Source organism: Agrobacterium sp. NPDC090283 (genome assembly GCF_044769685.1).
GTDB lineage: Bacteria > Pseudomonadota > Alphaproteobacteria > Rhizobiales > Rhizobiaceae > Agrobacterium.
Genome location: NZ_JBIVYG010000001.1, coordinates 447,446 through 502,343 on the forward strand (window position 1 = coordinate 447,446; position 54,898 = coordinate 502,343).

At 60.3% G+C, this 54,898-nt stretch carries 58 protein-coding genes (2 of these 58 cut by a window edge); 30 read left to right on the forward strand and 28 right to left on the reverse strand.

The window, feature by feature from the left end:
- From dprA to ACIQUH_RS02240, 5 genes are all read right to left on the reverse strand, one after another.
- On the reverse strand, window positions 1-729 hold the 5' portion of the coding sequence (dprA, locus tag ACIQUH_RS02220; protein ID WP_400812234.1) for a DNA-processing protein DprA. 414 nt of this gene lie to the left of the window's left edge; the window shows 729 of its 1,143 coding nt (coding positions 1-729); the start codon lies at window positions 727-729; its stop codon lies beyond the left edge, outside the window.
- Between the two features lie 21 nt (window positions 730-750).
- Window positions 751-1,368 carry a glycerol-3-phosphate 1-O-acyltransferase PlsY gene (gene plsY, locus ACIQUH_RS02225; protein ID WP_400812236.1) on the reverse strand — a complete coding sequence of 206 codons (618 nt, stop codon included), beginning with the start codon at window positions 1,366-1,368 and terminating at the stop codon, window positions 751-753.
- 48 nt (window positions 1,369-1,416) lie between these two features.
- A complete protein-coding gene (locus ACIQUH_RS02230) occupies window positions 1,417-2,709 on the reverse strand; it encodes a dihydroorotase (protein WP_400812238.1) in 1,293 nt (430 codons plus the stop codon).
- On the reverse strand, window positions 2,706-3,647 hold the full coding sequence (locus ACIQUH_RS02235) for an aspartate carbamoyltransferase catalytic subunit (RefSeq protein WP_400812239.1): 942 nt from the start codon (window positions 3,645-3,647) through the stop codon (window positions 2,706-2,708). Before ACIQUH_RS02235 ends, ACIQUH_RS02230 begins: the two co-directional genes overlap by 4 nt.
- 232 nt (window positions 3,648-3,879) lie before the next feature.
- The gene (locus tag ACIQUH_RS02240) at window positions 3,880-4,311 is read right to left on the reverse strand and encodes a nuclear transport factor 2 family protein (RefSeq protein ID WP_400812241.1); all 432 of its coding nucleotides are present in this window, start codon (window positions 4,309-4,311) and stop codon (window positions 3,880-3,882) included.
- 355 nt (window positions 4,312-4,666) lie between these two features.
- Here ACIQUH_RS02240 and ACIQUH_RS02245 point away from each other — a divergent pair, with 355 nt between their 5' ends.
- Both ACIQUH_RS02245 and ACIQUH_RS02250 read left to right on the forward strand, forming a co-directional pair.
- Complete coding sequence (locus tag ACIQUH_RS02245) at window positions 4,667-6,319, forward strand: acyl-CoA dehydrogenase family protein (protein WP_400812243.1); 1,653 nt, start codon at window positions 4,667-4,669, stop codon at window positions 6,317-6,319.
- A 137-nt stretch (window positions 6,320-6,456) separates the two neighbouring features.
- Complete coding sequence (locus ACIQUH_RS02250) at window positions 6,457-7,068, forward strand: GNAT family N-acetyltransferase (RefSeq protein WP_400812244.1); 612 nt, start codon at window positions 6,457-6,459, stop codon at window positions 7,066-7,068.
- Here ACIQUH_RS02250 and ACIQUH_RS02255 read toward each other — a convergent pair whose 3' ends face one another.
- Window positions 7,069-7,383 carry a hypothetical protein gene (locus ACIQUH_RS02255; RefSeq protein WP_400812245.1) on the reverse strand — a complete coding sequence of 105 codons (315 nt, stop codon included), beginning with the start codon at window positions 7,381-7,383 and terminating at the stop codon, window positions 7,069-7,071.
- A 106-nt stretch (window positions 7,384-7,489) separates the two neighbouring features.
- Window positions 7,490-7,765 carry a type II toxin-antitoxin system Phd/YefM family antitoxin gene (locus ACIQUH_RS02260; RefSeq protein WP_400812247.1) on the reverse strand — a complete coding sequence of 92 codons (276 nt, stop codon included), beginning with the start codon at window positions 7,763-7,765 and terminating at the stop codon, window positions 7,490-7,492.
- Between the two features lie 194 nt (window positions 7,766-7,959).
- On the opposite strand from ACIQUH_RS02260, the gene ACIQUH_RS02265 reads away from it, so the two are divergent.
- The 3 genes from ACIQUH_RS02265 to ACIQUH_RS02275 all read left to right on the forward strand — a co-directional run bounded on the left by ACIQUH_RS02265 (window position 7,960) and on the right by ACIQUH_RS02275 (window position 9,323).
- On the forward strand, window positions 7,960-8,604 hold the full coding sequence (locus ACIQUH_RS02265) for a TetR/AcrR family transcriptional regulator (RefSeq protein ID WP_400812249.1): 645 nt from the start codon (window positions 7,960-7,962) through the stop codon (window positions 8,602-8,604).
- 243 nt (window positions 8,605-8,847) lie between these two features.
- Window positions 8,848-9,009 (forward strand): hypothetical protein, encoded by a 162-nt coding sequence (locus tag ACIQUH_RS02270; RefSeq protein WP_400812518.1) that lies wholly within the window; start codon window positions 8,848-8,850, stop codon window positions 9,007-9,009.
- Entirely contained in the window at window positions 9,006-9,323 is a 318-nt protein-coding gene (locus ACIQUH_RS02275; RefSeq protein WP_400812251.1) for a DUF6105 family protein, read from the forward strand. Before ACIQUH_RS02270 ends, ACIQUH_RS02275 begins: the two co-directional genes overlap by 4 nt.
- Here the strand turns inward: ACIQUH_RS02275 and ruvX are convergent.
- Together ruvX and ACIQUH_RS02285 are read right to left on the reverse strand one after the other, a co-directional pair.
- Complete coding sequence (gene ruvX / locus ACIQUH_RS02280) at window positions 9,275-9,754, reverse strand: Holliday junction resolvase RuvX (RefSeq protein ID WP_400812252.1); 480 nt, start codon at window positions 9,752-9,754, stop codon at window positions 9,275-9,277. The genes ACIQUH_RS02275 and ruvX overlap by 49 nt on opposite strands.
- Before the next feature lie 14 nt (window positions 9,755-9,768).
- The gene (locus tag ACIQUH_RS02285) at window positions 9,769-10,071 is read right to left on the reverse strand and encodes an alkylphosphonate utilization protein (RefSeq protein WP_400812254.1); all 303 of its coding nucleotides are present in this window, start codon (window positions 10,069-10,071) and stop codon (window positions 9,769-9,771) included.
- Window positions 10,072-10,155: 84 nt separating this feature from the next.
- Here ACIQUH_RS02285 and ACIQUH_RS02290 point away from each other — a divergent pair, with 84 nt between their 5' ends.
- From ACIQUH_RS02290 to ACIQUH_RS02305, 4 genes are all read left to right on the forward strand, one after another.
- Window positions 10,156-10,860: a metal-dependent hydrolase gene (locus tag ACIQUH_RS02290; protein ID WP_400812256.1), complete on the forward strand. Its 705-nt coding sequence runs from the start codon at window positions 10,156-10,158 to the stop codon at window positions 10,858-10,860.
- A gap of 125 nt (window positions 10,861-10,985) precedes the next feature.
- Window positions 10,986-11,273, forward strand: coding sequence for an Asp-tRNA(Asn)/Glu-tRNA(Gln) amidotransferase subunit GatC (gatC, locus tag ACIQUH_RS02295; RefSeq protein WP_003496362.1), 288 nt, complete (start codon window positions 10,986-10,988; stop codon window positions 11,271-11,273).
- Between the two features lie 55 nt (window positions 11,274-11,328).
- On the forward strand, window positions 11,329-12,810 hold the full coding sequence (gatA, locus tag ACIQUH_RS02300; protein WP_400812257.1) for an Asp-tRNA(Asn)/Glu-tRNA(Gln) amidotransferase subunit GatA: 1,482 nt from the start codon (window positions 11,329-11,331) through the stop codon (window positions 12,808-12,810).
- Complete coding sequence (locus ACIQUH_RS02305; RefSeq protein ID WP_400812259.1) at window positions 12,801-13,298, forward strand: GNAT family N-acetyltransferase; 498 nt, start codon at window positions 12,801-12,803, stop codon at window positions 13,296-13,298. Before gatA ends, ACIQUH_RS02305 begins: the two co-directional genes overlap by 10 nt.
- A gap of 72 nt (window positions 13,299-13,370) precedes the next feature.
- On the opposite strand, the gene ACIQUH_RS02310 is transcribed toward ACIQUH_RS02305, so the two are convergent.
- Window positions 13,371-13,628 carry a YjhX family toxin gene (locus tag ACIQUH_RS02310; RefSeq protein ID WP_400812261.1) on the reverse strand — a complete coding sequence of 86 codons (258 nt, stop codon included), beginning with the start codon at window positions 13,626-13,628 and terminating at the stop codon, window positions 13,371-13,373.
- 274 nt (window positions 13,629-13,902) lie between these two features.
- On the opposite strand from ACIQUH_RS02310, the gene ACIQUH_RS02315 reads away from it, so the two are divergent.
- A complete protein-coding gene (locus ACIQUH_RS02315) occupies window positions 13,903-14,412 on the forward strand; it encodes a GNAT family N-acetyltransferase (RefSeq protein ID WP_400812263.1) in 510 nt (169 codons plus the stop codon).
- Here ACIQUH_RS02315 and ACIQUH_RS02320 read toward each other — a convergent pair.
- Window positions 14,394-14,726: a DUF1294 domain-containing protein gene (locus ACIQUH_RS02320; RefSeq protein WP_400812264.1), complete on the reverse strand. Its 333-nt coding sequence runs from the start codon at window positions 14,724-14,726 to the stop codon at window positions 14,394-14,396. The two genes, ACIQUH_RS02315 and ACIQUH_RS02320, sit on opposite strands and share 19 nt — an antisense overlap.
- A 150-nt stretch (window positions 14,727-14,876) precedes the next feature.
- Between ACIQUH_RS02320 and gatB the strand changes: the two genes are divergently transcribed.
- The 5 genes from gatB (at window position 14,877) to ACIQUH_RS02345 (ending at window position 18,595) form a co-directional block, all read left to right on the forward strand.
- The gene (gatB, locus tag ACIQUH_RS02325; RefSeq protein ID WP_400812265.1) at window positions 14,877-16,382 is read left to right on the forward strand and encodes an Asp-tRNA(Asn)/Glu-tRNA(Gln) amidotransferase subunit GatB; all 1,506 of its coding nucleotides are present in this window, start codon (window positions 14,877-14,879) and stop codon (window positions 16,380-16,382) included.
- Window positions 16,383-16,551: 169 nt separating this feature from the next.
- Window positions 16,552-17,049, forward strand: a complete 498-nt coding sequence (locus ACIQUH_RS02330; RefSeq protein ID WP_400812266.1) for a GNAT family N-acetyltransferase — start codon at window positions 16,552-16,554, stop codon at window positions 17,047-17,049.
- Window positions 17,046-17,519: a GNAT family N-acetyltransferase gene (locus ACIQUH_RS02335; protein WP_400812268.1), complete on the forward strand. Its 474-nt coding sequence runs from the start codon at window positions 17,046-17,048 to the stop codon at window positions 17,517-17,519. Before ACIQUH_RS02330 ends, ACIQUH_RS02335 begins: the two co-directional genes overlap by 4 nt.
- Window positions 17,520-17,628: 109 nt before the next feature.
- Entirely contained in the window at window positions 17,629-18,027 is a 399-nt protein-coding gene (locus tag ACIQUH_RS02340; protein WP_400812269.1) for an NADH:ubiquinone oxidoreductase subunit NDUFA12, read from the forward strand.
- 130 nt (window positions 18,028-18,157) lie between these two features.
- A complete protein-coding gene (locus tag ACIQUH_RS02345) occupies window positions 18,158-18,595 on the forward strand; it encodes a DUF2155 domain-containing protein (protein ID WP_003521462.1) in 438 nt (145 codons plus the stop codon).
- A 17-nt stretch (window positions 18,596-18,612) separates the two neighbouring features.
- On the opposite strand, the gene ACIQUH_RS02350 is transcribed toward ACIQUH_RS02345, so the two are convergent.
- The 6 genes from ACIQUH_RS02350 to ACIQUH_RS02375 form a co-directional block, all read right to left on the reverse strand.
- Complete coding sequence (locus ACIQUH_RS02350) at window positions 18,613-19,056, reverse strand: hypothetical protein (protein ID WP_400812271.1); 444 nt, start codon at window positions 19,054-19,056, stop codon at window positions 18,613-18,615.
- A gap of 79 nt (window positions 19,057-19,135) precedes the next feature.
- Window positions 19,136-19,780, reverse strand: a complete 645-nt coding sequence (gene aat / locus ACIQUH_RS02355) for a leucyl/phenylalanyl-tRNA--protein transferase (protein WP_400812272.1) — start codon at window positions 19,778-19,780, stop codon at window positions 19,136-19,138.
- Window positions 19,781-19,786: 6 nt separating this feature from the next.
- Window positions 19,787-21,133 carry an acetyl-CoA carboxylase biotin carboxylase subunit gene (gene accC, locus ACIQUH_RS02360; RefSeq protein ID WP_003521459.1) on the reverse strand — a complete coding sequence of 449 codons (1,347 nt, stop codon included), beginning with the start codon at window positions 21,131-21,133 and terminating at the stop codon, window positions 19,787-19,789.
- Between the two features lie 12 nt (window positions 21,134-21,145).
- Window positions 21,146-21,640: an acetyl-CoA carboxylase biotin carboxyl carrier protein gene (gene accB / locus ACIQUH_RS02365; protein WP_400812274.1), complete on the reverse strand. Its 495-nt coding sequence runs from the start codon at window positions 21,638-21,640 to the stop codon at window positions 21,146-21,148.
- 25 nt (window positions 21,641-21,665) lie between these two features.
- On the reverse strand, window positions 21,666-22,103 hold the full coding sequence (gene aroQ, locus ACIQUH_RS02370; protein WP_400812276.1) for a type II 3-dehydroquinate dehydratase: 438 nt from the start codon (window positions 22,101-22,103) through the stop codon (window positions 21,666-21,668).
- Between the two features lie 125 nt (window positions 22,104-22,228).
- Window positions 22,229-22,996 (reverse strand): DsbA family protein, encoded by a 768-nt coding sequence (locus tag ACIQUH_RS02375; RefSeq protein WP_400812278.1) that lies wholly within the window; start codon window positions 22,994-22,996, stop codon window positions 22,229-22,231.
- A gap of 173 nt (window positions 22,997-23,169) precedes the next feature.
- Here ACIQUH_RS02375 and ACIQUH_RS02380 point away from each other — a divergent pair, with 173 nt between their 5' ends.
- Window positions 23,170-24,327 carry a pyridoxal phosphate-dependent aminotransferase gene (locus ACIQUH_RS02380; protein ID WP_400812500.1) on the forward strand — a complete coding sequence of 386 codons (1,158 nt, stop codon included), beginning with the start codon at window positions 23,170-23,172 and terminating at the stop codon, window positions 24,325-24,327.
- A 26-nt stretch (window positions 24,328-24,353) separates the two neighbouring features.
- Here the strand turns inward: ACIQUH_RS02380 and ACIQUH_RS02385 are convergent, their stop codons facing one another.
- Window positions 24,354-25,037, reverse strand: a complete 684-nt coding sequence (locus tag ACIQUH_RS02385; protein ID WP_400812279.1) for an ArsR/SmtB family transcription factor — start codon at window positions 25,035-25,037, stop codon at window positions 24,354-24,356.
- A 73-nt stretch (window positions 25,038-25,110) separates the two neighbouring features.
- Here ACIQUH_RS02385 and ACIQUH_RS02390 point away from each other — a divergent pair, with 73 nt between their 5' ends.
- The 3 genes from ACIQUH_RS02390 to ACIQUH_RS02400 all read left to right on the forward strand — a co-directional run bounded on the left by ACIQUH_RS02390 (window position 25,111) and on the right by ACIQUH_RS02400 (window position 26,644).
- A complete protein-coding gene (locus ACIQUH_RS02390; RefSeq protein ID WP_003521451.1) occupies window positions 25,111-25,437 on the forward strand; it encodes an NIPSNAP family protein in 327 nt (108 codons plus the stop codon).
- Entirely contained in the window at window positions 25,434-25,799 is a 366-nt protein-coding gene (locus ACIQUH_RS02395) for an antibiotic biosynthesis monooxygenase family protein (protein WP_400812281.1), read from the forward strand. Before ACIQUH_RS02390 ends, ACIQUH_RS02395 begins: the two co-directional genes overlap by 4 nt.
- Window positions 25,800-25,939: 140 nt before the next feature.
- Window positions 25,940-26,644: an SDR family oxidoreductase gene (locus tag ACIQUH_RS02400; RefSeq protein ID WP_400812283.1), complete on the forward strand. Its 705-nt coding sequence runs from the start codon at window positions 25,940-25,942 to the stop codon at window positions 26,642-26,644.
- A gap of 146 nt (window positions 26,645-26,790) precedes the next feature.
- Here the strand turns inward: ACIQUH_RS02400 and ACIQUH_RS02405 are convergent, their stop codons facing one another.
- Window positions 26,791-29,688: an Rne/Rng family ribonuclease gene (locus ACIQUH_RS02405; protein WP_400812285.1), complete on the reverse strand. Its 2,898-nt coding sequence runs from the start codon at window positions 29,686-29,688 to the stop codon at window positions 26,791-26,793.
- Between the two features lie 646 nt (window positions 29,689-30,334).
- Here ACIQUH_RS02405 and ACIQUH_RS02410 point away from each other — a divergent pair.
- From ACIQUH_RS02410 to ACIQUH_RS02425, 4 genes are all read left to right on the forward strand, one after another.
- Complete coding sequence (locus tag ACIQUH_RS02410; protein WP_400812502.1) at window positions 30,335-31,594, forward strand: N-acetylmuramoyl-L-alanine amidase; 1,260 nt, start codon at window positions 30,335-30,337, stop codon at window positions 31,592-31,594.
- 328 nt (window positions 31,595-31,922) lie between these two features.
- Complete coding sequence (locus ACIQUH_RS02415; RefSeq protein ID WP_400812287.1) at window positions 31,923-34,370, forward strand: penicillin-binding protein 1A; 2,448 nt, start codon at window positions 31,923-31,925, stop codon at window positions 34,368-34,370.
- Between the two features lie 98 nt (window positions 34,371-34,468).
- A protein-coding gene (gene prfB / locus ACIQUH_RS02420) for a peptide chain release factor 2 (RefSeq protein WP_400812289.1) occupies window positions 34,469-35,600 on the forward strand; the annotation gives its coding sequence in 2 pieces (ribosomal slippage) (window positions 34,469-34,537 and window positions 34,539-35,600; 1,131 coding nt in all).
- A gap of 74 nt (window positions 35,601-35,674) precedes the next feature.
- Entirely contained in the window at window positions 35,675-36,145 is a 471-nt protein-coding gene (locus tag ACIQUH_RS02425) for a cysteine hydrolase family protein (protein ID WP_400812291.1), read from the forward strand.
- Window positions 36,146-36,376: 231 nt separating this feature from the next.
- Here the strand turns inward: ACIQUH_RS02425 and ACIQUH_RS02430 are convergent, their stop codons facing one another.
- Both ACIQUH_RS02430 and ACIQUH_RS02435 read right to left on the reverse strand, forming a co-directional pair.
- Window positions 36,377-36,877 (reverse strand): hypothetical protein, encoded by a 501-nt coding sequence (locus tag ACIQUH_RS02430; protein ID WP_400812292.1) that lies wholly within the window; start codon window positions 36,875-36,877, stop codon window positions 36,377-36,379.
- Window positions 36,878-36,896: 19 nt separating this feature from the next.
- Complete coding sequence (locus ACIQUH_RS02435; RefSeq protein ID WP_400812293.1) at window positions 36,897-37,670, reverse strand: NAD kinase; 774 nt, start codon at window positions 37,668-37,670, stop codon at window positions 36,897-36,899.
- Between the two features lie 304 nt (window positions 37,671-37,974).
- Between ACIQUH_RS02435 and ACIQUH_RS02440 the strand changes: the two genes are divergently transcribed.
- Entirely contained in the window at window positions 37,975-38,892 is a 918-nt protein-coding gene (locus tag ACIQUH_RS02440) for a PhzF family phenazine biosynthesis protein (RefSeq protein ID WP_400812295.1), read from the forward strand.
- 748 nt (window positions 38,893-39,640) lie between these two features.
- Here ACIQUH_RS02440 and ACIQUH_RS02445 read toward each other — a convergent pair.
- Entirely contained in the window at window positions 39,641-45,997 is a 6,357-nt protein-coding gene (locus tag ACIQUH_RS02445; protein WP_400812296.1) for a hypothetical protein, read from the reverse strand.
- Window positions 45,998-46,475: 478 nt separating this feature from the next.
- Here ACIQUH_RS02445 and ACIQUH_RS02450 point away from each other — a divergent pair, with 478 nt between their 5' ends.
- Both ACIQUH_RS02450 and ACIQUH_RS02455 read left to right on the forward strand, forming a co-directional pair.
- Complete coding sequence (locus ACIQUH_RS02450) at window positions 46,476-46,844, forward strand: Hpt domain-containing protein (RefSeq protein WP_400812297.1); 369 nt, start codon at window positions 46,476-46,478, stop codon at window positions 46,842-46,844.
- Between the two features lie 130 nt (window positions 46,845-46,974).
- Window positions 46,975-47,295: a 2Fe-2S iron-sulfur cluster-binding protein gene (locus tag ACIQUH_RS02455; protein WP_400812299.1), complete on the forward strand. Its 321-nt coding sequence runs from the start codon at window positions 46,975-46,977 to the stop codon at window positions 47,293-47,295.
- 307 nt (window positions 47,296-47,602) lie between these two features.
- Here the strand turns inward: ACIQUH_RS02455 and ACIQUH_RS02460 are convergent, their stop codons facing one another.
- A complete protein-coding gene (locus ACIQUH_RS02460; protein WP_400812301.1) occupies window positions 47,603-48,229 on the reverse strand; it encodes a DUF922 domain-containing Zn-dependent protease in 627 nt (208 codons plus the stop codon).
- A 179-nt stretch (window positions 48,230-48,408) separates the two neighbouring features.
- Here ACIQUH_RS02460 and folP point away from each other — a divergent pair, with 179 nt between their 5' ends.
- The 3 genes from folP (at window position 48,409) to folK (ending at window position 50,158) form a co-directional block, all read left to right on the forward strand.
- Window positions 48,409-49,194, forward strand: coding sequence for a dihydropteroate synthase (folP, locus tag ACIQUH_RS02465; RefSeq protein ID WP_400812302.1), 786 nt, complete (start codon window positions 48,409-48,411; stop codon window positions 49,192-49,194).
- A gap of 78 nt (window positions 49,195-49,272) precedes the next feature.
- On the forward strand, window positions 49,273-49,638 hold the full coding sequence (folB, locus tag ACIQUH_RS02470; RefSeq protein WP_003502532.1) for a dihydroneopterin aldolase: 366 nt from the start codon (window positions 49,273-49,275) through the stop codon (window positions 49,636-49,638).
- Between the two features lie 4 nt (window positions 49,639-49,642).
- Complete coding sequence (gene folK, locus ACIQUH_RS02475) at window positions 49,643-50,158, forward strand: 2-amino-4-hydroxy-6-hydroxymethyldihydropteridine diphosphokinase (protein ID WP_400812504.1); 516 nt, start codon at window positions 49,643-49,645, stop codon at window positions 50,156-50,158.
- A gap of 14 nt (window positions 50,159-50,172) precedes the next feature.
- On the opposite strand, the gene ACIQUH_RS02480 is transcribed toward folK, so the two are convergent.
- The 4 genes from ACIQUH_RS02480 to ACIQUH_RS02495 all read right to left on the reverse strand — a co-directional run bounded on the left by ACIQUH_RS02480 (window position 50,173) and on the right by ACIQUH_RS02495 (window position 54,023).
- Window positions 50,173-50,733, reverse strand: coding sequence for a hypothetical protein (locus ACIQUH_RS02480; protein ID WP_400812304.1), 561 nt, complete (start codon window positions 50,731-50,733; stop codon window positions 50,173-50,175).
- 129 nt (window positions 50,734-50,862) lie between these two features.
- On the reverse strand, window positions 50,863-51,942 hold the full coding sequence (locus ACIQUH_RS02485) for a TIGR01620 family protein (protein WP_400812305.1): 1,080 nt from the start codon (window positions 51,940-51,942) through the stop codon (window positions 50,863-50,865).
- Window positions 51,939-53,417, reverse strand: a complete 1,479-nt coding sequence (locus tag ACIQUH_RS02490) for a YcjX family protein (RefSeq protein ID WP_400812307.1) — start codon at window positions 53,415-53,417, stop codon at window positions 51,939-51,941. Before ACIQUH_RS02490 ends, ACIQUH_RS02485 begins: the two co-directional genes overlap by 4 nt.
- A gap of 129 nt (window positions 53,418-53,546) precedes the next feature.
- A complete protein-coding gene (locus ACIQUH_RS02495; protein WP_400812506.1) occupies window positions 53,547-54,023 on the reverse strand; it encodes a SixA phosphatase family protein in 477 nt (158 codons plus the stop codon).
- Window positions 54,024-54,325: 302 nt separating this feature from the next.
- Here ACIQUH_RS02495 and dksA point away from each other — a divergent pair, with 302 nt between their 5' ends.
- Window positions 54,326-54,745: an RNA polymerase-binding protein DksA gene (gene dksA, locus ACIQUH_RS02500; RefSeq protein WP_003496274.1), complete on the forward strand. Its 420-nt coding sequence runs from the start codon at window positions 54,326-54,328 to the stop codon at window positions 54,743-54,745.
- Between the two features lie 107 nt (window positions 54,746-54,852).
- Here dksA and ACIQUH_RS02505 read toward each other — a convergent pair whose 3' ends face one another.
- Window positions 54,853-54,898, reverse strand: the final stretch of a protein-coding gene (locus ACIQUH_RS02505; protein WP_400812309.1) for a flagellar biosynthetic protein FliO. 1,199 nt of this gene lie beyond the right edge of the window; the window shows 46 of its 1,245 coding nt (coding positions 1,200-1,245); the start codon falls outside the window, past its right edge; the stop codon is at window positions 54,853-54,855.

Consider the following 54,898-nt stretch of genomic DNA (forward strand, 5'->3'; position numbering starts at 1 on the left):
GCCGGAGCGTTCCGCCGCCTCCACGATGACGACGCCAAGCGAAACGCCGGCGATCAAGCGGTTGCGGCGTGGAAAATCACGCGCGCGGGGTTCCCAGCCAAAGGGCATTTCGCTGATCGTCGCGCCGCCCTGATCATATAGTTCCTGCAAAAGCCCGAAATTTTCCTGCGGATAGGGGCGGTCGAGACCGCCTGCCAGCATCGCCACCGTGCCGGTTGCAAGGCTTGCCCGGTGCGCTGCCGCATCGATGCCGCGCGCCAGCCCGGAAGCGATCGCATAGCCCGCGCGGCCGCAATCGCGCGCCAGCATGGCGGCGAATTTCGCGCCGTTGATGGAGGCGTTGCGCGAACCGACGATGCCGACGCAGGCTCTCGTCGCCGCATTTGCCGATCCCTTCATGGCGATCAGCGGCGGCGCGCCATCCAGCTGTCGCAGGGCAGGTGGGTAATCCGGCTCACCGATGCCGACGAAACGCGCGCCGAATTTTTCGGCCGTTTCGATCTCGCCTTCCGCTTCCGCCTGCGTGGGGATGCGCGGGCTGCGTGAGGAACCGCCGCGCCGCGAAAGCTCGGGCAGGGCATCGAGCGCCTTTTCGGCGCTGCCAAAATGATTGATGAGTTCGCGGAAGGTAACGGGGCCGATATTGTCGCTGCGGATCAGCCTCAGCCACGCGACCCGCTGCCGCGCGGAAAGCTCTATGCCCTGCCGTATCGTTTCCTCATGCGGCATGGCTTGTCCTCAAGATGGGGCTCAGCCCTTTTGACCGATCCTGCTTTCGGTGCCCGACAGCAGGCGCGCGATATTTTCTCGGTGTTTCCACCATGAAATCACGCTGAGCAGCGTCACCAGCAGCGCCGTCTTTTCCGGGCCAAGCACCCAGAGCGCCACGGGAATGACCAGCATGGCCAGCAGCGCCGAGAGCGAGGAATAACGGGTGATGAAGGCTGTCGCGAGCCAGATCAGCGCAAAGGCCAGCATCATCAGCGGCGCGACACCCAGCAATACGCCGATATAGGTCGCCACACCCTTGCCGCCCTTGAAACCCAGCCACACCGGAAACAGGTGACCGAGAAAGGCGAAGAAGCCCGCGACCAGCGAGGCCTCGTAACCCCAGAGCGCATTGGCAACCAGAACCGCCGCCGTACCCTTCAGCGCATCGAGCAGCAGGGTTGCGGCGGCGAGCTTCTTGTTGCCGGTGCGCAGCACATTGGTGGCGCCGATATTGCCGGAGCCGATCTTGCGTACGTCACCCAGCCCCGCCATGCGGGTGAGAATGAGGCCGAAGGGGATGGAGCCGAACAGATAGCCAATTACCGCCGCCAGCGCGAGAAGGGCAGGCGCGGTCTGCCAGTCAGTCAAAGCACTCATTCAAACGTCCCCTCTGTCCCGCCTGCAGCGCGATCTCTGTTGGTGATCTTATGCCAAGGAATGAACGGCTTTGCCAGCCACATAAGTGGCCACAGCACGGCCGCTGAAACGGGCATCCTCGAACGGCGTGTTCTTGGATTTCGACACCAGCTGTTCCTTCGCCACGAGCCATGGCTCGTCGAGATCGATCAGGGTGATATCGGCCTTCGCACCGGCTTTAAGCGTTCCCGCATCCAGCCCGAAAATCCTGGCCGGGCGGGTGGAGAGCGCATCGATCAACCGCATCAGCGGAACTTCGCCGCTGTGATAGAGGCGCAGCGCCGCCGCCAGCATGGTTTCGAGCCCCACCGCGCCGCTTGCCGCATCGGAGAACGGCAGCCGCTTGGTATCGACATCCTGCGGATCATGCGAGGAGACGATGATGTCGATCGTGCCGTCCTTTAACGCTTCCACCATCGCCTTGCGGTCGTCTTCGGCGCGCAGCGGCGGGGAAAGCTTGAAGAAGGTGCGATATTCGCCGATATCGTTCTCATTGAGCGTCAGATGATTGATGGAAATACCGCAGGTGGCTTTCACGCCCCGCTGCCGGGCGACACGGATCGCTTCTGCCGATTCCGGTACGGAAATCTTGGCGGCGTGGTAGATCGCCTGCGTCAGGCCGGCAATGCGTAGATCACGTTCCAGCGGAATGATCTCCGCCTCCTTCGGAACGCCTGACAGTCCGAGCCAGCTCGCAAAAAGCCCTTCGTTCATGTCACCGCCGCCGATATATTTTTCGCGCGTTTCGAGTGCGATGACGGCCCCCAGTTCGCGGGCATAGGTCATGGCGCGGCGCAGCACCAGCGTGTCGGACAGCGCTTTGCGGCCATTGGTGAAGGCAACCGCACCGGCTTCCTTCAACATGCCGAACTCGGTCATTTCCTCGCCATTGAGGCCCTTGGTCAGGGCCGCTGCCGGATGAACATTGACGATTGCCTTGTCGCGCGCCGTCTTTTTCACATATTCGACAAGCGCGATGTCATCGATAACGGGATCGGTATCCGGCATGACGATGATGCTGGTGACGCCGCCGGCCGCTGCCGCGCGGGCGGCGGATTCAATGGTTTCGCGGTGCTCGGCACCGGGTTCGCCGACAAAGACGCGGGCATCCACCAGACCGGGAACGGCCACCACACCCTTGCAGTCGCGCACCGTCGCCCCTTCGGGAGCGCCTTGATTGTGCGCATCCTTACCTGCGGCGAGGATGGTGCCATCGGCGCCGATGACGATGCTGCCGGTCTCGTCGATATCACGGGAGGGATCGACGATGCGGAGGTTCTTGAGAACGGTAACGGCACTCATACGCGCTCACCCTGATTTTGCGAGACAAGCAGGGTTTCCATGACGGCCATACGCACGGCAACCCCCATTTCCACCTGGCTTTCAATCACGCTCTGCGGACCGTCTGCCACTTCGGAGGCGATTTCCACGCCGCGGTTCATCGGACCGGGATGCATGACCAGCGCATCTTCCTTCGCTGCCTTCAGTTTTTCGGCATCCAGACCGTAGTAGTGGAAATATTCGCGTACCGAGGGCACGAAGGAGCCGGACATGCGCTCGCGCTGCAGGCGCAGCATCATCACCACATCGGCGTTATCAAGTCCTTCCTTCATGTCGTGGAAGACTTCCACGCTCATGTCGCGAATGCCGGAGGGAAGAAGCGTGGCGGGTGCGACGACGCGAACGCGCGCGCCCATCTGGTTGAGCAGGATGATGTTGGAGCGGGCAACGCGCGAATGCAGCACATCACCGCAGATTGCGACGGTAATTCCCGAAAGCTCGCCCTTGGCGCGGCGGATGGTCAGCGCATCTAGCAGCGCCTGTGTCGGGTGCTCATGCTGTCCGTCGCCGGCATTGACCACGGAGCAGGCGACCTTTTGCGCCAGAAGCGCCGCGGCTCCCGCGGAGGAATGACGCACGACCAGCACATCCGGGCGCATGGCATTCAGCGTCATCGCCGTGTCGATCAGCGTTTCGCCCTTCTTCACCGAGGAATTGCCGACCGACATGTTCATCACATCCGCGCCGAGGCGCTTTCCGGCAAGCTCGAAGGAGGATTGCGTGCGCGTCGAGGCTTCGAAGAACAGGTTGATCTGCGTCAGGCCCCGCAGCGTCGAGGTTTTTTTCTCGCGCTGGCGGCTGATTTTCACCGCTTCGTCAGCCTTGTCGAGAAGCAGGGTGATATCCTGATGGGAAAGCCCCTTGATGCCGAGGAGATGGCGATGGGGGAAGAAGACCATGCGGTTTGCCTCCTGACGGGCGCCGCATTTTCCCGTGAAAATGCCCGGAACGCCCGAATGCTGATCCGTGCGCTCCCATTCGCTGTGAACACGCCTCAGGAGTGCCGCGGAATTCGGTCCTGCGCTCTATAGAGACTGCATGGTCGCGGGGCAAGCGCCCGCAGGGGCTGAAATGAAGACACGGCGATGTTTCCCCAATCTGGCAAAAGATTTCGCCTCTCCCTCCGCATCGTCAGGTAATGCCGTTTTCTTTCAGGAGGGCCTGCTCGTCGCCCGACACCCAGCCGAAAACCTTCGGTTCGCCATCCAGCTTCTGGACGAAATAATGGACGTCGAAATCGATTGCGACATTCGATTGGCCCTTGCGGGCAAAGCTCGCCGTCCAGGACACATGGGCGATGCAATGATGTGCGTCGATGGGAACCATACGGATATCGCGAATACGTATCTCCTTCGTTCCTATCGCGCGATAACGCTCATAAGCCTTCGTCATGACCTCTTTCAGGTGATCATCGTTCTTTCCCGTCATGACCCCGGCAGGGGAAGCGGCGATGAAGTCGGAGGCATAGAGGGATTCGATCTCCCCCATATTCATGTCACCTTTGAGGGACGTATTGAAAAATCGTTCATATCGCTCGAAAAGCTTCTTTGCGCTCGCCTCCATGGCTCCCTCCCTGCGCAGGCTGTCAACACGTTGCCAACCAAAAAAGCCTGCGGCAGGTTCCACATCAGGTGGTGGATTAAGCAGAATGCGTGCGATTGTGCGTAAAACCGGATCGATCGGCTGCCGCAGGCGGGCGAATTGAGTGATATGCGGGCCGGCTCTCGACGTGTAAGGGGTCTCGTCGCCCCGTCCTGCCGGAAACGTATCTGGCATTCTCCCGGCCGCAGACTTAAATCAGCCTCTCCCGAAAAATGCTGAAAGCGGCGGCTTAATCGTCTCAATCGCTTCCTGTGTGCGGAATTATGCAATATCACCCCACTATGCAATGCCAGTACAAAACAGCTAGAAGCAGCGGATGACCCAGAATTCCCGGACAGAAGAAACGCTCGCCGAACTGAACCAGCCAAGCCTCTGGTCCGGTATCAATGCCTATCGTTCCGATCCGCTGATCGTCGATCTCACCTCTGGCCTGTCGCGCAATCTGAGGGACGAATACGACCAGCTCGGCCGCTACGTCACCTCGCATGAGGCGCAGGAACTGGCGCGCATGGCCAATCAGGGCGTGCCGCAGCTGCATACCCATGGCCCGCGCGGCGAACGTCTGGATCAGGTGGAGTTCCATCCCGCCTGGCATGCGCTGATGCGCCGTTCCATGTCGTCAGGCCTGCATTCCAGCGTCTGGGAGAATTCTCCCGATACGCGCGGCAACGAACACAAGGCCCGCGCCACGAAATTTTACCTGACCTCGCAGCTGGAGGCGGGGCATCTCTGCCCGCTGACCATGACGAGCGCCTCCGTTGCCGCCATCATGGCCTCGCCGCGGGTGCAGAAGGAATGGGCGCCGAAGATTCTGTCGCGCAAATATGACAGCGCGCAGAAGCCGGCCCTGCAGAAAACCGCCGTCACCATCGGCATGGGCATGACGGAAAAGCAGGGCGGCACCGATGTACGCGCCAACCGCACCACCGCCGAGCGGGTGGGCGAGGGCATCTATCGCCTGTCCGGCCACAAATGGTTCCTCTCCGCGCCGATGAGCGACGGTTTCGTCATGCTCGCCCAGATGGGCGACGGCATGGGCTGCTTCCTCGTGCCGCGTTATCTGGAAGACGGTTCGAAGAACGGCCTGCATTTCCAGCGCTTGAAGGACAAGCTCGGCAATCGCTCCAATGCCTCGGCCGAAGTCGAGTTCACCGATGCTTTCGGTTATCTGCTCGGCGATCCCGGCAGCGGCATCCGCACCATTCTCGATATGGTGACGTTGACGCGGCTCGATTGCGCGCTGGCATCATCAGGCATGATGCGCGCCTCGCTCGCCGAAGCCGTGCACTACGCCCGCGGCCGTTCGGTTTTTGGCAAGATGCTGGTCACTCAGCCGATTATGACGCGCGTTCTCGCCGATATGGCGCTGGACGTGGCGGCCGCGACCGCGCTCTCCTTCCGACTGGCGACGGCCTTCGACGCCGCCCGCAACAATCCGGCTGAAGCCGCCTATGCGCGGGTGATGACACCCATCGTGAAATACTGGTGCTGCAAGATTGCGCCGGCGCTTATCTATGAGGCTATGGAGTGCCTTGGCGGCAATGGTTACGTGGAAGAGCGGCCGATTGCCCGCCACTACCGCGAAGCACCCGTCAACGCCATCTGGGAAGGATCCGGCAACGTCATGGCGCTGGATGTGCTGCGGGTTCTACAGCGCGGCAAGGATCTGTTCGATCTCGTCTTCCAGACGCTGGAACGCGATCTCGGAGCGGCCGGCAAGAAGACCACCGACGTGCTGCGCGCCGCTATCGCCCTTGCCGAACGCGATGAGGGCGCGGCCCGCCTGCTGGTGGAGCAGTTCGCGCTTGCGGCCGCTGCCGCCGAGCTTTGCCGCCTCGGCGCCGGCAAGATCGCCGATGCCTTCCTCGAAACGCGTCTGGCGGGCGGCTGGCGGCACACTTACGGCATGCTCGATTCCCGCTTCGATCCGACGTATATAATCGATTTATTGTATCCGCCTGCATCTTGATTGATGTTTGCGGATGAAGGTTTTGCAGTCCCGGCGGGAGGGGTCTCGGATTTGAAAAACAGCGATGGCATGAGGCGAGTTCCCATCTGTCACGACATCGTCGCGTGTCGGTGCGCGGCAAGGGAAGGCGGCTGCCAATGCTGACTTTTCGTTCCGCCCGCGCTGAGGATGAAGACGCGCTCTACGCCATAAGCCTTGCCACCGGCGATGCCGGGCAGGATGCCACTCCGCTTTATAATGATGGCCGCATGGTCGGACACATCTATTCCGTACCCTATCTGCATCTCTGGCCCGATGCCGTTTTCGTGGCGGAGGATGAGGAAGGTGTGTGCGGTTATATCGTCGGCGCGCTCGATACGGCCCTGCACGAAGAGCGACTGGAGCGGGAATGGTGGCCGCATCTGCGCGCCCTTTACGCCGATCCCGGCGGCGACCAGCAGAGCTGGGACGCCGACCAGCGCCGCGCCCATTTCATCCACCATCCGCGCCGCACGCCGTCCTGGCTTACCGATCCTTTTCCGGCCCATATCCACATGAACCTTCTGCCGCGTACGCAGGGCAAGGGCGGCGGCACCCGGCTTCTGTCCCGCTGGCTCGATATGGCAAGACAGAACAACGTCTACGGTATCCACCTCGGTGCCAGCGAGCGCAACCATGCCGGCATGCGCTTCTGGGAAACCCGCGGGTTCAAACGCCTCGACAGCCACGAAACGCCCGGCAGCGTCTGGTTTGGTATGGGGCTGGAGTAATTAGGTTCTAACGACCCGTGCTGCCCCCGCCGCCAGAAACGGCGCAAAGGCAGTGCGAATTTCCTCAAGAAATGTCTCGCTGAAACGTCCGATGGGCTGTTGAAGAACGTTGAAATGGTAGGATCGTTCGATCACGTCGTAATTGCATTCGCTGACGGTGATCCAGCCGCGATCATAGCAGGTTAGTTTTGCGCGCCGAAGCTCAAGCTTCGGTATTTCGATTGCCTGCTGCTGGCTGTCCTGCGGAGGTTTCGATGAAATGGGCAGCAGCAATATATGCGACAAGCCCTGTGCGTCCGTAATCGTCAGGATCATGCAGACGGGGCGATCTTTTTCCCCATGGTCACGCGTTGGATTAGCCGCAGATGCCATCGCCACAAATAGGGATAGGAAACGATATCACCGCGTCTGAACTTGGACATTATTTGTCCTGCTCATCGCGGGATGTCCGATATTCTTCGGAGTCTTTCTCCAGCTGGGCGTTGAACATGGCGGCCAAGTCATCGGGCATTTCACCGGCAGCGTAAGACCTGCGCGGATCGTCGCCTCCCAACATTTTTTCGAAAAGTTCGACCGGCACCACCACGACCGAAGGTCGCCCATGCTTCGTCAGTAAAATGGGCGATTTCTGCGCTTCGTCATGGTAGCGACCGAAATGTCGCATAAACTCCGCTGTGGAAATAGACTTTCTTTTCATGAGGAATCCTCAAATCTGTATTTCCTGAATAATACAGAAAATACAGAAAATACAGAAAATTTAAAGCCGTCGATTTTGGTCTGGTGTCCGGCTCATCCACAAAAACCTTCCCTCCATTCGTCCCGCCACATTGTTCTTCCCTTCCTGCTTTGTTAACCCGTTGAGAAGGCCTTTCAGAAAACGGGTAGGGAATCATGCTGGCGACCGCAGAGGCGATTTCAGCCGACAGACCGGAAAAGCGCATCAAGGATCGCGCTCAGACCGAGAAGGCAATTTTTAATGCGGCGCGGTCGCTGCTTGCCGAGGAGGGGTTTCAGGGCTTTGGCATCAATGCCGTCGCTCGCCGCGCCGGCTGCGACAAGCAGCTGATCTACCGTTATTTCGGCGGCCTCGATGGCTTGATCGAGGCAATCGGCGAGGATCTCGGCTCCTGGGTGAAGGATCGCATTCCCGAAGATACCGGCGGCATGTTCCTGCTGACCTATGGCGATCTGATGGAGAGGTTGGCGCTTTATTTCATGGATGCGTTGCGCAGCGATCCTCTCGTGTGCAAGATCATCGCTTGGGAAGTCTCCGATGGCTCACCGCAGGTCCGCCAGCTGGCCGAGGCTCGCGCCAAGTCGCTGGGCAAATGGCTGGAGCGCATGCGCGGTTCGCTGGCGGCGCCGAAGGGTGTGGATACGGCGGCGGTCAATGCCGTGCTGTTCGCCGCCATTCAGCACCTCGTCATTTCCGCCGCCACCAGCGGCCAGTTTGCCGGCGTGCCGCTCAAATCGGACCGGGACTGGGACAAGATCGCCACTGCCGTCAAAAGGCTGGTGCGCGGCGTTTACGGCTGAATCCGCGTCCGGGGCGATCGGGCCCGGTACAAGCGCGGCATTAAAGAAAAATCAACCCTGTTTTCACCGGGCCGGCAACCGCCTGGCACATCCGGTCGTTCACGGATCACATTCTTTTCCACATGTCACCCGTCCGCCATTAACCATAATGACAGCTTTCATTTGCCTCGCCATGGCTGCCGGTCCAGTGTGGATTAACGAAATGTTAACCATGCGCAATGACTGCGCATAAGGGAGCCGCAAGTGAACCGCTGGACAGCTTTAGGCGTCATGATGACGTTTTTTGTGATGCTGCCGTTGGATATCGACGCGCCGGCGCTGAACCTCTGCCTGATGGCAGCGGTGCGCTGGGCGGTGCTTGCCGGCATTCCCGATACGATGTTTGTACGGGGGCAGGCGGCATGAAGTGGTTTCTGATCCTCTGGGCCGGTCCCGTCACGCTGCTGGGCAGCTGGTACTGGCTTTCCTATTACGACATGAGCTTCGGCTTCTACATGCTGACGCGGCAGACGCATGATCTCGTATTCGAGATATACGGCAATATTCTCGGCCTGCCGCCGGAAAGCCTGCCGCCGCTGGTGGCCCGCGCCATCGCGGTCGACAGCCTGATCGTTTTTGCGATCCTCGCATTTCGAAAAAGAAAGCAGATTGCCGCCTGGTGGCAGGGCCGTCAGTCGGCCGCGCGGGTGAGTGCGGAAAGCCTGTCCAGCGCGCCCTGAAGAATAAAGCTCGCGGCCGCCGAATCGATGCGTTCGGCGCGCTTGGCGCGGGAAACGTCCATTTCCAGCAATGCGCGCTCGGCCGCGACCGTCGAAAGCCGCTCATCCCAGAAAATGAAGGGCAGGGCGGTCTTTTCGCCCATGGTGCGCACGAAGGCGCGTGTTGCCTGCACGCGGGGACCGGCCGAACCATCCATGTTGACAGGCAGGCCGATGATGAAGGCGGCGACCTTTTCCTTTTCGGCAAAGGCCAGCAGCACTTCCGCATCCTGCGTGAATTTCACCCGCTTGAGGACGGGACGCGGCGTCGCGAAACGCCGGGACAGGTCCGACATGGCAAGCCCGATGGTCTTCGTGCCGAGGTCGAGGCCGGCAATCGCCTGTGCGGGCTGAAGGGTCTGCGCCAGTTCCTCGATGGTGAGTATCGCCATGTCCTTTGCCGCCCTTACCGTTTGCGGACGAATTCGGTGCGCAGCACCAGACCCTTGACGGTATCGTGCCGGCAGTCGATCTCTTCCGGATTGTCGGTCAGACGGATCGACTTGATGACGGTGCCCTGCTTGATGACCGTATTAGTGCCCTTGACCTTCAAATCCTTGATCAGCGTTACCTGATCGCCATCCGCCAGCACATTGCCGGCTGCATCGTGTACTTCCTTCGTACGCGCCGCTTCCGCAGCCAGCTCGGAGGCCGGCCGCCATTCACCGGTCGCCTCGTCATACACGTACTCGTCATCATTTGCGGCCATGGTCGCCTCTCTTAAATATTGGTAGTGCGGTTGTTCAGGCCGTCCTATGTCATAATATACCGGCAATACAAAGGAGAACTTCCCATGAAAATCACCTGGCTCGGCCATTCCGCCTTCCGCCTCGAAAACGGTAGCGCGAAGATCCTCATCGATCCTTTCTTCACCGGCAATCCCGGTTTTGCCGGGCAGGACGCGAAGTTGGCGGCCGAAGGCATTACCCATATTCTCCTGACCCACGGCCATGGCGACCATGTCGGCGATACCGTGCAGCTTGCCCGCGAAGCAGGCGCCACCGTGCTGGCGAATGCCGATCTTGCCGCCTGGCTTTCCGCAAAGGGTGTCGCGAAAGTGGATATGGGCAATACCGGCGGGACCGTACATTTCGACGGTTTTTCCGTCACCTTCACCAATGCGCTGCATTCCTCGGCCCAGATCACAGAGGATGGCGTCTCCCATTCGCTCGGCAATGCCAATGGCCTGATGCTGCATTTCGAGGATGGCCCGGCCGTCTATCACATGGGCGATACCGACATCTTCTCCGACATGAAGCTCATCAACGAACTACACCAGCCGGATATTGGTCTGGTGCCGATTGGCGACCGCTTCACCATGGGCGGGGCCGTGGCGGCGCTCGCCTGCCAGCGCTTCTTCAAGTTCCAGAACGTCATTCCCTGCCACTACGGATCCTTCCCGATCATCGACCAGACGCCGGACAAGTTCGTGGCCGGCATGGAAGGCGCGGAAGCGCGTGTTCACACACCGAAGGCAGGCGATACGCTCTCCTTCTGAGGTTCCATGAGAGCATGTGGTTGCAGCAAAACCGCTCCCCAGTGTGACGCGATATGCTTTCTACCGTTGCGAAGGACGGACATGGTGATTATAGCGGGTAGGAAAATTCCTACCGGAGTAAAACCATGTCCGTCGATCTCGCCACCGTGAAGCGCGTTGCGCGCCTTGCCCGTATCGCTGTCAGCGAAGAAGAAGCACAGAATATGCTCGGCCAGCTGAACGGCATACTCGGTTTCGTGGAGCAGCTTTCGGAAGTGAATGTCGACGGCGTCGAGCCGATGACGTCTGTGACCCCGGTTGAGATGAAAAAGCGTGCCGACGTGGTGACCGACGGCAACAAGGCGGAAGACATCGTTGCCAATGCGCCTGCGACCGACCGGGACTTCTTCATGGTCCCGAAAGTGGTCGAATAAGCGATCGCCGTTTGCCGCCTGATTTTTCCGAGATTTTCGAAAGCCGTTGCCGACCATGACCGACCTGACGAGCCTGACCATTGCCGAAGCCCGCGAAAAGCTGAAGGCGAAAGAATTCTCCGCCCTCGAGCTGACCGACGCCTATCTCTCCACCATCGATGCGGCCAACGGCGCGCTGAACGCCTATGTCGCCTTGACGCCTGAAAAGGCGCGCGACATGGCAAAAGCCTCCGACGAACGCATCGCAACCGGCAAGGCCGGCGAGCTGGAAGGCGTTCCGCTCGGTGTGAAGGACCTTTTCGCCACCCGTGACGTGCACACGCAGGCGTGTTCGCATGTTCTCGATGGGTTCAAGCCGAAATACGAATCCACCGTCACCCAGAACCTCTGGGACCAGGGCGCCGTCATGCTCGGCAAGCTCAATATGGACGAATTCGCCATGGGCTCGTCCAATGAAAGCTCCTGGTACGGTCCGGCCATCAACCCTTGGCGCGCCAATGGTTCCGACCAGAAGCTGGTGCCCGGCGGTTCTTCGGGCGGTTCGGCCGCAGCTGTGGCCGCGCATCTGTGCGCCGGCGCCACCGCGACCGACACCGGCGGCTCCATCCGCCAGCCGGCGGCCTTCACCGGCACCGTCGGCATCAAGCCCACCTATGGACGCTGCTCGCGCTTTGGCATCGTCGCTTATGCTTCCTCGCTTGATCAGGCAGGCCCGATTGCGCGCGATGTGCGTGACGCGGCGATCCTGTTGAAGACCATGGCGAGCGTGGATGCGAAAGACACCACCTCTGTCGATCTGCCGGTGCCGGATTATGAAAAGGCCATCGGCCAGTCGCTGAGGGGCCTGAAGATCGGTATCCCCAAGGAATACCGCGTCGACGGCATGCCAGAAGAGATCGAAAAGCTCTGGGCCAAGGGCGTGGAATGGCTGCGCGACGCCGGCGCTGAAGTCGTCGATATTTCGCTGCCGCACACCAGATACGCGCTGCCTGCCTACTACATCGTCGCGCCGGCGGAAGCCTCGTCCAACCTTGCCCGTTATGACGGTGTGCGCTACGGCCTGCGCGTCGACGGCAAGGACATTGCCGACATGTACGAAAAGAGCCGTGCGGCCGGTTTCGGCAAGGAAGTGCAGCGCCGTATCATGGTCGGCACCTATGTGCTTTCGGCCGGTTATTACGACGCCTATTACCTGAAGGCGCAGAAGGTCCGCACGCTGATCAAGCGTGACTTCGAAAACGTCTTCCATGAGGGCGTCGACGCCATTCTGGCGCCGATCACCCCATCTTCCGCCTTTGCTGTCGGTGACGAGGAACTCGCCTCCGATCCGGTGAAGATGTACCTGCAGGACGTCTTCACCATCACGGTCAACATGGCCGGTCTTCCGGGCCTCTCCGTGCCGGCCGGCCTTGACGGCAAGGGCCTGCCGCTCGGCCTGCAGCTCATCGGCAAGCCTTTCGAGGAAGAAACGCTGTTCAAGACGGCGCACGCCATCGAGCAGGCAGCGGGCAAGTTCACCCCCGCCAAGTGGTGGTGAACAGCCTCAAGCTCAGGCAAATGAACGAAGCCGACCGCAACGCGGTCGGCTTTGTCGGTTTTGCGGCATGGCGTTCGGGTGAAGCCTTCGATGACAGCTATCTCGATCCTGATGTCATCGAGCGGGTGAGGGGCGAGTTCAAAAGCTTCGCCAAGTCTCCGACCGGTGATGTTGTCGTCGCCGAAATCGACGGCATTGTCGTCGGCTGGGGTGCGTGCGACGCTGCGCCTCATCATATTTCCGATCTCTGGGTGGACCCGAACTGGCAGGGTAAGGGGATCGGCAGGGCTCTTATCCTTCATTTTCTCGACCGGATGCGCGCGCAGGGCCTGCCGCTTGCCACGATCGACACCCACGCCAGAAACCGTGCTGCCATCGGTCTTTATGAGCGTTGCGGTTTCAATATCGTATGGCGCGGCATGGAATGGTCGGACATCATGAAAGTCGAGCTTGAAAAGGTGAAGCTGGAGCGCAAGCTCGCGCCATAGTCCGGTTGATTGCGCCGCGTTTGCCGCTTTGCGTCGTGACGGGCGGCGGTAAGTGAGCCGCCGCCCGTTTCGTCATCGATTGTCCAGCTCACCCCGTACGAGTTCCAGACCGCGGGTGGTGATGCGGTAAGGCTTGCCGCCGGAAGAGGCGATCGCTCTCTTCTGTTTCAGCTTGCGGAAGGTGAGGAGATTGAGGCCGCTAAAAATCCAGCCGTCGCGCGTATAGAGCGCGATTTTTTCGATTTTGCGGGTGTCGTCTCGAGTAAGTTCAATTCTGCCGCCCTGGGCGAGCAGATGTAGAATGCGCTGTTCGGCGCGGGAAATGTCCATTTTTTGGAAATCCGGTCGGCGTCATCTAGACGCGTGAAAACAAACCCGGGTGCCGTTGGGGCATCCGGCTCGGTTTCATCTGGCCCGGCGCGCAAGAAACTTGCGGGCTGGGCCTTTACCAGGACTCCGATTGAGCGAACATAAAAACTCCGTTCTTGTCCGTTCTGGTTAGCGGGCAAGGCAGGCGTGGTCAAGTCCACGGCGTGCATGGAAAACCATGCTGGCCGAATCGCGCCGCCGATGTTTTATTTGCCATGGCCATGGAGGGCGCGGCTTGATCGTCATTCGCAATGCGCATGAGCAGGAAGCGGAGGCCTTAGCGGCTATCGGCCTCAGGGCATGGCGTCAGGCAACCGCCGCACTCGGCATCACCGCGACGCTTTACGACAACGCGGCCAGCGCCTTTTCCAATTTCACCCGGTCATCATGGCTTGCCATTCGTGTGGCGGAATTTAGCGGCACGGTTGCCGGATGGGCGGCACGGGAACATTTTGACGAGACGATTTCAGATTTCTGGATCGATCCGGATTTTCAGCGCCGGCAGGTCGGCAGCCTCCTGCTGGCCGATATTGAACGGTTGATAGCGGACAGGGGTTTTGAAACCATCCGGCTTGAAACACACGCCCAGAACGAACCGGCCGTCGCATTTTTCCGCCACCATGGCTACAGCGTCCGCTGGCTCTCAGTCTCCTACGCGCCGAAACTCGATCGCGATGTGCAGTCGGTCGGCCTGCAAAAGCAGCTTGTCGAGATCGAGAGCGGCCTTTACGGCACGGAATTCTGACTGAGCCTTATCAGGCTGTTCACAAGCCGCACCGGCCAGTCCGGCATGATTGCCACTGACACAACAAGGCCCGCCTGTAAAATCACGATGGAGAGCAGAATGCTGCGAAAGGGTTCCTTGCGCGTTTTGTGCCGCAGCAGGCGTTGAGCCGAAATAGCGCCCACGCTGCCGCCCACAAAGGCGAGCCCCAGCAATGTGCTTTCGCGAATGCGCCAGCCGCCATTCCTCGCCGCTTCCTTGTCCCACCAATAGACAAGAAAGACGACTAGATTGAAGGCGACAAAGATCATGAAACACAGGGCAATCATCGTCATGATTTGAATTGAAAATCAGACGCGTAAAAATTACGTATGCAGAGCGCCGAAAATTCGGCGCTTCGTGCGACAGGGCGCAAGATGTCTTGCGCCCGCGCGCCATATGTTCTACCCACCAGAGCCAAAGAACCCGTATATCGTGAGCTTCAGATGACCCTTGTAGACGTGCGCACCCCCGACCCGAAACGCTTCATTCCCGGCGCCACCGGCGATTGGGAAATCGTGATCGGCATGGAGGTGCATGCGCAGGTTCTCTCCAATTCCAAGCTGTTTTCCGGTGCCTCCACCACCTTCGGCAATGCGCCGAATTCCAACGTGTCGCTGGTCGATGCCGCCATGCCCGGCATGCTTCCCGTCATCAACGAGGAATGCGTGAAGCAGGCGGTGCGCACCGGCCTCGGCCTGAAGGCGAAGATCAACAACCGCTCGATCTTCGACCGCAAGAACTATTTCTATCCGGATTTGCCGCAGGGCTACCAGATTTCGCAGTTCAAGGATCCGATCGTCGGCGAAGGCACAATCACCATTTCGCTCGGTCCCGACCGTCAGGGCAATTTCGAGGATATCGAAATCGGCATCGAGCGCCTGCATCTGGAGCAGGACGCCGGCAAGTCCATGCACGACCAGCATCCGACCATGTCCTTCGTGGACCTCAACCGTTCGGGCGTGGCGCTGATGGAAATCGTCTCCAAGCCGGACATGCGCTCGTCGGATGAGGCCAAGGCCTATCTCACCAAGCTGCGCTCCATCGTGCGTTACCTCGGCACCTGCGACGGCAACATGGATGAAGGCTCGATGCGCGCCGACGTCAACGTCTCCGTGCGCCGCCCCGGCGAAGGTTTTGGCACGCGCTGCGAAATCAAGAACGTCAACTCCATCCGCTTTGTCGGTCAGGCCATTGAATACGAGGCGCGTCGCCAGATTGCCATTCTGGAAGACGGTGGCGTGATCGATCAGGAAACCCGCCTGTTCGATCCCGGCAAGGGCGAGACGCGGTCCATGCGCTCCAAGGAAGACGCGCATGATTACCGTTATTTCCCCGATCCGGATCTGCTGCCGCTCGAATTCGACGATGCTTTCGTCGAAGCGCTGAAGGTCGATCTGCCGGAACTGCCCGACGACAAGAAGGCCCGTTTCGTGGCCGATCTCGGCCTGTCGGTTTATGATGCCTCGATCCTCGTTTCGGAAAAGGCAATCGCCGATTATTACGAAGCTGTCGCCGCCGGCCGCGATGCGAAGGCCGCCGCCAACTGGGTCATCAACGATCTGCTCGGTGCGCTCAACAAATCGGGCAAGGACATCGAGACGACGCCGGTTTCCCCGGAACAGCTGGGCGGCATCATCGATCTCATCAAGGCCGAGACCATTTCCGGCAAGATCGCCAAGGATCTGTTCGAGATCGTCTGGAACGAAGGCGGTAGTCCGGCTGAAATCGTCGAGGCCCGCGGCATGAAGCAGGTGACCGATACCGGCGCCATCGAAAAGGCCGTCGACGAGATCATTGCCGCCAACCCCGATCAGGTCGAGAAGGTCAAGGCGAAGCCGACGCTTGCCGGCTGGTTCGTCGGCCAGGTGATGAAGGCGACGGGTGGCAAGGCCAACCCGCAGGCCGTGCAGGCGCTGGTCAAGGCCAAGCTCGGCATCGAGGAAGAGTAAACACCTCTCCTCCGTCATCCTCGGGCTTGACCCGAGGATCTAACGACCCACTACGTCAAACGTGTTTAGATCCTCGGGACAAGCCCGAGGATGACGGCGAGTGCGGGGGGACTGACATTTTTTGCTGGGATCAACGCCCGGCATTTCTGTTTTTAGACGGAGCCAAATCATGTTTTTCATCCGCACGGCAAGCCTGCGTGACATCGAGCCGGTACGCACCCTGCTCGCCACGACGTGGCACGCCACCTATGACGCGATCTATGGCGCAGACAAGGTGAACCAGCTGATCCTCGCATGGCATTCGCCGCAGGCCATGAAGGACCGCATCGAGAAAAAGGGCGGTGAGTTTCTGGTGGCTGATGACGGTAAGCGGATTGGCGGAATGGCCTATGGCTCCATGTCCACCAAGATGGCGAAAACGGCCCTGCTGCACCAGCTTTATGTCGCGCCCGATCTTCAGCGTCAGGGCGTCGGCCGCGATCTCTTCGCCGAGCTTGAAACCTGCTTCCCGGATGCGGAAATCATGCGGCTTGAAGTCGAGCCCAAAAATACTGTCGCAATCGCCTTTTATGAAGGCGTCGGATTTGTCGAGGTGGACCGAATCGAGCGCATGGCGGGGATCGAAGGTTTGCCCGGCATCGTTATGGAAAAGAGCCTGACCCGATGAATGCGACATTGCAGAAACTGATTATCCGTACCGCACGCGAAGACGACCTTCCCGCTCTTGCCGCGATTTTTGCCGCCGACGAGATCGGCGGCCACGGCGATACGGCCGACGAATCGGCGCAGCCGGACTATCTTGCCGCCTTCCGGGCTATCGAGGCGTCGCCGAGCGAAACGCTTTATGTAGCGGAACTGGATGGCGAGGTTGTCGGCACCTTCCAGACGGCGATCCTGACCAAGCTGGTCGGGCGAGGGGCAAAGTCCATGGTGATCGAGGCGGTGCAGACACGCGCCGACATGCGTGGTCGCGGTATCGGCGCGGTCATGATCAATCATTGCCTTGATGAGGCCCGCCGTCAGGGTCTGAATGCCGCGCAGCTCACCTCCAACATGGCCCGGCTGGACGCGCATCGCTTCTACGAGCGGCTGGGTTTTGAGAAGCGGCATCTGGGCTTCAGGATGAAGCTGAAATAGCGCGGATATATCTCGAAATGCTGGACAATTGCCGTGAGGGGCGGCATAAGCATGTCTTGTGCCGTGCACGGAAAATCGCTGCGGCGCATTCAAGCCCGAGGAACGTAGAATGAAGACTCTCCTGACGCAAATCTTCACCTGGTGGAATGGCCAGACGATCGGAACACGGTTTCACACCTGGCGTTTCGGCAAGAAGGTAGGACAGGACGAGTTGGGCAACACCTATTACGAAGGCGGCACCACCTCCTGGGGCATGCCACGCCGCTGGGTGATCTATAACGGTTATGCCGAGGCCTCCGCCATTCCGCCCGGCTGGCATGGCTGGATGCATTACCGCACCGACGTACCGCCGAGCCAGGAAAGCTACGTTGCCCGCGACTGGCAGAAGCCGCATCAGCCGAACCACACCGGTTCGTCCAAGGCCTATCGTCCGCAGGGATCGCTGGCGGTGGCCGGCGAGCGCCCGCGTGTGACCGGCGATTACGACGCCTGGACCCCCGGCAACTAAGCTCTTGTTACGCGCGGTGTTGTGCAAAACATCGCGCTGACGCCGGCCTCACCGGTTTTTGCCACATTCCGCCCTTAGGCGTTGATCCGGTCGGCGGTTCGACACAGGCAAATATTTGGAGACATATCGTATGAGGAAATTCACGCGGGATCGTTCTTTGCGTGCGCTGACAGTCTCGCTGTTTGCAGCGGTCTCTGCTGTCATCCTCATTTCGCCCGTCTCAGCTGCCCGTCTCGAAAACCGCGTGGCGGTGTTTTCGGGCATCGACAAGATCACTGGCCGTATCACCTCCTTCGATGTCTATATCGACGAGACGGTGCAGTTTGGCGCGCTTCAGGTGACGCCGAAGGTCTGTTATTCCCGCGACCAGACGGAAACCCAGAAGATCGACGCTTTTGTCGAAGTCGACGAAATCACGCTCGACCGCAAGATCAAGCGGATTTTCACGGGCTGGATGTTCGCCGACAGCCCCGGCCTGAACGCCGTGGAACACCCGATCTACGACGTGTGGCTGACTGGCTGCAAGCAGGACTCGGAAGTTCCAGCTCCCTCTACGGCAAGCAAGTAATTACCCTACGACCACGCCTATTTCTGGCGTCTGAGCTTCTCGGCCAGATCGGCCAGGGCTTTGCTTTTGTTTTCCAGTTGTTCGATCATTTCCTCCCGCGTCAGTTCGGGCTCGATCACGATCGGAACGGTGAACTTTTTGGGCTGATCGCTGGCGGGAGGTGAGGGGAATCTGATTTCAGAAAACGCCCTCTTCACGGCCGTTCTTGTCTGATAGGTGCTATCCCTGATGTTTTTGACCTGAACGACCTGCATTTTCCCCGCCCGGTCAACGCGGAACGTAACAAGGAGCACCTGCCGCTTGTTCGTCCGTACGATCTTGAATTCGGGGCGGCCCATTGCGCCCGTCAAGGCTCGTGAAACTTCGCTTCTCCAGGCTGCCAGCGGGTGCGGGCGCTGTTCGGCGGCGGTGACATTCGCCGCCAGCGTCAGCATCAACAACAAGGCCGCAATCCAGCGCATGACCATCCCCCGATGAACCAAATATCATGATCGGATAAGTCATGTTTTTGAGGCTTGCAAGCAAAATCTCAGGTTGTTTTCAGTGTGGATTTTCTTGCGCCGGCAATTTTTCGAAAGGTACATCCGGCCTGTCGACAGCCGCTTCCAGTATCGTGGCATATTCCGATTTTGGAATGTCGATTGCACCGAATGTCTTGAGATGTTCGGTGGTGAACTGGGTGTCCAGCAGCGTAAACCCCTGCTGCCGCAAACGCTCCACCAGATGCACGAGGCAAATCTTCGAGGCGTTGGTGCGGCGGGAAAACATGCTCTCGCCGAAGAAGGCCGCACCCAGCGAGACGCCGTAGAGCCCGCCGACAAGCTCCTCGCCCTCCCATGCTTCGACGCTATGGGCGTGGCCGATCTGGTGCAACTCGGTATAGAGCCTGCGGATGGTGGCGTTGATCCAGGTGCTCGGCCTGTCCGGCGCTTCCGCCGCGCATCCTGCCATGACAGCTTCGAAGGCGGTGTTGAAGCGAATCTCGAACGGCTTCTTGCGCATCGCCTTGGCGAGGCTTTTGGAAACGTGAAAACCATCGAGCGGGATGACGCCCCGAATTTCCGGCTCGACCCAGAAAAGCTCGGGATCGTCGGCCGAATCGGCCATGGGGAACAGGCCGGCGGAATAGGCGCGCAGCAGAATATCGACCGTTATGCCGTTATTTCTGCTGCGCCGCCCAGCCATATCGTCTTAGTGAGACGCGTCACCGGCCAGATATTTTTCCAGCCAGTGAATATCGTAATCGCCGTTCAGAATATCCTCGTTCTGGAGGAGGTCCTGGAAAAGCGGCAGCGTGGTCTTGATGCCGTCGACGACGAACTCGTCCAGCGCCCGACGCAGGCGGCGGATGCACTCGTCACGGTCGCGGCCGTGGACGATCAGCTTGCCGATCATGCTGTCGTAATAGGGCGGGATCTTGTAGCCCTGATAGGCGCCCGAATCGACGCGCACGCCAAGGCCGCCCGGCGTATGGAAATAGGTCAGCGTGCCAGGCGAGGGGACGAAGGTGCGCGGGTCCTCGGCATTGATTCGGCATTCGATGGCATGGCCATGGAACTCGATATCATCCTGCGTGACCGACAGGCCCTGGCCGGAAGCAACCCGGATCTGTTCCTGCACGAGATCCATGCCGGTAATCGCTTCCGTCACCGGATGCTCCACCTGCAGGCGGGTGTTCATTTCGATGAAATAGAACTCGCCGTTTTCATAGAGGAACTCGATGGTGCCGGCGCCGCGATATTTCAGCTTGCGCATGGCGCTCGCGCAAATCTCGCCGATCTTCATGCGCTGTTCGACGGTCAGAGCCGGCGAATTGGCTTCTTCCAGCACCTTCTGGTGACGGCGCTGCAGCGAGCAATCGCGCTCGCCAAGGTGAACGGCATTGCCTTCACCATCACCGAAAACCTGCACTTCGATATGGCGCGGCTTGCCGAGGTACTTTTCCATGTAGACGGCGTCGTTGCCGAAGGCTGCCGCCGCTTCGGAACGGGCGGTCGCAACCGCTTCTTCCAGATCGGCTTCGGTCTTCGCCACCTTCATGCCGCGACCACCGCCGCCTGCCGTCGCCTTGATGAGGACCGGGAAACCGATCGTCCGGGCGATTTCGAGCGCGTTTTCAGGCTTCACTTCGCCGTCGGAACCCGGAACCACGGGAATCCCGAGTTCCTGCGCCGTCTGCTTGGCGGTGATCTTGTCGCCCATGATGCGGATATGTTCGGCGGTCGGCCCGATGAAGGTGATGCCGTGCGCGTCGAGAATGTCGGCAAACTTGGCGTTTTCCGACAGGAAGCCGTAACCGGGGTGAACGGCGTCCGCACCGGTGATTTCGCAGGCCGCAACGATCTGGTGGATGTTGAGGTAGCTGTCACGCGAGGGTGGCGGGCCGATGCACACGCTTTCGTCGGCAAGACGCACATGCATGGCGTCCGCGTCGGCCGTGGAATGCACGGCCACCGTCGGAATGCCAAGCTCCTTGGCGGCGCGCAGGACGCGGAGCGCGATCTCGCCGCGGTTGGCTATGAGGATCTTCGAAACCATGCTGAACCGCCTTTATTCGATGACCACGAGGGCTTCGCCATACTCCACGGGCTGAGCGTCGTTGACGACGATTTCCACGACCTTGCCGGACTTGGGAGCCGGGATCTGGTTCATGGTCTTCATGGCTTCGACGATGAGGATGGTCTGGCCTTCCTTGACGGTCGCACCCACTTCGATGAAGGGACGTGCGCCCGGGGCAGGCGACAGATAGACCGTGCCGACCATCGGCGAGGATACGGTGTTGGCCGGGTTGCGGGCCGGTGCTGCGGACGCCGCAGGTGCGGCCGGCGCTGCGATTGCCGGTGCGGCAACGGGAGCTGCCACCGGTGCGGGTGCATAAGCAGCAGGCGCCGCGGCATAGACTGTGGCGGGAGCGGGAGCCGCGCGGGAAACGCGGATACGCAGGTCTTCCTGCTCCACTTCGATTTCCGAAAGGTCGGTATCGTTGAGGATATTCGCGAGTTCGCGGATCAGTTCCTTGTCGATACCCTGTTTCTTTTCAGACATGACAAACCCTATTCTTTGTTTCTTTTTATGCCGTGATGTTTTTCAGCGCGTGAAGCGCCATGATATATCCGTATGGTCCGAAACCGCAGACCATGCCCTTTGCCGCGGGTGATACCATCGATTTGTGACGGAACTCTTCGCGGGCGTGGATGTTGGAAATGTGCACTTCCACGACGGGCGTGGAAATCGCACGGATGGCGTCATGCAACGCGATGGATGTGTGGCTGTAGGCGCCGGGATTGATGACGACGCCCGCCGCCCGCTCGCCGGCCTCCTGCAACCAGTCCACCAGCACGCCTTCGTGGTTGGACTGGCGGAATTCCACTGAAAAACCGAGATCGGCACCGGCCGCGAGACAATCATTCTCGATGTCCTTCAGCGTCTTGCCACCATAGATACCCGGTTCCCTTTTTCCCAGCATGTTGAGATTGGGGCCGTTGATGACGATGATGATGTTGCTCATTCACGTTTCCATAAGAAAATCAGCGACACCTATAGACTGCGCAGCCGTCAAGGAAAAGCCCCCGCAAGCCGTAAACAGCCCGCTTGGCCGGCATCTCACAGGGAATGCAGTGGCTTTTTTAGCAATCAGGAGCAGGTGGCTTTTCCGCAGCTGCGCATATTGGCGATTTTTTCCTTCAGCGGGTCGGCGCCCACCGCGCCGAAAACCGCCTCGTCGCCGACGATATAGGATGGTGTGCCGGTGATGCCGAGGCTGTTTGCCAGCTTGTAGGTTTCCTGCACCTGCGCATCATTGGGGTTTTCCGCCATCGATTTGCGGATGTCGGCTTCCTTCAGGCCAAGCGAGGTCGCGACTTCCATGGCGCTGTCCTCATTCGCCCGTCCGCGGCCGCCGAGCAGGGTGCGCTGGAACTCCGGATACTTGGCCGGCGCAAGCAGCTTCACGGCGTTGGAAACGCGATGAGCGGCAACCGATTCCGGCCCGAGGATGGGGAATTCCTTGAGGACAACGCGCACCTTCTTGTCGCCCTTCAGAATATTGTCCATGTCGCCCATGGCGCGTTTGCAATAGCCGCAATTGTAATCGAAGAACTCGACCAGCGTGACATCGCCATCCGGATTGCCGAGCGCCAGATCGAATTTCGATTCGAAAATGGTCTTCTTGTTGTCGGCGACGGCTTCCGCAGCCTTGGCGTTGCGCGCCGCATATTGCTTGCGTTCAAGCGCATCCTGAACCTCAAGCATGATTTCCGGGTTCTCGATCAGATATTGTTTGATGAACTCGCCCATTTCCTTCTTCTGCTGCTCGTCGAGCGCATGGGCGGGCAGGGTGGCGAATACCGTCGAAAGGGCCGTCACGCTGGCGAGAAGGGTGGAACGGAGAAAATGCGCCATATCGGTCCTCATTCTGTGCGGCCGGAGCCTCTTGAAATCTTATGAAGGCAATTACCTTACTTTAAGCCAAATGCCATACGGCAAAAATACTTGTCCGCATTATGATCGCATGATTGTGAAGATTGCGATTCTGCGGCAAGTCTCTGAAATACGGTTCAGGAAAGAGCATGCCCTTGATTACGATGTCGAAGCGGAGCGCAGTCGAACCCTTTCACGCCATGGACATCCTGGCGGAAGCGAACAGGCGCAGGCAGGCGGGCCGCCCCGTCATTTCCATGGCGGTCGGCCAGCCTTCCCATCCCGCGCCAAAGGCCTCGCTGGAAGCGGCTGAGGCCGCGCTGAAACACGGGCGGATCGGCTACACCGACGCGCTGGGCCTGCGTGAATTGCGTGAGGCGATCGCCGGCCATTACCGGCTGCGTCACCAGGTGGCTATCGATCCGGCCCGCATCGCCGTGACCACGGGGTCTTCGGCCGCTTTTAATCTCGCCTTCCTCAGCCTTTTCGATGCGGGTGACCATGTCGCCATCGCAAGGCCCGGCTACCCCGCCTATCGCAATATCCTGAAGGCGCTCGGCCTCAATGTCGTCGAAGTGCCGGTGACGGCCGAAACCGGCTACACGCTGACGCCGGCAAGTCTGGAGCGGGCGGAAACGAAAGCCGGCTGCAAGCTGAAGGGCGTGCTTCTGGCAAGCCCGGCCAATCCGACCGGCACCGTTACCGGCCGCGAGGCGCTGAAGCGGCTCGCCAGCTATTGCGAAAGCCGCGACATGGCCTTCATTTCCGACGAGATCTATCACGGCCTCACCTTTGTCGGCGAAGAGACGAGCGCGCTTGAAATCACCGACAATGCCGTGATCATCAATTCCTTCTCCAAATATTATTGCATGACCGGCTGGCGCATCGGCTGGATGGTGCTGCCGGAGAATCTGGTCCGTCCGGTCGAGTGTCTGGCCCAGAGCCTTTATATTTCCGCGCCGGAACTGTCGCAGCTTGCGGCAAGTGCCGCCTTTTCGGCGGCGGAAGAGCTTGATGTCTATAGGGAGAGTTATCGCACCAACCGCGATTTCCTGATGGCGCGCCTGCCGGAAATCGGCCTGCCGCTGGCATCCCCCATGGATGGTGCTTTTTACGCCTATGTCGATACAAGCCGCTTTTCCAATGACAGCATGGACTTCGCCAGGCGCATGCTGGCGGAAATCGACGTGGCGGCGACACCGGGGATGGATTTCGATCCCGAAGAGGGCCACAGGGCGCTGCGCATTTCCTATGCGGGTTCAGTGTCTGACATTGCCGAGGCGGTGGGACGTATTGCCGGCTGGCTGAAATAGCCTCTAGCGCCCGCCTTTTTGGGAGATCAGGCGGGCGTGCAGCCGAAGGTGCTGACGAAGGCCTTTTCGCCTTTTGCCGTGAAGGTCAGCACGCGACCGTTTCCGCGCCGCAGCCAGTCGCGCTGCTGCATCGCCTCGAGCAGCGATGCGCCAAGCCCGCCGCCGAGGTGATGGCGGCGTTCGCTCCAGTCCAGACAATGCAGGCACACCGGCCGGCGCGCCTTTTCGAGCGGCGAAAGATCGATGCCGAAGCGCGAAAAGAAATCGCGCCCGTCATCCGTCAGCACCGGGTCGTCACCTGAAGTCACCAATCCCCTGGCGGTAATGGCGGAAAGCAGCGCAACGCCGCTTTCCCCTGCCAGGTGATCGTAGCAGATGCGCGCTTCACGCAACGCCTTGTCCTTCGGCCCGGTACGCACGCGGACCGCGCCTGTGCGTTGTGCAAGCCCCATCAAGGCTTCCAGAACCTGCGCCACATCTTCGTCGGAGAGACGAAAATAGCGATGCCGCCCCTGTTTTTCCGCCTTCAGCAATTGTGCCTCCGAGAGCTTGGAAAGGTGCCCGCTGGCGGTCTGAAGCGTCACGCCAGCCGCTTCCGCAAGCTCGCTTGCGGTCAGCGCACGTCCGTCCATCAGCGCCGTCAAGATGTTGGCGCGGGCAGGGTCGCCGATCAGGGCGGCGACATTGGCGATCAAGGGTCCGTCTTTCATGCTTCGATGATAACCGAAGCATTGCCGCAAGGCAATGTGTAGAAAGGAGAGACGGAACACGAGGAGACAAACGATGCTGACCTGTTTCATCCGCTACGAGATCGATCCTTTCAAGGTCGATGCCTTCGAACGATATGCTCGCACATGGGGTGAGGCGATACCGCGCTGCGGCGCCGATCTCATCGGTTATTACGCGCCGAAGGAGGGATCGAGCACGATTGCTTATGGTGTCTACAACATCGAAAATCTCGCCGCTTACGAAGCCTACAGGGCGCGGCTCGCTGCCGATCCCGCCGGGCGCGAAAACTATGAATTCGCCCGGCGCGAGCAATTCATCCGCCGCGAAGACCGGCTGTTCCTGCGCCTCGCCTCAGCTCCGCACGCCGGAGGCGGGCAATGATCGCCGTCATCTTCGAGGTCTGGCCGTCTGAGGGCGAGAAACAGCACTATCTCGATATCGCCGCCCGCCTGCGGGCCGAACTTGAAACCATCGATGGCTTCCTCTCCGTCGAGCGGTTCCAGAGCATCAGCAATCCGGGCAAGATGCTGTCCTTGTCCTTCTTCCGGGATGAGGAGGCGGTGAGGGCATGGCGAAACACCATCTCGCATCGCGCCGCGCAGTCGCTCGGCCGATCCGGTGTTTTCTCCGATTACCGGCTGCGTATTGCGCATGTGATCCGCGATTATGGCCTGGAGGTGAGGGAAGAGGCCCCGGCCGACAGCCGGAGAGCCCATCCGGCAGAAGGGGGCGTATCGCGCTGACATGTCCAGTATCAGTTTTTCTGCATGCCGCTGCAAGCCTTTCTGGTTCGAACTCGCCTTTGAAACCCGCTATAGATGAGGCAGTTTGTGGATGAAGGAACGCCACGCGGCGGACCGCCTGTTGGACATGGAGAAAAGCGATGTCGGTAGAGAAAGTGGCGATTGTAACGGCAGGTGGCAGCGGCATGGGGGCTGCCGTGGCCAAGCATCTGGCCGCTGACGGCTACAAGCTCGCGATCCTGTCCTCTTCCGGCAAGGGAGAGGCGCTGGCCAAGGAACTGGGTGGCATCGGCGTCACCGGCTCCAACCAGTCCAATGACGATCTGCAGCGGCTGACCGATCTCACGCTCGAAAGATTCGGCCGCATCGACGTGCTGGTGAACAGCGCCGGCCATGGCCCGCGCGCCTCCATTCTCGACATTACCGACGATCAATGGCACACCGGCCTCGATGTCTATCTGATGAACGTCATCCGCCCGACACGCATCGTCGCCCCTGTCATGGTGCGGCAGAAGGCGGGCGCGATTGTCAACATCTCCACAGCCTGGGCTTTCGAGCCGAGCAGCATGTTCCCGACATCCGCCGTGTTCCGTGCCGGCCTTGCCTCCTACACCAAGATTTTTGCCGATACCTATGCGGCCGACAATGTGCGCATGAACAATGTCCTGCCCGGCTGGATCGACAGCCTGCCGGCGACGGAGGAACGCCGCGAGAGCGTGCCGATGCAGCGTTACGGCAAGAGCGAGGAAATCGCCGCCACCGTGGCATTCCTGGCGTCTGAAGGGGCAGGGTATATTACCGGTCAGAATATCCGCGTTGATGGCGGCCTGACGCGGTCTGTTTGACGGGTTGGCCTTTCCCTCTCATCCTTGTTCCGGGGAACGGGAATGAGGAAATGTCTGCGGCTTAAAAAACGCCCGTTCTTTGCGCCGATAAAAGAAAACGCCCGCAACATCGTTGCGGGCGTCTTTTATCCAGGATGTGGCTTCTCTCAGAAGAAGCCTTTGCGCTGCCACCAGCCGCCCTTGCGGGGCTTGGGCTCGTCGCCATCGGCGGGGGTGGAGGAACCGGAAGAAGTTACAACCGGCTCCGAGCTCGAGACATTGCTGCCCCGGTTCGCGCGAACTTTTTCTTCCGTGGCCGGTGCTTCCGCTTCCGAAGCAAGATCGGCCGAAGCCTCACCGGCTTCTTCAATCGCGACGTCAACGACGGTTTCTTCGACGATCACCGGCTCAACCGTTTCAACGGCTTCGGCCTTCGGTGCTTCCTCGGTCTCAGTCTTGGCCTTTGCCTTGCGGGTGCGGCGTGGCTTCTTCGGCACTTCCTCTTCCGTAACCTTGGCAACGGCACCTTCCACCACTTCGGCGGCGGTCGGCTCTTCGCCTACGGATACTTCCACGGAAACCTCTTCGCTTTCGCCTTCATCCCCGGTTTCGGAATCGGCGGCGTCAAGCGCCTCGTCTTCCGCACGGTTGCGGCGGCCGCCACGCTTGCCGCGGCGGCGGCGTTTGCGCTTGCCTTCCTCGTCGGAGGTCGCTGCTTCCGCCGTGCCGTTTTCAGCTTCTACGCCAGCCTCATCGGTTTCGACGCCATCGTCGTCACCGTCGGCATCATCGCCTTCCGCATCGGCGGACTGGCCATCGAGCGCACCGTTCTGGTCGCCCTGGCCACCCTTGCCGCGACGGCGGCGGCGACGCTTGCGCTTGCGCTTGCCATCCTCACCATTTTCGCCCTGCGGCTGCTGGCGGGGTTGAGCGCTCTCGGCCTTGACGATTTCTTCCTCGTCTTCGTCCTCTTCCACCTCGGCGACGAAATCGTCTTCCTCTTCCACGAAGCTCGGCAGCATCTGGATGAGGCTTTCGATCTTCACCGGATTTTCGACGGCTTCACCGCGATCGATGGCGAAATGTTGCGCACCGACACCGGCATCGGCGGCGATGATGATCGACACGCCGAAGCGGCCTTCATAGTCGACAATCGTGCCGCGCTTGTGGTTGAGCAGGTAAAGCGCCGTTTCCGGAGTGCAGCGCACCGTGATGTTGTGGGTGGTGTTGCGCAGCAGATATTCCTCGACGCCGCGCAGCACATGCAGCGCGATGGAGGATTCCGAGCGAACATGGCCCGTGCCGCCGCAATGCTGGCAGACCTGCGTGGTCGATTCCAGCACCGAAGCGCGGATGCGCTGGCGCGACATTTCCAGAAGACCGAAATGCGAGATGCGGCCGACCTGGATGCGGGCGCGGTCGTTTTTCAGGCAATCCTTGAGCTTCTTCTCGACGGAGCGGTTGTTGCGCTTTTCTTCCATGTCGATGAAGTCGATGACGACAAGACCTGCAAGGTCGCGCAGGCGCAGCTGGCGCGCCACTTCTTCCGCCGCCTCGAGGTTGGTCGTCAGCGCGGTTTCCTCGATGGAATGCTCGCGGGTCGAACGGCCGGAGTTGACGTCGATCGAAACCAGCGCTTCCGTCTGGTTGATGATGAGGTAACCGCCGGACTTCAACGTTACCTGCGGCTGCAGCATGCGGTCGAGCTGGGCTTCGATGCCGGAGCGCGAGAAGATCGGGTGAATGTCGCGGTAAGGCTGAACCACCTTGGCGTGGCTCGGCATCAGCATCTTCATGAAGTCTTTCGCTTCACGATAGCCTTCTTCGCCCGACACGATGATCTCGCCGATATCCTTGTTATAGAGATCGCGAATCGAACGCTTGATCAGCGAGCCTTCCTCGTAAACGAGGCAGGGGGCCGTGGAATTCAGCGTCAGCGTGCGGACGTTTTCCCACAGGCGCATCAGATATTCGAAGTCGCGCTTGATTTCGACGCGGGTGCGGTTGGCGCCTGCGGTGCGCAGAATGACGCCCATGCCCTGCGGAACCTCCAGATCGCGCGCGATTTCCTTCAGGCGCTTGCGGTCGGTCGGCTGGGTGATCTTGCGGGAAATGCCACCGCCACGCGCCGTATTCGGCATCAGCACGGAATAACGGCCGGCCAGCGACAGATAGGTGGTGAGTGCGGCACCCTTGTTGCCACGTTCTTCCTTGGCCACCTGCACCAGAAGGATCTGGCGGCGCTTGATGACTTCCTGAATGCGATACTGCTTGCGCGGCTTGCGGGCGACGCGATCGGGAACTTCCTCCATCGCGTCTTCAGCGCCGACGGATTCGATGACTTCCTTTTCGTGATGATCGTCATCATCGTCGTCGTCATCATCGTCGTTGCCGCGACGAAGGCCTTCGACTTCTTCGGAAATCGTGTCTGTATCGACCATGGCGGCCATTTCGCCGCCGGTGCTGCCATCGTCTTCGGAAGACGCTTCGGATGCCTCGGCTGCGATTTCTTCAGCTGTCTTCTTCTTGGCGCGGGGGCGGCGAACGCGCTTCTTCGGCTTTTCTTCCTCGGCCGGTGCTTCTTCCGCGACAACCTCGACAGCCGTTTCCTCAGAAACCGCTTCCGCGACGGGCGCTGCTTCTTCCGTGGCGAGGACTTCAGTGGTTTCGCTTGCGGCAACAATGCCGACATCCGGCTGATCCACCTGCGAAAGGTCGATCATCGGTGCTGCGGGTTCGGGTGCGTCAGCGGATTCGAAATCGTCGCTGCGGCGATGATCCTCGGCTTCCGCCTTCAGCAGGGCCTGACGGTCGGCGAGCGGAATCTGGTAATAATCCGGATGGATTTCCGCAAAAGCGAGAAAGCCGTGGCGATTTCCACCGTAATCGACGAAGGCCGCCTGAAGGGAGGGCTCAACGCGCGTGACCTTGGCAAGGTAGATATTGCCGCGGATCTGTTTCTTGTGCTCCGATTCAAAATCGAATTCTTCGATCCGGTTCCCACGGACAACGACTACGCGTGTCTCCTCTTCGTGGGAGGCGTCGATAAGCATTTTGTCTGCCATGTAAGCTGTGCTCCTCGGCGCAGCCTTGTTTTATACGAGAACAGGCCCGCCACACGGACGAGCCTTTCATATGAGTGCAAGGATGTGCCGGAAATGAAGTCTCCTGCCGGGCGTCTGTAAACTGGCAGCATCCGGACCGACGGCGAGGCGCTTGGCCTGCTCCTGGTATCCGGTTCATGTGAAAACTGCTGCGACATCATTGGCCAGGCGGAACGACAATAATATATAGACCCCTTGGGATCCGATGAATTTGCTCTCCTCAGAGCGGCGGTGGCAGCGCCACCGGGTAGGTCTCCGGCCACGGCCGGAATTGATCGAGTTTCAGGATAAATGTAACGACGGCAGATGATTGCCCGATTTGCAGCGCCAGCGTCTTTTTCGATTGGCAGCCGGCGGGCATCTATCCCGTCAACACTTTTAACCCTCATCCGTGTTGTATGTTTTCTCTGTCATAATAGCAATAGGCTGGCTAAATATGCCATATTATTGGTGGAATTTCCGGGTTAACAATTGGTTCACCAAGGCCTGCGATTGTGGGGCGCAAAAGGCGCAAACTATCGTACGGCGTGGTCGAAACGGCACTGTTGCCGGCGTTTTTCCGCGCCATTTATCGAAAATGACTGAAATACGGAATTTCTTGAAGACCATGAATTTCACGCGCAACGCAGCGATTTCAGGTGGGAGAGGGCGGCTTGGCGTGCGAATCGCGCGGCTTGCGGCGGCTCTGGCATTTTCCGTCGCCGCCTCTGTTCCCGTCACGCCCGCGGCCCATGCCGTGGAGCCGCTCGTCGTTCATCAGGCGCGGATTATCGGCGATGAGGCGCGCACCCGCATCGTTCTCGATTTCGCCGAAGAGCCGGAATTCGACGTCCATTATCTCGATTCGCCCGCCCGCATCGTCGTGGATTTTCCGGCGGTGAATTTCAGCTTTCCCGCATCCGACCTCAAACCAACGGGTCTTTTTTCGGATATCCGCTTCGGCAGCATGGGGCAGAACAGCGCCCGCATCGTGCTGACGGCAAAGAAGCCGGTTCAGGTGGCGGTTGCCGAAACGAAAAAGGCCGAGGGCGGGCAGTCTTTCCATTTCGTGCTCGATACGGAAATCACCACCAAGGGCAAGTTCGCGGAACTGGTGAAGGATCAGCAATGGCAGGCGCCGGCTCCGGTGACAACAGCCGCGATCACCCCGGATGACAAGACATCGAGAGCGGCGGAATTCGTCATCGCGGTTGACGCCGGCCATGGCGGCATCGATGCCGGCGCTACCGGCGGCACCACGGGCACCGAAGAAAAGGTCATCACTTTGACCTTTGCGAAGGAGCTTGCTGATCGTTTGAACCGTGAACCGGGCATCAAGGCGTTTCTCACGCGCGATTCCGATACTTTCCTTGCCTTGTCCGAACGGGTGACGATTGCCCGCCAGAACAATGCCAACCTCTTTATATCCCTGCACGCCGACACTCTGAAACAAAAGGGCATCCGCGGCGCGACCGTTTATACATTGTCGGACCGGGCATCGGACCGGCAGGCGCAGGAACTGGCGGAACGCGAAAACAAGTCCGACCAGATCGCGGGTGTTGCGGCCTCCAGCGAGCCGCCGGAAGTCGCCGATATTCTTCTGGATTTCACCCGTCGTGAAACCCAGGCCTTTTCGGTGACGCTGGCGGAAAACATCGTCTCCTCCTTCGAGGGGCAGGTGGGGCTCATCAACAATCCGCATCGTTACGCCGGTTTCATGGTGCTGCGCGCCCATGACGTCCCCTCGGTGCTGCTGGAACTCGGTTTCCTCTCCAATGCGGAAGACGAAAAGCTGCTTCTCGATGGGGAGTGGCGCAAGAAGGTTGCCGATACGCTGGCAACCGCCGTCGGGCGATACCGCGCCAAGGCCGTGGCGAATGGCGGCTGAGAGAGCGGCCGGCGGAGCGGCGAGGCTGTTGCCCCACTGCCATTGACTGCTGAAAAGCTGTTCAATTCTTGGGCCTTGCGGACGATTACGGAGACGAAGCCCTATTTTACTCACATTCGCCGCGTTACTCGGAAAGCGGATTCGGTGGCGATCCGCAAAGCGTCCGCAGCGCGATTGCGGGCCGGCGGCCCGGTAACATATCAGCGAATGCTGCCGTATCCGGCTTGTCATCGAAGGTATGGTGTGCAAAACGGCACGCGATATGCAAGGATGCGCCCGTAAATCGTCGGGCGTTGATGGTTACGATTCGAATTATCGGTAGCTTGGTATGATCAGACTGATTGGATATTTTTTCGGCTTGGCCAGCGTGCTCTTCCTGTGCGCCGCCGTCGTCGCTGCGATTTATTTGCACGGCGTGACGAAGGACCTGCCGGACTATGCAGTTCTGAGCACCTACGAGCCGCCGGTAACGACCCGCGTACATGCCGGCAACGGTGCGCTGATGGCGGAATATGCCCATGAAAAGCGCCTGTTCCTGCCCATCCAGGCCATTCCCGACCGGGTGAAGGCCGCATTCCTTTCGGCGGAAGACAAGAATTTCTACAATCATCCGGGCGTCGATGTCTTCGGTCTCGGTCGCGCCATTCTCGTCAATATCCAGAACCTCGGCTCCGGCCGCCGTCCGGTCGGTGCCTCGACCATCACCCAGCAGGTGGCGAAGAACTTCCTGCTGACGAACGACCAGACCATCGACCGCAAGCTCAAGGAAGCCATCCTCTCCTTCCGTATCGAGCAGACCTATTCCAAGGACAAGATTCTCGAGCTTTACCTCAACGAGATCTTTTTCGGCCTGAATTCCTACGGCATCGCCGGCGCGGCGCTTACCTATTTCAACAAGTCGGTGACGGAACTGACCATCGCCGAGACCGCTTATCTCGCATCGCTGCCGAAGGGGCCGGCCAATTACCATCCGATCCGTCGCGAAAAGGCGGCTCTTGAGCGTCGCGACTGGGTGATCGACCGTATGGCCGAGAACGGCTACATCACTGTCGCAGATGCCACCGACGCTAAAAAGCAGCCGCTTGGCGTCAATCTGCGCCGCGGCGGCGCGCATATTTTCGCATCCGATTATTTCGCCGAGGAAGTCCGCCGCCAGATCGTCGAGAAATATGGCGAGGAAGCGCTTCTCGAAGGCGGCCTTTCGGTCCGTACGTCTTTCGATCCGCAGATCCAGATGGAAGCACGTAAAGCGCTTCAGGACGGGCTTGTCCAATATGACGAGCGTCGCGGTTTCCGTGGACCCATCGAAAAGATCGAGACCGCAGGCGACTGGACGGCCGCGCTCGCCAAGGTCAAGGGCCTGCGCGACGTTCCGGAATGGAAAGTGGCGGTCGTACTCGCCGTTGCTGCCGATGGTGTCGATATCGGCGTGCAGCCCGATACGGAAACGGAAGATGGCGACAAGCGCACGCGCGGCCATATCTCCGCTGAAAACATGCGCTGGGCCTATCGGGATGCGACTGGCAAAAAGGCGACCGCCAAGTCGCCGGTCGGCGTGCTCTCGGCCGGAGACGTCATTTACGCGCAGCCGCTCGCCAATTCCGGCAATGAATACCGCCTGCGTCAGCCGCCGAAAGTACAGGGCGGCATGGTGGTGATGGACCCGCATACCGGCCGCGTTCTGGCCATGGTCGGCGGCTTCTCCTATGCGCAGTCGGAGTTCAACCGCTCGACGCAGGCCATGCGCCAGCCGGGCTCCTCCTTCAAGCCGTTCATCTATGCGGCGGCGCTCGACAATGGCTATACGCCGGCATCGGTCATTCTCGATGCGCCGATCGAGGTCGTGTCCGGCAATCAGGTCTGGAAGCCGCAGAATTACGGCGGCGGTTCCGCAGGCCCTTCGACCCTGCGTCTCGGCATCGAAAAATCCCGTAACCTCATGACCGTGCGTCTGGCGCAGGACATGGGCATGAACCTGGTGGCGGAATATGCCGAACGCTTCGGCATCTACGACAAGATGCCGCCGCTTCTGTCCATGTCGCTCGGTTCGGGTGAAACGACCGTGATGCGCATGGTTTCGGCCTATTCGGTCATCGCCAATGGCGGCAAGCAGATCAAGCCGACGCTGATCGACCGCATTCAGGACCGCTACGGCAAGACGATCTTCCGCCATGAAGAGCGCGCCTGCGAAGGCTGCAATGCGACGAGCTGGCAGAACCAGGACGAGCCTGTCGTCGTCGACAATCGCGAGCAGGTTCTCGACCCGATGACCGCCTATCAGACGACCTCGATGCTGGAAGGCGTCGTGCAGCGCGGCACGGCGGCGGGCAAGATCAAGGTCGATCTGCCGGTTGCCGGCAAGACGGGCACCACCAATGATGAAAAGGACGCCTGGTTCGTCGGTTATACGCCGGACATGGTCGCCGGTCTCTATATCGGTTTCGATTCGCCGGCACCGCTCGGTCGCGGCGGCACCGGTGGCTCGCTGTCGGCGCCGATCTTCGGTGAATTCATCGCCGACGCGGCCAAGCACATGGAGCCGAGCAAGTTCATCGTGCCTGCCGGCATGAACTTCGTCGCCGTCAACCGCAAGACGGGCATGGCGGCAGCTGAAGGCGAACCGGACACGATCATGGAAGCCTTCAAGCCCGGCACGGGTCCGGCTTCCACCTTCTCGGTGATCGGTGCGGAAGGCTACATGTCGCAGGAAGATATCCTGAAGACCTCGCCGCAGGCACAGCAGGCCATCACCGGCGGTGGCGGCGGTCTTTATTGACATCGGTCATGACGTTTGGCGGGGGCGCGGGTCTTTACATCCGCGCCCCCCGCATTTATTTGAGCAACAAGTTTCAACGAAGGTGAAAAACCAGCGAAATGCGCAATGAAATCGTGAACGTAGTCGATGAAATCAAGCAGGCCATAAGCCTGCTGAGGAGGCATCTTTGACTGGGACCAGGCGATAAGACGACTGGACTGGTTGAACAACAAGGCAGAGGATCCGACCCTCTGGAACGATGCCACTGAAGCCCAGAAGCTGATGCGCGAACGCCAGCAGCTGGATGACAGCATCAACGGCGTCAAGGCGCTGGAGCAGCAGCTCAAGGACAATATCGAGCTGATCGAACTCGGCGAGATGGAAGGCGACGACGAAATCGTCAAGGACGCCGAAGACGCGCTGAAGGCGCTGAGAAGCGAAGCGAATCGCCGCCAGGTGGAAGCGATGCTTTCCGGCGAGGCCGACAGCAACGACACCTATGTGGAAGTGCATTCCGGCGCAGGCGGCACCGAAAGCCAGGATTGGGCGAACATGCTGCTGCGCATGTACACCCGCTGGGCTGAGCGTCAGGGCTTCAAGGTCGAAGTTCTCGAAATCCACGATGGCGACGAGGCGGGCATCAAGTCGGCCACGATCCTGGTCAAGGGCCACAACGCCTTCGGCTGGATGAAGACGGAATCGGGCGTTCACCGCCTCGTTCGTATCTCGCCCTATGACAGCAATGCCCGGCGTCACACTTCGTTTTCTTCCATCTGGGTCTATCCGGTGGTCGATGATTCGATCCAGATCGACATCAATGAAAGCGATTGCCGTATCGACACCTATCGTTCGTCCGGTGCGGGCGGCCAGCACGTTAACACCACGGACTCGGCCGTGCGTATCACGCATATTCCGACCGGCATCGCCGTCGCCTGCCAGCAGGAGCGCTCCCAGCACAAGAACCGCGCCAAGGCGTGGGACATGCTGCGCGCCCGTCTCTATGAGGTGGAACTGCAGAAGCGGGAAGAGGCGGCCAATGCGCAGGCTGCATCCAAGACCGATATCGGCTGGGGCCACCAGATCCGTTCCTACGTTCTGCAGCCTTACCAGCTGGTGAAGGACCTGCGCACCGGCGTGGAAAGCACCGCACCCGGCAACGTGCTAGATGGCGATCTGAACGAATTCATGGAAGCCGCTCTTGCCCACCGCATCAGCGGCGGCGCTGACGTGGAAGTCTCGGATATCGATTAAGACGCCCCGACGCGTCGATCGGAAATTTGCCCCTCGCAAACCGATTGCGAGGGGTTTTTCGTTGGAGGACAAGCATGAAACAGGCGCTCTATATCGTTGACGTCCAGCCGAGCTTCAATCCGCCGGCTTCACTGGTGGCGGAGATATCCGCGCTTGCCAGAACCATGCCCAGCATCGCCACCGTCGAGCGCCATGATGAAAACGTAACCCCCTTCGAGCGGCAACTGGGCTGGAAACCGGGCAGGGATGATGTATCGCTCGTGCCGGCAGACCGCATATTCATCAAACACGGTTATGCGCCACCCCGGGAGGTTATCGACCATCTCCTGTCCCTGAAACTCGACCGGGTACTGGTCTGCGGCATTCAGGCCGATACCTGCGTGCTGGCGGCCGGTTTTGCCCTGTTCGATGCGGGGCTGCATCCCACGCTTCTGCCGTGGCTGACGGTGGGCTCCAGTCTCGACCGCAGCGGTGAACTCGGTGCGAGATTATGGAAGCATCATTTCGGAGCGGTGCTCGCCGGGCCGCATGAGCTGAACGATTAGAGTATTCCAGCACACCGGTTAGGGGCATCGAGAAACTGCTTTGGATCAGGCGACGAATGCACCCGATACTTTGTACTGGCATTTTCCTCTTCCGTCATGCCGGCCTTGAGCCGGTATCCAGTCGACGCGTGTGGGTGCGGCGAGAAGAGTCCCTTCAGCCCAAGGACTTGGGCTGGCTAAATTCCGGCTCAGGGCCGGAATGACGGAAGAGAGTGAGCCCACAATACCGGGTTAGTTCGAGGCTTTTTCGACCTTCATCTCACCGAGCTCGTCGATCAGGATCGTCCAGCTTTCCGCTTCCTTGGCCATCGGGTCCGTTTTCAGATAGACGGTGACGAACAGGCCGGGCGAGGTAGGCGCGCCATTCGAGCTTTCCGGACGGATATCCGTGACATAGGACTTCATCTGGCTGAATTCTTCCAGCTCGATATTTTCGAGGAGGCTAGGGCCATCGGCGGTAAAGACGATGCGCTGCAGGTAGATTTTTGCCGTGCCGTCGCCCTGGCGGATTGCAATGACCTTGTAATAACCCCGTGTGGGCGAGGCAGGCGGTGGCCGCAATTGTCCGTCAGGACCTTTTACCGGCTCGAGGTTCCGATCTTCCCACATGCCGCTGCTGACGACGAATATGGCGGAAACAGGCAGCGTGTCGATTGCCTGCGTCTGCGCCCGCGCGGGCAAGACGGTCGTGGCAAGAAGCAGAGCAGCGAGGAGCGATTTTTTGGCGTACATGGCAGTCGTGGTGGTTGGTTTAATTGTTGAACTGTTCGGCCAGAACCCGGTCCGACCATGAACGATCCGGGTCCGAGAGAATTCTCGCCGTCCTGTCCTGCGATTGTGCGATCCGAACGTGACGAACGGATTTCACCTCGGTGTGGTCGGCCACCGCATTCACAGGGCGCTTGTCGCGTTCGAGAACATGAATATCGACCGTCACCTTATTCGGCAAAAGCGCACCGCGCCAGCGTCGCGGACGGAAAGCGCTGACCGGGGTGAGCGCGAGAAGCGGTGATTCCAGCGGCAGGATCGGCCCATGGGCGGAGAAATTGTAAGCCGTCGATCCGGCGGGGGTTGCCACCATCATGCCGTCGCAGATCAGTTCCTCCAGCCGCACTTTGCCGTCCACCTCCACACGAAGCTTGGCGGCCTGATGCGACTGGCGAAACAGGCTGACCTCGTTCATTGCAAGCGCGGTAAATTCGTCGCCGTCGGAATCCGTCGTCGTCATGCGCAGGGGATGGAAATCATTGCCACTCGCCACCGCGATGCGCTGGGTGAGGCCTTCCACCCGGTAGTCATTCATCAGAAACCCGACAGAGCCCCGGTTCATGCCATAGACCCGCTTGCCGGAATTCATCGTTTCGTTGAGAATCTGCAGCATGAAACCGTCGCCGCCAAGTGCAACGATGACATCGGCCTCTTCGAACGGCGTATCATCATAAACGGCTTTCAGCTCTTTCAACGCCGTCTGCGCCTCCTCGGATGGGGAGGCGACGAAGGACAGTGAATAGGTAGAATGCGACATCCGCTTCCCTCGACAACGGCACAGACCGGAACCGGTCCGCGCAGGACGCTGTAACCCGTTGAAGCGGCTCGAAATCTTTAAACCTCAACCAAGAGGTGGACGACAAGCCGCCAGACGCACCCTTGGTACATGAAGACGGCGGCAGGCGACAAGGCCTTTCGAACCGCCAGCCGTTCCATTGCGAAGGGTCTTGCCGTTCCGGTCCACAGCTTCTTGATTTGCGCCCGCCGACAAGGGTTGCGATGCGCGACGGCCTGATGCAGTTTGCCATGGCAGTCGGAATGACGAGTGGCAGGAGACGGATGTGGCGCTGAACTACGATATCTACGATGTCTTTACCGAGACGAGAATGGCGGGAAATCCGCTGGCGGTCATGTATGATGCCGATGATCTTCCGCAGGACACGATGCAGGCGATTGCGCGGGAAATGAACCTTTCCGAGACGGTATTCGTCAACCGATCCACCAACCCCGCGCATGCGGCTTCGCTGCGCATCTTCACACCCTCGGGCGAATTGCCCTTTGCCGGCCACCCGACCGTCGGAGCGGCAGTCGCCATTGCCGAGCGCAATCGCAGCGAGGGTGATGACGATATCGACATGGTCTGTGTGCTGGAAGAGAAGGTGGGGCCGGTGCGCTGCGCGGTGAAGATGCGCGCCGGCGCCGTCAGCTTCGCCGAATTCGACCTGCCGCGCAAATCCTCCCGCGTTGAACTGCCGCTCGATCACGCCGCCCTTGCCGATGCACTTGGCGTCAGTGAGGGACATTTGGGCTTCGAGAATCATGTGCCATCGATCTGGACGGCCGGCGTGCCTTTCCTGCTGGTGCCAATGCACAATATCGCTGCCGTGCGCGATATGGATTTCGACGCCAACCTGTGGCTGCGCACCGCGCCGCTGGTCGAAGGCCTGCTGGCGGCTGCCTATATCTACTGTCGCGGCGGCGTCAATCATACGGCGAAGTTCCATGCTCGCATGTTCTCCCCGGAGATGGGGATTGCGGAAGACCCAGCCACCGGCTCGGCCGCCGCCGCTCTCTCTGGCGCCATCCACCATTTCGACGGGCTGACGGACGGCCACCATCCGCTCCTGATAGAGCAGGGCGTGGAGATGGAAAGACCATCCCACATCCACCTACGCATGGATATCAAGGACAACGAAATCGCCCGCGCCCGCATCGGCGGCCACGCGGTGCGGGTTGCATCGGGTACGTTCGAACTTTGATTTCGGGGCGCTGAAGGAAAATTTTGACTGGTGGTTTATAGGATTCTCGATGTGTCCGAGGAACTATCTATGGCAAATAGTGTCTATTCTTATCGACGCGATTGTCGTGGACTTCCTCAGGCAGATCCCTGTTTTCTCCTGTATGCTATAGTGCAAATTCCAACCCATCGATATTTCGGGGTATTTGCGCTCAGTTGGCCAACCGTAAATTGGGGTTCTTACCTCAAGCGTACCCAAGCATTCCGAGGAAAATTTCCGGTAGTTAATATGTCGAACTATTGTTTGTATCTCTCTTTCACGATGGCCATAAAAGTCTTTAAGAGTTTGTTCTATCTTACCTCTGTCACACTTATTGATAGCTTCTCGAGCCTCGTCAAATCTGGCGCAAGAAGTGAGCTGGAAAGGAAGTGTTGCTATTATGGCAATATTTTTTAAATTCATAAGTATTTTCTAATTAAAGGCGATAAATCGTATAATAATGTGCCAAAAAATAATAAGTAAAATAGCACCGTAATTCAATATAAATTAAATTTTTATCGAAGCTTCTGCGTCGAGATTCGCCAAGTGCGATTTTTATTTGAAAACACTAGTTCTGTGTGGCTTGAGCCCGAAAATAAAGTGTGCTGCGGATAGTCGCCACGAGCCTTATCTGCATACGCTGGAATTTCCAAGTTTGGTGGAGCTTTTCAAACAAAAAACGAAACCCCGGCCAGAGCCGGGGTTTGATAGTTAAGCTCGGCGTGAAGGGTCAATTAAACCGGCCCGCCGCATGGGCAAGCATCGTATAGACCTTGCCGGTATCGGAGGTGAGATAAGACTGTGTCACGGTCCGGTCGCGATCCGTGCGGGCCACATCGGCGAGCAGCTTCTCGAAATCGGTGATGTAACGGTCGACGGCGGTGCGGAATTCCGCTTCCCGCTCATATTTGCGCTTGATCTCGTCAAAGGTCGTCTGACCCTTCAGCGTATAGAGGCGGCGGGTGAAGACGTCGCGCTCGCCGCGCTGGTAGCGGCGCCAAAGCTCCACGGAGGCATCGTGGTCGATGGCGCGGGCGATGTCGACCGAGAGCGAGTTCAGCGATTCCACCATGTGCCGCGGATTGCGGGTGTCGGCCGCACGGGTCGGCTGCTGTTCGGCGCCGGCGCGCGGGGCGGAAGCGGCAGAGGCTTCCTGCCCGTCACGCGAAGCGCCGCGCAGAAGATCGCTGATCCAGCCGCCACCTTCTTCGCGGCGTCCTGTCGGGGCAACCGGCTGGGCCGGGGCAGGTGCCTGACGGTTCTCGACCTGGCGGTTCTCAAGCGGCAGGGTGCCGCGCAATGCAGCCGGTGCGGGAGCCGGCTGCGGCTGCGCCGGGCGCTGCTGCTGAACCGGAGCTGCCGGCTGCGGACGCGTCTCGACACGGCGATCGGCTGCCGGCTGGGTTGCGGCAATGGCGCGGGCAACCGGTTCGGAGACTTCCATCTGGTGGGCCGAACGACCGACGAGCTGGGAAATATCCTGCAGGGCCTTGATCTGTTCGGAAACGGCGCGACGCATGGCGGCCGCACTTTCCTTGGCTTCTTCCGGCAGGTCGAAGGCGCCACGTTTCAGTTCGGCACGGGTCGCATCCAGCTCGCGGCGGATATCGTGGCTGGAACGGCGGATTTCGTCCGTCGCACCGGCGAAGCGGCTGACGGCCTCCTCGACGGCCTGACGCAGCGTTTCCTTGAGGTTGGCTGCGGCAGCGTTGGATTTTTCGGAAGCACTGCCGAGAAGATTGTCGACCTCCGAAAGCGAGGATTCGACGCCGCCGCGCAGGCGGTTGACGAGCTCGTCGGAATATTTCTGCGCGTCGGAGAGCGTGCTTTCGATCGAGCGGCTGGCATCCTGACCAGCGGAGAGCAGGGCGCCCCGCATGGTCTGAGCCGCCGAGCGGGCGCGCTGTTCGGTCTCATCAAGCGAGCGGCCGATATCGGAGAAGGACGCCTGAAGATTGTCACGCAGATTGCCGGCGACGTTCTGCGAACGTTCCTCGGCCTCGTTGAGCGTGGTTTCCACCACGCCGATGACGTTGCGCATGGCGCTTTCGATTTCCTCGGACCGCTTGACGAGGCCGACGGACAGGCTGCGCAGCGCGTCCTGACGCTCTTCCAGGGTGCCGACGAGGCTCGACTGGGCGGCATTCAGCAGTTCCGACGCCTGGCTCAGCACCTTCGAATGTTCCTCGAAGCGTCCGACGATACCGGCGACCTGCGCCAGCGTCTGGCCGGAAATATTCGACAGGCGGTCGATCTTTCCTTCGAGCAGACGGCTGGAGCTGGACACCATGTCGGCGGCCTGCGAGGCGGATTCGGAGAAGCGGGTCGCCGAGGCGTTCAATGCCTCGTCTGCTGCGCCGAAGCCCTGTGCTGCGCGCTCGACGGCGGAGTTGAAGTTGCTTGCCGACTGTTCGACGACTTCCGCCATGCTGTTATGGGTCTGCGACAGCATGTCGGCGCTCTGCCGGGTGGCGGCGACCAGCTTGTTGGCCGCGTCGCTGCCGGCGCGGGCATATTTGTCGATGCCCTGTTCGACGGCGTCCGCCATGGCCGTATGCGTCTCGGACAGCATGTCGGTGCTCTGGCGGGTGGCGGCGACGAGCTTGCTTGCCGCATCCGTTCCGGCAGCGGCGTAGTCGCTGATCGCCTGTTCCACCATGCCGACCATGCCGCTGTTGCTTTGCGACAGGAGCTCGGCGCTCTGCTGGGCGGCGGAGACGATCTTTTCGGCAGCTTCGCGGCCGATGGTGGCATATTCGTCGACGACAGGCTTGGCTTTTTCCTCGATCAGGCGCGACAGTTCGGCGGAACGGCTGGCCAGCATCGAGTTGAGTTCGCGGGTGCGGTTGTCCAGCGCCGAGCGAATGGATTCGCCGCGTGCGTCGAGGGCGGATTCGACACCCGTGAGCGTCTCGGAAATGACGCCGACCTGGGAGCGGACGACGGCTTCAGCCTCGGCCACCTTGTTGACGATGATGTTGCCCGCCTCGGAGAAGGTCTGAGCCACGGCCGCCGCCTGGCCCGAGAGACGGGTCTGCGCATCCGAAATGCGATTGACGATCTCGCCGGAGCGTTCCTCGATGGCCTTGGTGAAGGCCTCGTTCTGCGCCTGCACCTGTTCGGCGAATTCCGAACCGGACTTGGCGAGAAGGGAGGTGGAGCGGACGGCTTCTTCGCCAATGCTCTGGGTGGCGGAGGTGACCGCGCCGCGCAGGCTGACGGCGAGATCGCTCGCCTTGCCTTCAATGGTGCGGTTGACGTTTTCAAGACCGATCGTCAGCGCCCGGTCCATGGTGCCGAGGCGTTCATCGATGCGGGCCGTGCCGGCATCGAAGGTCTCTGCCAGACGGCTGGTACGGTTTTCGAACGTGTCCGCGACGCGCGTGGTCTGCTCGTCCAGAATGCCGGTGATGCGCTCGGCTGCCTCGTCGCTGGTGCGGGCGAACACAGCCGTCTTGTCTTCCAGCGCTTCGGCAAAGCGGCGGCCGGCATCTTCGATTGAGGTGTTCACATTGGCGAGGTCGCCACCGACGCGTGCCTGCAGCGTATCGAGCGAGGTCTCGATACGGGCACCGGTCTCATCGAGACGGGTGGTGACATTGCCGATGGAGGTCTCGATTTTCGAGGACAGGGCATCCGTCGCACCGCCGATTTCGCGGGCAGCCTCGCCGATCTTGACGGCGATGTCGCCGGCGCTGTTGCGCAAACGCTCTTCCAGCGTCTGTGCGCTGCCGTCGATCGCCTTCTGCAGTGTTTCCTGCTGGGTTTCGAGCGACAGTTCGAGCATGCTGGCGCTGGACGCGACCGTGGTGCCGATCATCATCGCCTGTTCGGAGAGCATGTCGCCCATCTGGGTCGTGGCGGAGCTGAGCGTTGCGGCAAGGTCGGCCTGGCGCTGATCGAGCGCGGTGCGGATATCCTCATGCGATTGCGACAGATTGCTTTCGAGGCGGGACACACCTTCTTCCACCGTCTGGGAAAAACGGGTGCTGCCGTCTTCAACGACGCTTTCGATGCGGTTGGCCGCGCCCGACACGCTCTGCTCGATCAGGCCGCTATTGCGCTCCAGAGAGCCGGCAATGCGCTCGGCCTGCGAACCGAGCATGGTTTCGAGCCGCTCGTGGCCGCTGGCCAGTGCGTTTTCAAGCGTGAATGCGGTCGCTTCGAGACGCTGGCCGACGCCGGCGGCTGCGAGCGAAAGCGACGATGCTCTGGCATCCATGGCCTCGGCAATGCGTTCCTCGACGCCCGAAATCGCCATGTCGAGCGCCATGGTGCGGCTGTCGAGCGCGTCCGCGATGCGCTCCTCTGCGCCGGAAACAATGCCCGAGAGGGCCGCGGTACGGCTGTCAAGCGCCCCGGCAATGCGGTCCTCGACGCCGGAAACGGCGTTGTGCAGGGCCGTGGTGCGACCATCGAGAATATCGGCGATCTTTTCCTCGACACCGGAGAAGCTCATGTCGAGCGCCATGGTGCGGCTGTCGAGCACATCGGTGATGCGCTCTTCCGCACCGGAAACGACGGTCTTCAGCGATTCGGTTCGGCTGTCGAGGGCGCCGGCGATACGGGTCTCGGCGCCGGCCACCAGTTCGCCAAGGGCTGCGGTGCGCGTGTCGAGCGCTTCGGCGATTTTTTCCTCTGCACCGGAAAATGTCATGTCGAGCGCCATGGTGCGGCTGTCGAGCGCATCGGCGATGCGTTCTTCGGCACCGGAGACCACGGCGTTGAGGGCTGCGGTGCGGCCATCAAGCGTTTCCGCGATCCGGGTCTCAGCGCCGGCGACAACGTCGCCGAAGGTTGCCGTGCGGCTGTCGAGTGCGCCGGCGATCTTTTCTTCGGCGCTCGCCACGATGCCGGTGAGGGCAGAGGTGCGGTTGTCGAGCGTCTCGGACAGTCTTTCCTCGACATTGGCGAAGGTCATATCGAGCGACAGGGTACGGCTGTCCATCGTGTCGGCGATACGTTCCTCAACGCCGGAAATAGCGCTGGAGAGCGCGGCCGTGCGGCCATCCAGGGTTTCGGCGATACGGCTTTCCGCACCGGAGACGACGTCATGCAGGGCGGCCGTGCGGCTTTCCAGCGTATCGGAAATGCGGTCCTCGATGCCGGAAACCGCGCCGGTGATGGCTGCCGCCCGGGTTTCGAGCGTTTCGGCAAGACGACGCTCGACATCGGCGACGACGTTGTTGATCGCGGCGGCACGTTCGTCGAGCATCGCGGCAAGCCGTTCGGCCGTGCCGGAGACGGAGCCGGTAATCGCCATCGAACGGCTGGCGAGCGCCTCGTCGAAACGGTTCTGGCTGGCCGAAAGCGCGCCGAACAGGGCATTGCTGCGTTCCGCCAGCACGGCATCGATCTTTTCGTGCGAATTGGCGAAGGCATCGGTGATTTCGGCGGTACGCTGGCCGATCGCGTCGCTGAAGGCCTGTGTCCGGCTTTCAAGCGCACTTTCCAGCATTTCCTGACCCGTGCCCAGCGCGGTTGCGAGCGCCAGCGACTGATCGGTCATGGTGGTGCCGATGCGCTCCAGACCGGCGCTCAGCATGGTGTCGAGCGCTTCGGAGCCGCCGGCAACGGTTTCGTTGATGCGGGCGAGGCTTTCCATCAGCTTGCTGTCGAGGCTGCCGGCGCGCTGGTCGAAGGCGCTGGCAAACTGCGCCACATGCTCGTCGAAGGCCGAGTTGACCTGGCCGACCGTCGCCTGCATGCGCTCTTCATAGAGGCCGGAGCGAAGATCGAGATCCATGATCGCATCGTCGGCCGTGCTCTGCAGGCTCTGGCGGAAGGAGAGGCCCTTTTCTTCGAGCGTCGTGGACAGCTTGTCGAGAACCGTATCCAGCGAACCGCCGATGACCTGCTGGCCGCGTTCGATATTGCGGTTGAGTTCGAGCGTGCGCGTGGACAGCGTCTCGTTGAGCTGTCGGGTGCGTTCCTCAAGAGCGCTGTTAAGGCTTTCCACGCCGCTATCAAGCGTCGAGGCATGGATCGCGAAACGCTCCAGCAGCACTTCACCGCGCTCGTCCAGCGTCGAGGTGAGGTTGTGCAGGCGCATGTCGAATTCGTTTGATATCGTCGAGCCGGAGGAGTTCAGCGCCTGCAACAGATTTTCGGTCTTGGCGGCGATTAGGCTGCCCATCGCTTCGGTCGAAGCGCGCGATTTTTCGAGCAGCGCGGCCGAGCGCGTGTCGATCATCGAGGCGAAAGCCTCGCCGGTCGTGGCGATCCGCATCGAAAGCTCTTCGCCGACGATGGAAAGCTCTTCCTTGATCTGTTCCTGCGCGCCGACGATGGAGGAGCGGATACGCTCCGCATGGTTGACGATGGCGTCGCGCTCGGCGGTCAGTTCCTGCACGAGGCTGCGCACGCGCAGTTCATTGTCGGCATAGCTGCGCTCAAGCGCGTTGACCTCGGAATGAACCAGCGTTTCGAGTTCCGTCGCGCGGGCAATGGTGCGCTCGATGCCATCATTCATGGCCGAGACTTCACGGCGAACCGCCTGGCCGACCGACATGATGCGGTCGGATGCGACGGTTTCGGGCTCCGCAAGGCGAAGGGCGACTTCGGCCATGGAGCGGGCGGCATTCCGCAGATCGCGGGCGCGCGCCATCATGATCGCGAAGGCGAAGAACAGCATGACGGGAACGAGGATGCCGACGACGATCGCCATCAGGCCGGGGATCGCGGTTAGGTCGGCCAGCGAGGCGATGTTCCACAGCGCGTTGCCATAAAGAAGGTGTGCGATGCCAAGACCACCAAGCGCCCAGATGACCGACATGATCGTGGCGTTGCGAAGCGCACCGCCGATGGAACCGCCTTCCAGCGATTTCAGGATCATCGCCGGGCTGCGCTTGGAGCCGTCATTGGCCGCTTCGAGATTGGGCGATCTGGGCGTCTGTTCTGCAGGCGCGCGGGCGGCCTCGGGAGCAGGGGTCTGTCGGCTTGCTTCCTTCAATCTGGCCTCCGGCTGCTTCGGCGCTGCAGTTTTCCGCGTCTCCGGCTTTTCTTCGAAAGCGCCAAGCTGCAGGGCGTCTTCCAACGCCTGAAATGCAGTCTCGTCGACAGAGTCGCTGATCTTGTTATTCGCCATGCGGTTACGCCTCGTTACACATACGCCCGGCTTCATGCCGTTGACCACTTGCTATCCGCAAGCGGACTGCCGCCATCATGCCAGCGAAACATTATCCCGTTAAAGGAAACAATTCCGCCATTTACCAAATCCCGAATTGCTGGTGGTCCAGCTTTCGGGCGAAATTACATCACTGTGCCGCAATAACAAAGCTTGAGCTTAAGCCCTGCGGGAACGGCAGTACCGTAGTGACACATTTAGGTGTTCGAAACAATTAATGCGGATTTGCGGCGGTGGCGAAGTGTCGGCTTTTTAACAGTTTTTAAACCTGAGTTTCACGCTGAACGCCTTGTTTCGCATAAGTTTAACATAAATTAACCATAGCAGAAGATTTTCGCCCGCGTCAGGCCGTAATTTAAGCCGATAGCACGGGTTTGGATGAGTGAATACGACACAGATGTGACACGAAACAGGAAACGGCGAGACAGGAATTTCAGCCATGGCAGCGGTCAGTATTGTTTTCGAAGCTCCCGATAATTGCGGCAGTGCACCTGCCACCGGTAAAAAACCGATCGATTTCGATCATCTCGCCCGGCAGACCATGGGCGACAAGGATCTGGAGATCGAAGTGCTGCAACTCTTCAGCCGTAACGCCCGCGCCGCATTGCATGAAATGGCTGGCGCCGACGGCAAGGCCGTCATGGCAACGGCCCACCGTCTGAAGGGGGCCGCGCAGGCCGTCGGCGCCTCCGCCGTTTCCGCGGCTGCGGCCGTGGTGGAGGGCAAGGGCAATGACAGCGCGGCGATCGCAAAACTCGCGGCAACCATTGTCGAGGCCGAAAATTTCATCCTCAAGCTCTGCCGCTGAGGCGTAACACATCAAATCTGCCATTTTGAAAGGCCGGTTGCGCCTGTGCGCCCTTGAAGCGGGTTGCCAAGGCGGACCGGCCTTTCTATGTGTTTAGAACAGTTCTTAGATCACATTTTGGATTTCCGGCATGACAAAACTGACCATCGTTGCCTTTGACGGCACGCCCCATGAACTCGACGTGAGCAACGGCTCCACCGTCATGGAAAATGCAGTGCGCAACTCCATTCCCGGCATCGATGCGGAATGTGGCGGCGCCTGCGCCTGTGCGACCTGTCATGTCTATGTCGACGATGCCTGGGCCGAGCGCGTCGGCGGTCCGCAGCCGATGGAAGAGGACATGCTGGACTTCGCCTTCGACGTTCGCCCGACATCGCGTCTTTCCTGTCAGATCAAGATGAACGACGAGCTTGACGGCCTCGTCGTTCATGTTCCCGAACGCCAGGGCTGAAGACACCAGCTTTATCGCTCGCAGAAAAAGCCCCGCTCACCTGATAGCGGGGAGCGGGGCGAGGCGGGTACGCAGCATGCAGGCGAGGGAGGAAACACCTGCGAGCCCTCAAGCGCGCACCGGGAGAACCGGAGACGGTTGCAACCGTCGGACCCGCCGTGGGCCGCAACCATTTCAAACCGTATGAACAAGCTACAATGAGTCTTGCCGGCCGCACCATGACGAGAATTCACGGGTGATATCGGACATGACGTTACGTCATGTCCGTGTTGTTGCTCGGGATTTTGGAAACTACGGCCGAAGATCTTCAGCGGCGGTTCTGACCCTGCTCGAGCCGGTTCTTTAAAAGCCGTGTCATGCGGGCATCGAAATTTTTCGATTCCACCACATCGAAGCGCATCTGATCGCGATCGTGCTCGTCCATCACCGTCTGGGTGATCTTGCCGACCATTTCCTGTAGCGTCTCGCAGTTTTTCTGGGGGCGAAGCGACGTCAGCTGTCTTTCAAGCGCGCGGGCGTGGGTGCGGGCGATTTCGGCGTGGCGTTCCTCGTGGCGCTTGATATCGGCAAGCAGCGTATCCCAGATGAAGGCCAGCTCCGCCGTGGTGCGGCGGCGGTTTTTCCATTGCGGCAGGAGGATGCGGGTATTCAGCACCACTTTGGCCGTTCCGACGCTGCAAAGGCCGTCTTTCTCGACATAGGTGAGCTCGCCGCCGAATTTGATTTCGGTCGCACCCGGATGGCGCGCGCCGGTATTGCGCGTCAGCGGACCGTGCCTGGAGAGCTGCTGGTCGAGGTCGGCGGCGGTTTTGCCGGTGATCGAAAAATAGGAATAGGTCTTGCGGACGATGGTTTCGGAAAACGCCGGTCCGGGTAGGGAAAGTGCCACTGCAGCCGCTAAAGCGGCGCAAAGAGCACGTGATGATTTTGTCATGACCCGGCCTTCCGGTTGAACTTGAAAAAGGTTTGCTGCATAGGCGGAGCGGAACTTATAAGAATTGGCATAACACTCCGTTATTCCTGAAAGGCGCGTGTTACGTGATAACAGTCGGCAGCAACGCGTGGCAAGCGGCCCATGGCCGCTCCCTGAAACTTGATGGGCGTGGCCGTATTATGGCCATCGTTAATGCGACGCCCGATTCCTTTTCCGATGGCGGCCGTTATCTCGCCGTCGATGCGGCTTTTTCCCATGCGTTGACCTGTGTGGAGGAGGGCGCCGATATCATCGATATAGGCGGTGAATCCACCCGGCCCGGCGCCGCCGCGGTGACGGAAGCCGAGGAACAGGACCGTGTGTTGCCCGTCATCGAGAAATTGCGCCGCGAGACGGATGTGCTGATTTCTGTCGACACCTATCGCGCCTCGACGGCACGGTTGGCGATCAGCGCCGGCGCCCATATCGTCAATGACGTCTTCGGACTGCAGAAAGACGCGGAGATGGCCGGTGTGGTGGCCGCCGCCCGCGCCGGCGTGTGCATCATGCATACCGGCCGCGACCGGCAGAAACTTGCCGATGTCATCGCGGATCAGTTCGAATTCCTCAATCGCTCACTTGAGATAGCCGAGGATGCGGGTATCGCCCGCGACGCCGTGGTACTCGATCCCGGTTTCGGTTTTGCCAAGGATGAAAGCGAAAATGTCGCGCTGATGGCGCGTTTCGGTGAGCTTGCCGCTTTTGGCCTGCCGGTTCTTGCCGGCACGTCGCGCAAGCGTTTCATCGGGTCGCTGACGGGCCGGGATGCGGCCCATGAACGCGATATCGGAACGGCTGCGACCACCGCGATCCTGAGGCTTGCGGGCGCTTCGATCTTTCGCGTGCACAATGTCGCGGCAACCCGCGATGCGCTGGCAATCGCCGATGCGGTCCTTGCCAAAGCGTCGGCAAAGGCCGATGCGTAGTTTAACGAGTGCCGGAATGCCGTGTCCCGAAGATGGCGCGGCTTTCAGGCGAAACAGTCCTGCCATGGAGGCGATGCGATGAGCCGCTATACCATTATCCTGAAAAACTGTTCTTTTTTCGCCCGTCATGGCCTTCTCGAGCAGGAGGAGGTGCTGGGTCAGCGCTTTTTCGTCGATGCCGAGATGGAAGTCGAGGCGGGTGATGCACTGGAAACCGACGATATCGAAAACACCGTCGATTATGGCGTGGCCTTCGCCGTCATCGAGAAAATCGTCGTCGGCCAGCGTCGTTATCTCATCGAGGCGCTGGCGAACGACATCGCCAAGGCGCTTCGCGCCCGTTATCCGCAGATCGTCTGGTTGCGGATCACCGTGCGCAAACCCTCGGCACCGGTTCCGGGCATTCTCGATTATGCGCAGGTGAGTGTTGAACACCGTGCCTGAAAAGATGACCATCGCCGCATTGGGGCTCGGCGGCAATATCGGCGATCCCGCCGTTGCGATGGCAAGGGCGCTGCGCGAACTCGACGCGCATGGTGATTGCCGCCTGCTGGCCGTTTCCGGCCTTTACCGCACGCCGCCCTGGGGCAAGACGGATCAGGCGGATTTCTTCAATTGCTGCGCTTTGGTCGAGACCTCGCTTTCAGCGTCCGCGCTGCTGCAATTATGCCTCGACATCGAAAAGGGCATGAAGCGGGTGCGCAAGGAGCGCTGGGGCCCGCGCACCATCGATATCGATGTGCTGACCTATGGGAATGAGTCTCTCGTTACGGAAAGCATCGAAGTGCCGCATCCGCGCATGACGGAGCGCGCTTTTGTGCTGATGCCGCTTGCCGATATCGCGCCCGACCTTGAGGTAAAAGGCAAGCCCGTGCGGGAATGGCTTCAGCAGGCCGACAAGACCGGCATTGTCAGCGCAAACGAAAAACGGGAGTGGTGGACACTCCCGCTTGGCGATGGCTGAGAAGAATATGGCTTTTACGGCTTGATCGAACCGACGGCGAGCTGGTCGATATCGCGCGCCAGCGTCACGCCGATGACCGGGATCATCTGGTCAGCGACCTTGACGGAAATGGTGATGTTCATCGAATTGTCGTTCGAGACGCGGGCGACCATCGCACCGTTGAGCTTGGCGCGATTGATCCCGACAACAACCTTGTCGCCACTGACCTGGCCGGAGGTGATGTCCAGCCCCTTGCCTTCGGCGCCGTCGAGGAACTTGCCCTCGTAGCTGTTGCCCTTCTGGCTGATGATGGCCGACATGGGCTGGCTGAAGACGCCGACGCGGCAGGTGCCGCCGAGCTTGATGCCGGTCTGCTTGTCGTCGAGCGGTTCGCCCGTCAGATCGCAGGTGAATTTGGTGCCCTTGTATTTGCCGGCGACGATTTCGCCCGGACCTTTCCAGACACCGGCCACGGAGCGGAAGAACACGTCGTCGCGATCGCGCGATGCGGCATGGACGTCAGACATGCCGAAGCCACCGCTGACGGACAATATGGCGGCAAGCCCGCCCACAAGCGAAAAGAAGCGCGAATACATGATACTTTCCCCGGCGAAGATGCCTGTTCGATAGGCTGCAATCTACCGGCGGAATGGTTAATGCTTGGTTTATTTCGCTCTCAATTGCGGTGTCGTCCGTAACCTTTTGAACCGGGAATGCCCGCCCGATCAGGCTTTCTCACCGCTTTTTCCCCCGCTTAAATCGGGTGTGAGGTCGGACATGAAATCGCCGATGCCCGGCCGCTTCACCGCCCTGAACGGCAGCGGGCGGCACAGATCCATCGCCGCAATGCCGATTCGCGCTGTCATCAGGCCGTTGATGACGCCTTCGCCGAGTCGTGCGGAGAGTTTCGAGGCAAGACCGTGACCGAGGACTTGCTGGGCGAGCCCGTCACCGACGGCAATCGATCCCGTGACGGCCAGATGGGCGACGACGTCGCGCAGCAGTTTCAGCATGCCGAGCGTGCCGGGGCGGCCGCCGTAAAGCTCCGCCATGGCGCGCACCAGCCGCGTCACTTCAAACAGCACATAAGCGAGATCGACTACCGCGCGCGGGCTGACGGCGGTGACGACGGAGACGCGTTTGGACGAATTGAGAATGAGGGCGCGAGCCTGCCTGTCGAGCGGAACGAGCAACTCGCGTTCGGCAAGCTCGATCAGATGTTGGCCGTCGATCACGTCACTTTCCGTTTCCTTCAACGCCGCGCGGCCCTTGGCCGTTTCGGCCCGGTGGGAAAGGACGGCATTCAGGCGGGTGACGATGGCGCGTGCGGGTTTCGGGCTCTTGTCGAGGCTCGCCGTCTCGGCATCGGCCTTGAGCGATTGCACGGCGTTGAGCCGCATGATGCCGAAGACTTCGCGGCCAACAAGGGCGAGAACCGCGAAAAGCGCCACGATAAGCGCGATTGTCGCCGTATAACCCAGCCAGTCGGACCGGGAGAAGAGATCGCGGATAAGCTGATCCGCCCATAGCCCGAAGGCGAGCGAGAACAGGACGCCAAGCGCCCCGAGCGCGAGTTTGCCGAAGGAGAAGCGGCTTTTCTTCGGCGTTGCCACCGGCAGTGCGGCGGCATCGATCTCCTCGGGCGCCAGAAACGGATCGTCCTCGTCCGGCGTCAGTGAAATCTCGGCGTCGAAGCTGCGCGGCGCGCGTTTGCGTGTGGCAGACGGCCGTGCCGTGTCCTCCGTTTCGAGTGTGAAAGCGGCCGGGCGGCGCGCCTGCGGATCGTTTTGTGTGGGGAGCTTCATGCGAGCTTGTCTCCGAACAGGAACTGCATGGCGCGGTCGAGCCTGATATGGGGAACGGAAAGCCTGATGCCGCCGCTGCCCGGCTCGTCAATATTGGGCGGGCGGAAGCGCACGACATTGACATCGGGCAATGATGCCTTGTCGCCATCCCTGTCGATGCTGCGGAAAAGCGGCTCGGGATCATCAGGCAGATCGCCGGGAAAAATCGCCGTCTTGCGATTGCCGTCAAAGGTCTCGCCATTGATGGTTTCACCGGCCATGGGCGTACCGACGATGACGGGCAGTTCGTGTCCGTCCTGCCGCACGCTCGCTTCTTTGGTGGCGCGCACCGAAGCGAGCGCCATGACCTCGATGCCGGCCCCGTTCATGCCGATGGTGGTGATGGCGCGGTCGACCAGACGGCGGGTCAGTCGTTCCAGCCGGTCATGGCTCTCGTGATGTAGATGGTCGGCCTTGGTGGCGGCGATCAGCACCTTGTCGATGCGCCGGCCGATCAGCGACGACAGGAGGCTGTTGGTGCCGGGGCGGAAACAGGCGAGAACATCGCCCAGCGCCCGCTCCAGATCCTGTACGGCTTCCGGGCCGCGATTGACCGCCTGCAGCGTGTCGATCAGCACGATCTGCCGGTCGAGGCGGGCGAAATGCTCGCGGAAGAAGGGTTTGACCACGATCGACTTATAGGCGTCATAGCGCCGTTCCATCATGGCGCGCAGCGAGCCTTTCGGCGCTTTCTCGTCGGTCAGGCCCGGAAGCGGTGCGAAGGTCAGCGCCGGCGATCCTTCCAGATCGCCGGGCATCAGGAAACGACCGGGCGGCAGGGTGGAAAGCGATCTCTCGTCGGATTTGCAGGCCTTCAGATAGGCTGCGAAACTTTCGGCCAGCCGTCGGGCCGTCATCTCGTCGGCGGGTGCGTTGATATCGAGCGAAGAGGCGATCGCCAGCCATTCCTGCGCCAGTTCGGCGCGGATGCCGGTTTCCGCCAGTGCGACCGTCGCGTCGCTGAACTGTTTGTAATCCTGCGACAGAAGCGGCAGGTCGAGCAGCCATTCGCCGGGATAGTCGACGATATCGATGGAAAGCTTGCCGGCCGAAAACCACCGGCCCCAGCCGCTGGCGCTCTGATAATCCAGTGTGATCCTCAGCTCCGAGATCGCCCGCGTCGAATCCGGCCACAGCCTGTCGCGCACCAGCGCCTGGATATGGTCTTCATACTGGAAGCGCGGAATGGCGTCATCCGGCTGCGGCTCCAACCGCACATTCGAGACGCGCCCGGACCGCATCGCCTCGAACAGCGGCAGCCGTCCGCCGTTCAGAAGATTGTGGACGAGGGAAGAGATGAAAACCGTCTTGCCCGCCCGCGAAAGGCCGGTGACGCCAAGCCGCAATGTCGGGTGGGTGAGGTTGCTCGCGCGGTCGGCCAGATTGTCGAATGCGATCAGCGCACTGTCTGTCAGGGACGTTAGGGAAGGCGGCAAGGGCGATTTCCTGGCTGTGTTTCACGGTCACGGCTGCAATATAGGAAGATATGGCTGCCCAAAAAAGAAGCGCCCCAGCGGATTTTCAGCCGGGCTGCCCTTCAGGATTTTTATGGCACTCCGCAGCGACTATTTGCCCGGTGCGAGAAAATCGACCAGCCGCCAGCTATTTTTACCGTTTGCGGCGCTGTCATCATGGTCGAGAACCGCAAGGCCCGATGTCGGAAAGCCCGAGGGCAGGGCGGCATGCAGCAGATCCTCGCCGATCATCGCTTCCAGCGTTGCCTCCATGGTGGGGTTGTGGCCCACCAGCATCACCGACTGCACATCCGCCTGCGCGGCGATGAGCGACAGATAGGTTTCGCTGCGCGCATTATACATCTCGTCGATGTAGGCGATATCGATGCCTTCGTTGAAAGCCCGCTGCCAGGCTTGCGTGGTCTGCCGGCAGCGCGCGGCGGTGGATGACAGCAGCAGATCGGGGCGGTAATGCCGGTCGGCGGCAAGATCGGCGATGACCTCCGCCTCGGCAAAGCCGGCTTCGTTCAATCCCCGGTCGAAATCCCGTTCTCCCGGCGCCGCCCAGGCGGCCTTGGCGTGGCGCAGAAGATAAACTCGGTTCGGGGAAGATGCTGTCAAGGGCGGGGACCGGCGTTCGAATGTCAGGGTACGCCATGAATGCTACAGGATAGGGTTGCAGGACCGCAAGTCCTCTTTCCTGTTGGTAAGTCGCGTTGAAGTGATTGAAGAAGAGTTCGCTTCAATACGAATAAAGGATAAAAATTAGTCATTTAGATGATTTTTGTGTCAGTTTTAAAAATGCCTGAAAACTGATCTGCAGACTTGAATCGGCCACTATCATTGGAGTATACACCGCCGCATTGAGATGTTCTTCGAGGAGAATCGCGTTGAGTGAGAAGATCGATCTTAGCAAATATGTGCTCTCGGAAGACGATGAGTTCATGAATGCCAGCCAGCGGGCTTACTTCCGCGCGAAGCTGGTCGCCTGGAAAAATGACATTCTGAGAGAAGCGCGCGAGACCCTCGGACATCTCGCCGAAGAAAGCGCCAACCACCCCGATCTCGCCGATCGGGCTTCTTCCGAAACGGACCGGGCGATCGAACTTCGCGCCCGCGACCGTCAGCGCAAGCTGATTTCCAAGATCGATGCGGCTCTTCAGCGGATCGAAGACGGCACTTACGGTTACTGTGAGGAAACGGGCGAGCCTATCGGCCTCAAGCGTCTGGACGCCCGCCCGATTGCAACGCTTTCCATCGAGGCGCAGGAGCGTCACGAGCGTCGAGAAAAAGTCTATCGCGACGAATAAAGCGCTGCGGCCAGCAGGCCGGCAAATGGCATGACAAATAAAAGGGCACGGAATTCGCTTCCGTGCCCTTTTCTGTTCCGTAATTTTGGTCGAAAGGCCCGCGCCCGTCAGCGGTCACGCGTGACGGAGAGCTCTCCGAAGATACGAGCCATT

Bases quoted from the DNA above. Each gene is read 5' to 3' on its own strand.
- ACIQUH_RS02485 (WP_400812305.1), bottom strand. From the start codon at position 51,942: ATGAAGCTCCCCACACAAAACGATCCGCAGGCGCGCCGCCCGGCCGCT.
- ACIQUH_RS02460 (WP_400812301.1), bottom strand. From the start codon at position 48,229: ATGACAAAATCATCACGTGCTCTTTGCGCCGCTTTAGCGGCTGCAGTG.
- ACIQUH_RS02400 (WP_400812283.1), top strand. From the start codon at position 25,940: ATGTCGGTAGAGAAAGTGGCGATTGTAACGGCAGGTGGCAGCGGCATG.
- ACIQUH_RS02445 (WP_400812296.1), bottom strand. From the start codon at position 45,997: ATGGCGAATAACAAGATCAGCGACTCTGTCGACGAGACTGCATTTCAG.
- ruvX (WP_400812252.1), bottom strand. From the start codon at position 9,754: ATGGCGATACTCACCATCGAGGAACTGGCGCAGACCCTTCAGCCCGCA.
- ACIQUH_RS02250 (WP_400812244.1), top strand. From the start codon at position 6,457: ATGCTGACTTTTCGTTCCGCCCGCGCTGAGGATGAAGACGCGCTCTAC.
- ACIQUH_RS02450 (WP_400812297.1), top strand. From the start codon at position 46,476: ATGGCAGCGGTCAGTATTGTTTTCGAAGCTCCCGATAATTGCGGCAGT.
- ACIQUH_RS02390 (WP_003521451.1), top strand. From the start codon at position 25,111: ATGCTGACCTGTTTCATCCGCTACGAGATCGATCCTTTCAAGGTCGAT.
- gatB (WP_400812265.1), top strand. From the start codon at position 14,877: ATGACCCTTGTAGACGTGCGCACCCCCGACCCGAAACGCTTCATTCCC.
- ACIQUH_RS02320 (WP_400812264.1), bottom strand. From the start codon at position 14,726: ATGACGATGATTGCCCTGTGTTTCATGATCTTTGTCGCCTTCAATCTA.
- aat (WP_400812272.1), bottom strand. From the start codon at position 19,780: ATGGCTGGGCGGCGCAGCAGAAATAACGGCATAACGGTCGATATTCTG.
- ACIQUH_RS02230 (WP_400812238.1), bottom strand. From the start codon at position 2,709: ATGAGTGCCGTTACCGTTCTCAAGAACCTCCGCATCGTCGATCCCTCC.
- ACIQUH_RS02310 (WP_400812261.1), bottom strand. From the start codon at position 13,628: ATGGACATTTCCCGCGCCGAACAGCGCATTCTACATCTGCTCGCCCAG.
- ACIQUH_RS02375 (WP_400812278.1), bottom strand. From the start codon at position 22,996: ATGGCGCATTTTCTCCGTTCCACCCTTCTCGCCAGCGTGACGGCCCTT.
- ACIQUH_RS02345 (WP_003521462.1), top strand. From the start codon at position 18,158: ATGAGGAAATTCACGCGGGATCGTTCTTTGCGTGCGCTGACAGTCTCG.
- ACIQUH_RS02240 (WP_400812241.1), bottom strand. From the start codon at position 4,311: ATGGAGGCGAGCGCAAAGAAGCTTTTCGAGCGATATGAACGATTTTTC.
- ACIQUH_RS02255 (WP_400812245.1), bottom strand. From the start codon at position 7,383: ATGATCCTGACGATTACGGACGCACAGGGCTTGTCGCATATATTGCTG.
- ACIQUH_RS02405 (WP_400812285.1), bottom strand. From the start codon at position 29,688: ATGGCAGACAAAATGCTTATCGACGCCTCCCACGAAGAGGAGACACGC.
- ACIQUH_RS02425 (WP_400812291.1), top strand. From the start codon at position 35,675: ATGAAACAGGCGCTCTATATCGTTGACGTCCAGCCGAGCTTCAATCCG.
- ACIQUH_RS02455 (WP_400812299.1), top strand. From the start codon at position 46,975: ATGACAAAACTGACCATCGTTGCCTTTGACGGCACGCCCCATGAACTC.
- ACIQUH_RS02290 (WP_400812256.1), top strand. From the start codon at position 10,156: ATGAAAATCACCTGGCTCGGCCATTCCGCCTTCCGCCTCGAAAACGGT.
- ACIQUH_RS02430 (WP_400812292.1), bottom strand. From the start codon at position 36,877: ATGTACGCCAAAAAATCGCTCCTCGCTGCTCTGCTTCTTGCCACGACC.
- ACIQUH_RS02350 (WP_400812271.1), bottom strand. From the start codon at position 19,056: ATGCGCTGGATTGCGGCCTTGTTGTTGATGCTGACGCTGGCGGCGAAT.
- ACIQUH_RS02275 (WP_400812251.1), top strand. From the start codon at position 9,006: ATGAAGTGGTTTCTGATCCTCTGGGCCGGTCCCGTCACGCTGCTGGGC.
- ACIQUH_RS02480 (WP_400812304.1), bottom strand. From the start codon at position 50,733: ATGTATTCGCGCTTCTTTTCGCTTGTGGGCGGGCTTGCCGCCATATTG.
- ACIQUH_RS02245 (WP_400812243.1), top strand. From the start codon at position 4,667: ATGACCCAGAATTCCCGGACAGAAGAAACGCTCGCCGAACTGAACCAG.
- ACIQUH_RS02335 (WP_400812268.1), top strand. From the start codon at position 17,046: ATGAATGCGACATTGCAGAAACTGATTATCCGTACCGCACGCGAAGAC.
- folB (WP_003502532.1), top strand. From the start codon at position 49,273: ATGAGCCGCTATACCATTATCCTGAAAAACTGTTCTTTTTTCGCCCGT.
- ACIQUH_RS02385 (WP_400812279.1), bottom strand. From the start codon at position 25,037: ATGAAAGACGGACCCTTGATCGCCAATGTCGCCGCCCTGATCGGCGAC.
- ACIQUH_RS02435 (WP_400812293.1), bottom strand. From the start codon at position 37,670: ATGTCGCATTCTACCTATTCACTGTCCTTCGTCGCCTCCCCATCCGAG.
- ACIQUH_RS02260 (WP_400812247.1), bottom strand. From the start codon at position 7,765: ATGAAAAGAAAGTCTATTTCCACAGCGGAGTTTATGCGACATTTCGGT.
- ACIQUH_RS02395 (WP_400812281.1), top strand. From the start codon at position 25,434: ATGATCGCCGTCATCTTCGAGGTCTGGCCGTCTGAGGGCGAGAAACAG.
- folP (WP_400812302.1), top strand. From the start codon at position 48,409: ATGGCCATCGTTAATGCGACGCCCGATTCCTTTTCCGATGGCGGCCGT.
- ACIQUH_RS02415 (WP_400812287.1), top strand. From the start codon at position 31,923: ATGATCAGACTGATTGGATATTTTTTCGGCTTGGCCAGCGTGCTCTTC.
- plsY (WP_400812236.1), bottom strand. From the start codon at position 1,368: ATGAGTGCTTTGACTGACTGGCAGACCGCGCCTGCCCTTCTCGCGCTG.
- folK (WP_400812504.1), top strand. From the start codon at position 49,643: ATGACCATCGCCGCATTGGGGCTCGGCGGCAATATCGGCGATCCCGCC.
- ACIQUH_RS02285 (WP_400812254.1), bottom strand. From the start codon at position 10,071: ATGGCCGCAAATGATGACGAGTACGTGTATGACGAGGCGACCGGTGAA.
- gatC (WP_003496362.1), top strand. From the start codon at position 10,986: ATGTCCGTCGATCTCGCCACCGTGAAGCGCGTTGCGCGCCTTGCCCGT.
- ACIQUH_RS02265 (WP_400812249.1), top strand. From the start codon at position 7,960: ATGCTGGCGACCGCAGAGGCGATTTCAGCCGACAGACCGGAAAAGCGC.
- ACIQUH_RS02330 (WP_400812266.1), top strand. From the start codon at position 16,552: ATGTTTTTCATCCGCACGGCAAGCCTGCGTGACATCGAGCCGGTACGC.
- gatA (WP_400812257.1), top strand. From the start codon at position 11,329: ATGACCGACCTGACGAGCCTGACCATTGCCGAAGCCCGCGAAAAGCTG.
- ACIQUH_RS02340 (WP_400812269.1), top strand. From the start codon at position 17,629: ATGAAGACTCTCCTGACGCAAATCTTCACCTGGTGGAATGGCCAGACG.
- accB (WP_400812274.1), bottom strand. From the start codon at position 21,640: ATGTCTGAAAAGAAACAGGGTATCGACAAGGAACTGATCCGCGAACTC.
- aroQ (WP_400812276.1), bottom strand. From the start codon at position 22,103: ATGAGCAACATCATCATCGTCATCAACGGCCCCAATCTCAACATGCTG.
- ACIQUH_RS02235 (WP_400812239.1), bottom strand. From the start codon at position 3,647: ATGGTCTTCTTCCCCCATCGCCATCTCCTCGGCATCAAGGGGCTTTCC.
- accC (WP_003521459.1), bottom strand. From the start codon at position 21,133: ATGGTTTCGAAGATCCTCATAGCCAACCGCGGCGAGATCGCGCTCCGC.
- ACIQUH_RS02410 (WP_400812502.1), top strand. From the start codon at position 30,335: ATGAATTTCACGCGCAACGCAGCGATTTCAGGTGGGAGAGGGCGGCTT.